Here is a 52,393-nt window from a genome sequence, read left to right as displayed (position 1 = left end):
TGCGCTTCCATTGCTCAGTTACTTTGCTGCCATAGTAGTTTGAGCCAACCGGAGCCATATTAAAAGTGAATCGCCCGTGGTTACGAGAGCCACTAGCTAAGTCCAGGATATATCGATCGTTCTTATTAGCAATAAAGGGGTCGAGGAGAGCAGCAGTCTTGGTGTTTTCGGGAATTTGTCCAATACAAAATCGCTCTTTACCAGCGTCTTGATGCCAGCCAGAGAGAAGGATATTGCGGAGAGTTACTTTAGGAGTGTTTGACCATTGTTTAAGCACACAATCCCAAACTGACCAAACAGCAGTAGTAGCAATTTGTCCTAAGCTCTCATCAACCCAAGAATATTCAAGGTCGTAATCCGTAGGCATATTAGTCGCCAAAGTAGAATTTTCCTGTTGCTATTTTAGCAACTTTGTCCCCTCCTAATGTAGTAATAATATCGTCCTTGGGAATAAGAATTGGTTCATCGGGATTGGTTAAATCATAGCCAAGAATAAATTCGCGTTTAGCGTTTAGTCCAACTCCGATCATTTTCTCGATCGGCACAAGAGCTTTATTTTTTAAACTTCTTGCATTACTCTTCAATTTCTCAAGAATTTCAACTTGATTCGTGTCGTACATATGGGATAACGACAAGTTAAACTTTCTTGGTGTTTTATCACCAATATCTGCGAAAACGTAAAGGAATTCAGCGAGATCAGTTCGGTTTCTCATGGCGGTGGCAATGATAACGGCTGCACCAATTATAGGAGCTGCCCAAGCCATCAAATAAGCCCAACCACTTGCTTGCATTCCTGTGGTTCCAAAGAGGCGGGGCAACAGACTTGCTCCAGCTTTCAAAGCAGATGCCGCTAAATATCTAACCGCTTCAGCACCCCCTGAACTGCCAGAGAGTTTGAGAACCATCGACACCACGGTATTCGTCAGCGCTGGCAACAAAACTGCGGGAATATTGAACGATTTCAAGAAAAAGCTTCCGAGAAGCCAACTTGCAATGCTTGTGAGTACACCCACTGCCCCTGCAATCGTAGCTGCTCCTCCCACAGCGATCGGCACCAGTGCAGTATTTAGGACGGGCGGACGGCTGTAAATGGAACTGATGGAGTGGCTGTAGGTTGAACTGATGGAGTATGGATTGTGAGCAATGATGTTAGGAATCGTGTTGGTAGTCATAGCAATCCGTGCGGCCTCTGCCCGTCGGATACGTGCGCGAGCGTTCCGGCGTGGATTCCCGGTCAGAGATTCGATCGTTGCTAAAATCTCAGCCTTAAGTTGCTCGACTTTAGTAAGAGCTTGTGATTTCCATGTCTCTATTTGAGCTTCGGCTGTGGCTCCCCCTTGCTGAATTGCTCGAATGTCGGCCTCAATCGAGTCGATCGTTACTGATAAATTAGGCAAATTCAACGATTCGTTGTACGCCATCACTGATGCTTCATAAATTGCTTTTTCTCTGGTACTGGGAAGGAGACTGGCTAACTCTTGCTGACCTTTGCCTGCTAGGTTTGTGAATGCTTTGCTGTTGTAGGCACGGTTGATACCATTAAGCGTCTCCAAAAATACCAAACTGCAATCAATGACCGTTGTTCCTACATTTTGGGATGCTACTAATAAATCTTTGACACCTGCCATCACTGGATTTGCCATAATAAATTGAATATGGGGCAGGCTAAAATACCAATCTTTCCCGCTACTTACCCCTTGATTGACAGCATCGGCTACTGTCAGAATGGATTTTCCTGCCCATACGTTATCGGCGAGCTGTGTTCGTAAATAATCAAATTGACTCATCGTTTTGCCCTAAATACTGCGCTGAAAGTTAGCTTATTTTAACATACCATAATTGGACATTGTAACTATTAACAATGCCCAATTTGCGATTAAGTTAAGCTAAAATTTAGCTCTCAAGAATTGACAACTTGTTCTTTGGCTAGTCGATCGCACTCACTCAACTCAGGAGTTGAATTCCGCGACAGCCACAGCCATGTGATGTCATGAACTTTTACTAACTTATCAAGTTCTTCCCACAAATCTTGGTTAGCGTTACGTTTCCAACCTTTAGCCATCGTATTTACGACGTAGGTTGAATCCGAGAACAGTGTAACTTTGCAAGGTTTCTTGAGAGCTTTCAAAGCTTCGATCGCTGCTGTTAATTCCATGCGATTGTTAGTAGTGGTTGTGTCAGATTTACCACTAATCGCTTTTTTATTGGACTTACCTGGAATTGTGAGGATTGCAGCCCAACCACCAGGTCCAGGATTTCCTGAACAAGCACCATCACAATGAATATTCACTACACGTTTTGTTTCTGTTTCTGTTACTATCATTAACTTAAAAAAAGAACATCAAAACCTAAAAGCGAAGCTACCTGAAACCTTAATTCTTGCTATAATATAACAAACAATTGAGAGTTTTTATGTCAGATAACAGTGATTTATCCAAGGAAAATGAGCGTTTGTTGGCAGAGAATACGGAATTGTTGATCGAGAATACGGAATTAACAAAGTACAACACGGATTTGATAATAGAAACGTTGAGAATCCAAGCAGAAAATCTGAGACTAAATAACCGCTTGGTGGAGATGAACGAGTTAGGAAAATCAATGTATAGGGAGTTTAAGCTCGATCGACCGAATGGAAGTTTGACTGAGAATAATAGAGAATTCATAGAGCTGAAAAGTGGCGGAATCCTCTATTTTGTTCAGTATGTGGATGAAAATGAGAAATCGTACATATCAACAGAAGGTTTAACAGCAGAGGGTGATATAGCTCCTAAGCTTTATTATTTCGGCTACGCTGTGTTTTTCATGGTAGAAGAACTGGTACGACAAGGATTTAGTGGTCTGCCTGACAGATTTTTAAAGTTGTTCGATCAGAATCCCAAGTTTTTAAAGTATGTCGTCAAAGAGTTTGACAGGGTGATGGCAATGGATTATTTATAAGCCCAGCGAAGAAGCTCATGAGCGGTCAAAGAATAGTTAACTCGATGTTTGGTTGAGGAAAAGGCTCTACGTGCTTCATGGACTAAGCGATCGATATCTGGCAGAACCAGAGAATCAAGCTGGTTTTCGTTCATGAAATCAGCAATATAAGCAGACATCAAGTAGGTATTTGCCAGAATTAACTTTTTGGGTTCTTCTTCCAGCATTAAAATTTCAGTTGCTGATGTACCGATGACAAAAACCCCATTAGCAAAGTCAGGATGTTTCGATTTAGTGCTAAAAGTTTTCCACTTGCTAGGAACTTCAATCTCGTTCAGTACAGAATCTGAAGAATAATCAAAGTAATCAGCAACCAGTGCAGCAACGAAAGTCTTAAGAATAACTTCGTTGCTGTGCTTATAACTATAACTGCTATTTTCTAAGATTCTTCTAGCTGCTACGGCTACACTCCAGGCTTTTATTACAGTAGAATGAAGAGAAACTACTGTTAGTTCAATTTCTCCATTTCGATCAATCGCTAAGTAAACCGCATGACCCTCAACACCGTCTAACTGGGCAATAAAACATCTCACAATCACCTTTTGACTCCTATTCATCTCCAGAAACAATTTACGTGTGTTTCTGTTTTTGTTTCTGTTTTTGATTTTCGTTTTCATGATTTTATTGAGCTACAAATTAAGGAACGTTTTACTTATGGACGATCGTAGCAAAGAACGGTTTGAAAAACACATTATTAGCAAGGATAATTGCTGGTTAACATATTTATGGTGTAATCAGAGAGGTTATGGTCAATTCCATCTAAAAAGAAGCCGGATAAATGCTTCTCGTGCAAGTTTTCTGATATACAACGGGGAAATTCCTGAAGGTATGTTCGTATGTCACAAATGCGATAATCCACCTTGTGTAAATCCTGAGCATTTATTCCTCGGCACTCATACAGAAAATATGAGAGACATGGTAGAAAAAGGACGCTCTAATAGAGGTTCTAAAAACCCTCAGTCTAAATTGACCGAAAAAGAAGTCTTTCAAATCAAAGCTTTGTTAGTTGAAACTAACTTAACGGTTGAAAGAATTAGTATATTATTTGATGTTTCCCAACGAACTATCGCATACATCAAACAAAACGATATCTGGAAACACGTTAATTATATTGGTAACAGCAATTTTAGTAACACCAACACCGATGTAAACAAAAACAGAAACAGAAACAGAAACAAAAACAAACCTTTAGAATGGAAACAATTGAGTTTATTTGACTAACTAAAGCAATCCCATAATTTGCAAATGTCGATAAACTACAATTTCCTCAATCCCAACTTGACGACCGATTGCCTTCATGGATAGCCCCTCAGCTCTGAGCGATCGAATGCGTTCTCTCAGAGCTTGAATTTGTTCAATGGATTGAGTAACTGGTTCTACTTGCTTAGGATGTAAATTCCATGCCCTGATGCTGCGCTGTACCTTTGCTGCTGTCGTGTTGGTATGTTTGGCTATCTCGGAATAAGACAGCCCTTGACGGTACAAATGGATTTGCTCTTCTACATTGCTCATCTCTTTGCAACAATTACTAATGTTGAGGAAGTAAAGAAGCTAGAAACTGGAGACGCATTAAGGGCACAGTGGCTTGGGGGACGCAGATCGACAGACCTGCTAAGTTGATTGCTTCTGCCCTACCGGAAGTTCTGCGCTCTACTCCCGGTTCCGCTGGCGGGGGATTCATTCTCCACCAGTGGTCATAATGCAATCCAGCCAGGTAGTCGGGAATCCGAGCATCCAAAGGCAGAGTTCGGGATTCAGCTTCTGGGTAGCGGGTAAACGACTTTGCAATTTCAATCTGGTTTCTAAGGTGTTTTGACCAGCCCTCCCACCCTTGCCGTTGCTCAAGGCTAAGGTTGTTGGTGTGGGCAATGACAAACACTCTTTGTCTCTCGTGTGGCGCACCGCACTCCGACGCGCTGACGACTTCAACTTCTGTGTCAAATCCAGCCATTCGCAAAGCTCCCAAGATTGTTCGCAAACCTCTATGAATGACTCCTTTTGGGTTTTCAATAATGACAAAATCTGGCTGGGCTTCAACGATGACTCTGTACATTTCCCACCACAATCCTGATTCAGTTCCTGCCAATCCTTCTTTCTTTCCTGCGTTTGATGTATTTGTGCAAGGAAAACCACCAATGACGATCGTAGGAAAGCCGACTTGTCTGAGTTTGGGTGGATGATATGTTCTGATATCTGACCAGATGGGGATATTAGGAAAGTGTGATTGGAGGACTTTTTGAGCATAAGGATTAATTTCGACAAATTGAAAAGTTTGATATCGATCGCCAAAAACTAATTGTGCTGCTAATTCAAATCCTCCAATTCCTGAAAATAAACTAATCGCTTGCATAAAATCTAATTATGCCCACTGCCAGTAATTATTTTAACGGTTGTTTTTTGCCCAATCGCTCTTTCCCCGCAAACAAGTTAACGCATTTCAGTTTCATCTTAGGTTTCTTTTTATTCTATCATTTGAGCTTTGCTATGAAGTAATAATTTTAGATAATTAACTTGCCTCATGACTAAAATTGTAATGGTTTCGGGCAGTCGATCGATAACGGATATTCGCCCTGGGTTGCAGTCTATTAACTGCATAATGGAGCTGAACTTTTCGATAATTCTAGGTGATGCGCCAGGAGTTGACAAGCTAGTTCAAGAATATCTCCGCAACAGCAATTATTTGGATGTTAAAGTGTATTTCGCTCTCTGGTCGGGAAACGGGAAACCGAGAAACGTTACTGGATTTCAGACGGTGGGAATTCCAGGTAGTTATGTCGATCGGGACAAGGCAATGTGCTCAATTTGTGATTACGGTTTAGCTCTCTGGGACGGCAGGAGTCGTGGAACTAAGGACAATATCGATCAAACTGGCGGCAAAACTAAAATCATCAGAATTTGAAGTATTTGAGGTTTGTGTGTGAGGTGCGCTTCGCGATGGGGGAGTGACCTCTCACCCACAAACTATATTTTTAATGTCAGAGAAAATGTCAAAAATTCATATTAATCCAATGAACCTGTTCCCTTATGATGTGAACCGTCAGTCAGGAAACTATTTCGATCGTAATGGTAAACCTGTCCCGGATGAATTAATAAGAGGACATTATGCTGTTGCCTATGAAGGTAGGGATGTTCGTCTATCTAGCTGGGCATGGAAACAGCGCAAGGAATTGACTAACTTAGCAACTTACTTTGATGGCACCAGTGCTGAGGAAAAGCGCCAAATTATTTGGCATCAATTTCAAACTCGAACTGTGAACCGATATTTCCTTCGTTTCTGTGAGAGCTTCAGACATGAGCCTCTATTTCTTTGGTATGTCAGCAAATACGACTTACATACGGCTCAATTTATCAAGCGCTTTCTGGAGTGGTATTGGAAAGAATACCCAGTGAGTGAACAGTAGCGAAAACAGTTTCGTTTCTAGTAATACTTCGTTTTTCGGGGATGATTTCTCTCTGAAAAACGATGGAAAACCTATCTCTTTACACCTGGATTGTACGTAGAAACTTTGCTGAAGCTGATTTTTGGCTAATAAACAAAGGCAGCAAAGATAAATTAGGCGAACCAGTGAAAAAGTTTGAACCATTCCTTACAGGTATCAAGTGTCCAGTGTTGATTCTGCCTGACTACGGATTCTATTTGTGCCTGTACCTACAACAGCAAGGACTGTGGAAGCAATATTCGATCGGCTCAACGAACCTTCAACATCTTCGGATGAGAGATGTCAAAGAGGTTTTTCAGTACCTCGCCCGTCAACACCAAATTCAAACTCAAGCCCGGTTTAAGGCTTTTGTGCCTGCTCCCGTTCCTGTGGAAAGACAAGAATTCTATGTTTCGCTTTGAAGTCCAGAAACAAGAAACGCTTCCAGAAACACTTCTCATTTCAGAAACAGAAACCAAGAACTGTTTTTGAAATGGTGAATAGTGCTTCGCTGTAAGGTGTTGAGGCATCTTGTCTCGTTTCCAGATTCTAGATTAAAAATTAGGAACAAATCAAATCATGGACAAGGTTAATTTTGCGGGAGTTGAAGGGCAAGTAGTCGAGACTTCCCCGCACGGCAGCTATGTTGTAGTCAAGCTGAGCGATCGAATCAGCATTGTCGGAACTACGAATAATCAGTTCAATTGGCAAGAGATGCCCGATGCCAGTTCTGGATTTGATTCATTCATCACATACATTGGCGTTCGATCGAAAGCTGAGGCTACTAAATATCTAGCTGTTGTAGCTAAAGTTGGCGGTTACACAATCAAGAAAGAAGGAGAAGCCAGAAAAGCCAAGCGTGTTAAAGATTTCGCCTTTGAAATTAAAGTACGTGGCTTAAGTCCTGAGTTTGTTGCTGAAGTAATTCGTTGTAAGCAAAAGTAGCCAACTGTTTAGTTTCTCCTCACTCAATTACTGAGGAGAAACTAACACCTAATCCAATTCATGAGCAAGTCAAATGACTGACACAACTGACAGAACAGACAAAATAGTTTACGACTTAATTCAAAGATTTGAAGTTGTTGACGGTGTACCTAAATTGATATCTAGCCAAATCCACAGCATCGAAGGCGGAACAAATTTGTTTTCGATCGCAGAGTCTTGGATGGCGAAGCATACCAAATTAGAACGATTCAACAAACAGCAATACGTTGCTTACAAAACGAAAGGCGAGAAAAGATATCAACTGGTGCTAGCTCCTAGAACCAGTTTTCTTCAGGTATCCTTTGCACCTTCTAGTCTTAGTGGCAAAATTCAGTTTCAAACTGAATCTGATTTGCTGTTTCCTTACGCACTCAGGGTAGCAATCTATAACAAAGAAACTCTCATCCAGCTTCTCAATGACCTTTTCTATACCAGTAACAAGAGGACAGAAACATGATGCAAATAGATACACAAACTGAAACTGATCAGGAAACTCTACGCCTGCGTGATGCGTTCCGGGTGCTCGCATGGGAGGTTTTTGAAACCAATCCTCTGTTTCGTGAAGATTTAAACCAGCGTTACACCAGATTCTACAGTCGCTGGAAACAGAGCAAGATTCGATCGATGGATTTGACTCAACTCACAGAGCTAGCAGCCGAAAGAGGTTTCTCAGTTGAACAACTGTTAACCATCCGAGAATGCTACTACGGCATTGCTCAACCTTATCCACCAGAATTCTTTCTGAGTAACTAGCCAAAACTAACATGATGGGGAGTTTTGTCTCTCCATCAATCCGGTAATGTGAGTAAGAGCAGTGCCAGGAAGTTATTCGTAAGGTCGCTTCGCGATGAGGAGGTGAGTAAATTTTTGTCACAGGAGCCTAACATCATGGAAAAGATTAAGAAAATCATCCCAAATCTCTCTGAATTCAAAGAGTATTTGAGAAGTTTGATTGATGAAATGGAATACAGCCACAGTAGCTTAACCAACAAAAGGTTAGAGCTTTGGCTGTTTAACAAAGTCCATCTCGGCAATGGTCAAGTTAGCCCTGGCTATTTCAACATCAGGCTTTATGACCTTTGCCAACGCATTTACCCAGGCTGTGATATTGGTTTGCTGACCTATCACGGCAAAGAAAGAGGTGGCAGTTGTGGGTTGATTGCCTCCCATAGAGATCATGGCTATGCACAACCCTTAGCTGTCTCCCTAAATTTGGGCATAGCGGAATTTGTCGTAGATGGAAAAAGCTATGTGTTGAATGATGGTGAGATTGTGAAGTTTAATTGTAAGCTTTCTCATGCAGTACCTCGCATCATGAGTGAGGAACGGTTTAGTTTGGTTTTGTGGAAGCTGAATGAAGCCAAGGGTTATAAATCGCAGATGATGATGCCGATCGATTGGTAGTCATTGGAGCAAAAATAGGGCGATTAAACAATTAATTGCCCTATTTTTCATTTTTCTTGAAGTCGTAGCTTGCGGGCGCGTAGCGCATCGATAGTTTTTAGATTTAACCAGAAAAGTCTTGTCGATTAGTGCGCTTCGCGGTGAGAGTGCGAGTAAATTTATCTGTAAGTGAAATGAAAAAGATAATTTCTAATCCTACCAGTTCATCTTCTCGTACATCTTACAAAAAGTTTGGAATTAACGATCGAATCGGTCGCGATTGCCGTTTTGAAGATGGAGTCTGGATACACAATGATGGTGAAGGTGATAGCTACTTCTCCTGTGAAATCCCTCTCTGTCGTAACGGTGACAGAATTGAGCTTCACGGACTTTACACAACTACTTATGGTGACGACTACAGCAAGATTCAAGAAATGAAACTCTCTTCCGGGCCCTGCATGATTTTCCATTTTGTGTGGATAGACGAAGAAGGAAACATCGAAAAAGGGTATGCAGATAACTTTGAATCCGCTATCTGGTAGAGATTTATCCCGGTTCGTCCGGGATTTTCTCTTCTCTCCGTTTAGCTTAGTTTGCTCTCAGTACGATCGATACTTCAACTCTAACAATTGCCGTAACTTCTCCCAAAGATTCCAATTACTTAGGTACATAAAGTCTGTCGTTAGGTACGCTTCGCGATGGGGAGTTGAGCTAGGTTTTCTTAGCTTTCGTTCAATTTCTTTACACTACTTTTAAAGGTTTTTCTCATGGCTATTACATTTCCTTCCAAAACTGGCAAGAAACGTTCCATATTGCTTGATGCCTTTCGTATCCTGGCTTGGGAAGAATATCGAGCCACCAACAAAGAATCACTCAAGGAGTCGCAATATGGCGGCTATGAAGTTTTCGAGGCTGAATGGAAATCTCATGATATCCACGGTATGTCTTATGTGGAACTTTTAGGGTTTGCTAAATCCTTAGAGTTCGCTGAGAACGACTTACTCAATCTCCGATCGAACTATTACGCCAAAAAGGGCAATTTCTCTCGCTCCTCAAAATCCAATGGGTCTGGTACTTCAGAAACTTTACCAGAAACAGTCACTCAATTAGCTTCTGTTATCGATGATTCTGATGATTCTGGTGATTCCCAGGAATTGCCAAAATACGATGAAGCGCCTTTCTAGTCCAGTCGATCGACCCTGGTAAACCACAGAAACCTCGAAGTTTATTGCTTTGAGGTTTCTTTCCCATGTTTAAAGAAAACAGCCAGCTCCCGATAAATTGTCTGTTAGGTGCGCTTCGCGATGGGGAGTTGAGCTAGTTTTCTTAGCTTTTGTTCAAGTTCTTTACACTACTTTAGAGGTTTGTCATGACTATCGTATTTCCTTCAAAAACTGGTAAAAAGCGTTCTTTATTGATTGATGCCCTTCGTATTCTTGCATGGGAAGAATTCAGAGCTGTGAACAAAGAAGAATACAAAAACCTTGAATTTCGTGGATATGAAGTATTCGAGCCGGAATGGAAAGCTCATGAGATTCACGATATGACTTACCTTGAAGTCGTTGCGTTGGCTAAATCCTTAGAGTTCGCTGAGAATGAATTGCTCAATCTCCGATCGAACTATTACGCCAAAAAGAATTCGTCTGCTACCAAAACCTCAAAGAATAATGGTAACGGCAACGGTGCAGCTATGGCAATGGCAGCACAAGAATTCGATAACGGTGATTTATTCTAGCCGATTGAATTTCTAATAAAGAAAACTCTGAAGTCACCGAGACTTTGGAGTTTTTTTTTAGAGTGCCACGAACTTATCTGTAAGCCGTAGCTTGCGGGGCGGAACGCCATCGATAGAAGCAAACTCAATATCAGTCATTTTATCAAAATCTAGATCCAGAGACGGGTCTGTGAGGCGCTTCGCGATGAGGAGATGAGTAAATTTATTCCGTTATATCAGGAATCAAAATCATGAAATTAGCTGATTTGTTAACTTCTATTTCTATCATTGGTTTGTTGTCCACTTACACAATCCCTGTGAGTCTCAGACTTATAGCAAATGCGAAAGTAGCAGGAACTCTCCTTCAGTTGCATCAGACCTCGAAACAATCAAGATATGATGCAATCGTGAATTATGGACAAGTCCGATCGGTTGCGATATTTGCTGGTGAAAAACCAGCAATCGCAGAATGTTTAAATGGCGTTTGTGGTAAGCCAGTGCCATTGCCCGAAGGCATTGTCATCAAATCCACATTTCGGGGAATTGATGCCAAAATTGCTGGCAAAGCTGGAGCAGATAAAGCCACTTTGATTAGTTGGGCTAGCGAGACGAATGCTGGCATTGGTGGGAGTTATGGCCAGCATGGAAAGGTTCTTTTCAGTCACCCTTGGTCACTGAAGACCTTTTGTGTAGTTAGAGGTGGAAACCACGGCAATGCGGGTGAATATGTCGTCAAGAAAGATAAGGAATGTAAGTAGAAGAAAATCTCTAGCAAGTGCTAGAGATTTTTTTTATGCCCCGCATCAGTTACTCACTTTACTCATACAGACAGAAAACTTAGGACAAAATCATGAACAAGAAAATTATCGGTTTAGCAGCTTTAATTGTCGTTGGTTTCGCTTCATGCCAATTCATGAAACCAAAACAAACACAAGAAATTCCAGCAGCGCCAGCCGTCAAAGCATTACCTCAAGATCCATCACTCCAGGTTTACTTCAATCAGTCTCAGACTTCTAGTTACACGGAGCCTTATCGTCAGATCACTCGATCGGGACATGATTTAGAACAGCTAATGGTCTATTCCATCAACAGCGCCCGTGAAAGCGTCGAGGTCGCAGTTCAGGAACTTCGGTTGCCTCGGATAGCGCAAGCTTTGGCGCATCGCCATCGCTCCGGCATCCAGGTTCGAGTCATTGTCGAAAATCTCTACAATCGTCCGTTAGCGAAGCCCTCGGAGAGGATGGCTCTTTCTCCCTCTCAGGTGGTGGCGTTGCCCAAGAGAGAACGCGATCGCTATGCCGAACTCGTTCAGCTTGCCGATGCCAATAAAGATGGCTCACTTTCAGAGACAGAAATCTCCACCAGTGATGCTCTTGCGATCGTCCGTGAGGCCGGAATCCCGATGATTGATGATACGGCTGACGGTAGCAAAGGCAGTGGATTGATGCACCACAAGTTCATCGTCATTGATAGGAAAACTCTCATCGTCACTTCAGCAAACTTCACGACCAGCGACATTCACGGCGATTTCAAAAGCGCTGAGAGTCGCGGAAATCCCAACAATCTGCTGAAACTTCAGAGCCCTGAATTGGCAAAAGTTTTCAGTGAAGAGTTCAGCATCATGTGGGGCGACGGGCCCGGACGGAAGCCAGACAGCAAGTTTGGCGTGAAGAAACCGATTCGCCAGATCGCTAGAGTTCGAGTTGGCAGCGCGACCGTTGCGGTTCAGTTCTCGCCAGCGACCAAGAAAACTCCTTGGCAGCAGACACCGAACGGATTGATCGATCGGACTTTAGCCAGTTCATCCAAGTCAGTCAATTTGGCATTGTTCGTCTTCTCTGCCCAGCAATTGGCAGATACACTGGGAGTTAAATCCCAGACTGGAGTTGGTATCAAAGCTTTGGTTGATTCGAGTTTCATCTATCGCCCCTACAGCGAAGCGATGGACATGATGGGTGCTAGCCTGCTTGAGGGCTGCAAGTTGGAAGTCGAAAACCGTCCGTGGAACCAGCCTCTGACCACGGTTGGGATGCCAAAACTTCCTGTAGGCGATCGACTGCACCACAAGTTTGGTGTTGTAGATGGAACTACCGTTATCACCGGTTCTCACAACTGGAGTGAAGCTGCCAACCGAGCAAATGATGAAACGCTGTTGGTTGTTGAAAGTTCCACAGTTGCAGCCCATTTTCAGCAAGAATTTGATCGACTCTATCAGGGCGCAATCCTCGGTCTGCCCCAGCGCATCAAGCAGAAAATGGATTCACGGAAATCTGAATGCAAGTAGAAAAGTCTCCAGCGAGGGCTGGAGATTTTTTTACTCTCCCTTATAATCAAAAAGTTTTTAAACTTCAAGCATCAACAGCGCTTCGCGTTAAAGAGGTAAACCTATTTAGATAAACCTATGTTGCACCTGAAGAACTATTTCAATGAATCTGAACAACAAGCTTTAGTTGAGTTGACCCGAAATATAGCTAAAACAAATGGCGGAATGACAATCCCGGTTATGCCCACTGGTAGCAAATTCAACTGTAGTCAAACCAGTTGCGGTTTAGTTGGTTGGCTGTCAGATCGTCATGGCTACCGTTATTCCAAAATTAATCCTCAGAATAATCAACCCTTTGCTGCAATGCCCGCTGAATTAGTAGAGATTGCTCAACATTTAGCCAAGTTAGTTGATGAACCTAATTATCAACCAGAAACTTGCTTAATCAACTTTTACGCAGCCGAGCGAAAGAGTAAAATGGGTTTGCATCAAGATAATACCGAGCGCAATCTCATACCCTGTATTATCTCCATCTCCCTCGGTGATGACTGCATCTTTTCGATCGGTAGCAACCGTAGTAGAAAAGATCCAGTTACAGATATCACCCTTCGATCGGGCGATGTGTTGATTTTGCATGGTGAAACTCGATTAGCTTACCATGCAGTCAAGAAAATTGTACCAGGAACTTCCCCCTTGTTGAAAAACAATGGTCGATTAAACCTGACGATTCGACAAGTTTATTAGCCCCAAGTCAGGAAAATTAGTAATGCTTCGCTGTGAGTTATTGAGCTTTTTCAAGGTAACAACTCATGGCGACCAACGTTTTTGCTTTAGCACAACATATCGATCAAAGTCTCAATCGTGAAACTCAGTACGATTTCTCTGAATACTCCGAACTCTTTGAACCGAAAGAATATCACACAGCAATGATTACTGGTCATCGCTGGATTTCGCAAAGTTACAAGCCATACATCGACAAACTTATCATGATGGCAGTTAACCAAGGTGTCAAAAAGTTCTTTTGTGGCATGGCTTTAGGTGCTGACCAAGTAGCTGCTGAAGTTTTGATTTACCGTAAATTGAACTGGACAGCCGTAATTCCTTGCGCTGACCAACACGTACTCTGGAAACGTCGTCAACAGACACATTACAAGAAACTGTTGGCACAAGCCACAGAACACGTCTGCCTTTACAAGAATTACAGTCCTGGTGTTATGCAAGCCCGCAATTCTTGGATGGTGAAGCGATCAGATATCTGTTTAGCTGTTTTCAGTGGCGATCCTCATGGTGTCGGAGGAGGAACTGCCACCACTTTCAACATGGCAAAACAGAAGAATTTGCTCATTTATCAGTACGTCCCGGCTGAACGCAAGTATCTCATCATTGAACCCAGTTACCACCAATTAAGGCTCTTCTAGCTAGTTCAAATTCAGTTGATAATTTCCACTCCAAAATCTCTCTTACTTCCAGGAACAAAAGCCAGAAGTGAGAGAGATTTTCTTTGACAATCCATCTAGATGCTAACAGGAATCATGCCAAAAACCAAAAAAGTTGTAATGACTCACATCCACCCCCGGATTGCCAAACTTGCCCAGGGTGCGATCGACCGTGGCGAAATCATCAGTTGCGATCGAATCTCAGACAACTCGTATTTAATTAAGCGATCGATGGACAGCAAAAGCCGACCCAAAACAATTAAATACACTGCTGTCGGTGCTGCCAGCCTTTTCTACCTTCTCAACGCATCAGCCAACGCTAGCGAATCCCCCGATCCGTATCTAAATAATCAAGAACCTGATTCTGATTTTAGTTCGGATTATTCAGAACCAGAGCCAGAATTAAAACCAGAGCGCGAATCGGGTTCCCGACCTGAACCTGAACCTGAATATTTAGAACCAGAGCAAGAGCAAGAGCCAGAGTCAGATTGGGAAACAGAAGCAGAAACAGAATTTCTAGAAGCAATCTAAAAACATTTGAGAAACAGAAACATCATCATGTTTTGCTCTGTGGAATGATGATGTTTCTGTGAATCGGATTGTCAAAAGATTAAGAAAATCTAAAAAAAGTACCCCAAAACTGTCGCTGGGGGTGCTTCGCTTTGGGGAACTGATTCTTTATCGAAGTAACAACTATGTCAATCCTACCATCTTCCAGTTCTTCCACATCAAGTTTACCACAAATCCAAACTCCAGATTGGAGAACTGTAGAGTTCAATGCACCGATTCCCTGCAAAGCTTCGGACAGAATTCTTGAAGAAGCGATCGGCAAACTGATTAATTTGAATGAAATAGTCGATCGGCTCCAGGCTCTTGATTGCCAACATTGCACACCATTCACGACGGAGCAAGTTAAGTTTGCTTTCCTGAAATGGATTGAGAATCATCTTGAGTCGATCGAACTCCAACCCGAATGGTTTATCAATCGGGATTTTAAGCATTTCGAGCGTTATTTACCTGAGCTTGATGGTTTCTTCTTTCCAGAGGAAGAGTGCGACCCAGGAGCTATTTATGAGGAACAAGCTGCTCAATATGCTGCTGAATTAGCTACTACTGACTCTCAACCATCTCAATTTGAAGATGCTTTTGACGGCACTCCCGAGCAAGCAGCCGTAGCAGCACTTGATTGGTAGCCAAGAGTAGTTAAAAAATCCGTTGACATAGAAACAGATTAGAAACAGACCAATATTCTGTTTCTATGTCATCGGTGACTACCGTATTTACCGAGCAAATTCTAACATGGATATTTCGACACCACATTTACAGAGACTTGCTGAAATTCGCAATCAAATTGAAGCTCTCAAAGCTGAGGCTGAAGCAATCGAACCTGATGCTATTCTTGAAGGCTTTGATGTTCTTCAAGCTCAACAATCCCGGAAACAGATTGTCTATAACGATGCCAATGCCAAAATTGTCATTCAGTTCCGAAATCAATATGATGACCAAATCCTTCCCATTCAGCGCTTGGATGAGGACATTGCACGAGAATATGAAAACCTCTGCCGATCGAATGCTGAATCGATCGAATCTTCTAAAGCTCTCATTAGCGAACTTCAAACCAAACTCCAAGAAGCAGAAGCAAAACTAGAAACGTTTCTGACTTCTGAGCATTTGGAAAATCTGCACAAACAACGGGCGATCGAACTCAAGAAGACAGAATTTCAAGTGCCAAAATTAGCGGTTTATGTCCATCAATTAAACCGTTAAAATATGGAAACTAGCTACTGATGCTATTGTCACTTTTGGCTAGTTTCCAATTGATGTAATGCTTCGCTGTTGGGCTTTGAGTTTCTTATTTCTCATGTAGAAACAGAAACTAGAAACAAAAACTGAAACCTGAACTGAAACTTAATCTGACTCAAAAACCATGCAGAATCCAATCATTTTAGACGGATACGCATTCCGAATCCCCGGTGTCCCTAGCCGTTACAGAGCGAACTGTTCCCGCGATTTTGGCGTGTTTGTTACCGGAGACACGAAAGGCTTAAACATTCTTGAAGTTCAAGAAAGAAATTTAGCTCGTGGAAAGTTTGTGGAGATGGCGGTGTGTGCGATCGGCTCCAAAACGTTAACATTTGAGCCAAACTACGTGAATGAAGAATTCACCGAAATCTGGGGATTCCCAGTAAGCGGAGGTATGAAAGAGTTCTTTCATGCCAATTGTTCTGAACTGTCAACTTTCCTGATTCATCGGCAGTCACGAGACAGGTTGAAAACTCTGGTTGAGGGCTTCAGTCAGCAAGCATTTAATTCTTGGGTTGAAGAGGGAATGCCAGGGGATTACGAACAATATGCTCGTAATAAAGCTGCTGATGCTCTATTCACGAATATCTTCCGCTTTGAGTTGATTAAACAAGAAAGTCGGGAGTATGGAGCTTATTACGCAGTTTCTATCTCAGTTCGTCCGCCAAATAATGCTTTAGATGAAGCAGCTCTCAAAGCAGCACGGCAAGTCCATGAGGCCGAAACTCAAGGATTCATCTGTTGTGAAGACCCTCGGCTAGTCGAAAACGAGCAAATGTGTATTGCCTCCATGCCTGCTGCTCAAACTCCAGTAGCATTGCCTGAAGCTGAGCAACAGCCAGCAATTAATGTGAGCACAGCGTCCGCAAAACAAATCAAATCTGCTAAGTAATCTGCCGTTTAACTGAAAGAGTTGGGGAGCAATCCCCAGCTTTTTTTTTAAACGCAGAGCCAGAGTGCGAATCAGTCCATCAACACCTAAAAGTAACCACACAAGGGAGAACAAAAACAATGGGAACTAAGATTTCTTGGGCGACAGATGTATGGAATCCTATCGTAGGATGCTCTCGCGTACCAAAAAGTCCCGGATGCAAAAATTGTTATGCAGCAAACCTCGCTAAGTCGGCACGGTTACAGCAATTTCCCCAGTATCGAGAAGTTAAGGAATGGAACGGAAAAATTGCCTTTGTGCCGTCACAGCTAACTAAACCATTTAAATCCAAAAACCCGCAACTCTTTTTCCTTTCAATGAGCGACCCAGGGCATCATAATGTCAAATTAGAATATCTCGATCGGATGTTTGCGGTAATGGCAATCGCAAACGATCACCAATTCCTGTTTCTGAGCAAGCGACCTGAAACCGTGAAAGCTTACATAGACGAATTAACAGCCGATCGTTTGTATGAAGCAGCCAAATATTTCTGGAAGGAAACCGAAATCCCCAAACGACTCTGGCGATCACAGGAGCAACTGAAAGATTACTTTGAGAAGTTGGAATTTCCGCTCAAGAATCTTTGGATTGGAACCAGTGTCGAAAACCAGGAAGTAGCCGATCGCATTCTAGAAGTCAGAAATACTTCAGCCCACATCCGGTTCATTAGCTGTGAACCATTATTAGAACGGGTCGATTTGCGAAAATATCTCGGTATTTGTGTCGGCTGCCAGAGCTGCGAGTTTCGAGGCGACCATCGAATTGGAAAACCGATGGTGAATTGGGTTATTTGTGGCGGAGAATCAGCCCAAAAACGCAGCGATGCCCGTCCGTGTCATCTGGATTGGTTGCGATCGATCGTCCAGCAATGTCAAATGGCTGATGTTGCGGTCAGTGTCAAACAGCTTGGGTCTAATCCGGTCGATTCTGTTATGTACATCGACGGCGTTGCGATGACCACTTTTTCTGTCAAAGTCAAAGACCACACAGATGTTAACGAATTCCCTGAAAAACTGAGATTTAGAGAACATCCTGTTTTGTAGATTGAGCTTTGAATGCAGGTTTTTAGTCTGAGCCTGCATTCATACTTTGGCAAGGCCGCTACGCGATCGGGTAGTGATTTTTAGAAATAAAACAATCATGACTCAACAAAATAGACCCGAAATTAAAGTTCGAGAAACCCGCCCGTCTGATGGCCTTTTGTACGATGCGCTACGCGCTCGCAAGCTACGGAACTTGTTTATTGCTTACTGGATTGAAGAAGGCGATTTAGAAGAGTTTCCAGATTATCCACCAGATGCAATAAATGGGTGCTGCGGTGATACTGAACAAGAAGCTATGGAAGCTGCTGAAAAACATTGGAACATTCGAGAAGAAAATTATCGCCAAAACCGCGAAAAATTCTATGCCAAATATGGACGCTACCCTGATTGATGCTTAAAGATTTTAGTTTGGGTGCAGCTTCCCAGGCTGCATCCATTACATGAATGTGCTTCGCTGTAAAGTTTAAGTTGTTGGATAAATAATATGACCATCCGATTTCCCAAGAAAAGTGAAAAATTTCCTGAGCCTAAGCCTGAATCCAAGCCTGCCTCTACTGGTTCTGGATTCAGTGCAAAATCAATGTTTGAAAAGTTAACGGCTAAACTACGCTGGGAAAGGAAGCATATTGAACCGGAATTAGGTGAACTTTTCGGCTACTACGACCACCGATGCTACATTTTCTTAACACCCCACTGCGATGAAGGATATGTAGGAGAAGGTTACGGATTCTATCGAAACGATCGCATGGAACAATACGATGAAATTGGTCGGCGTTTGGCTCAAATGTGGTCGATCGACGAAGAAACAGAAGAAAGGAAAGTAAATCACTACAGTCGTGGGACTAAGTAGTGCTTCGCTGTAGGGTAGTGACTTTTTGGGAAAATTCTATGTCACTACCCTACCTCACGAAAATTGACAATTCCAAACTTAATTTTTTCATCCATCCTGACGCTATTCCCCACGATCGACCATCACTCAAATTAATTAATCGGTTACGTTGGGATAGGCTCAATGTTGCACCGGAACTAGACCGACTTTATCGCTACTACCGCAACACCTGTTCTCTGGCAAATAAAACCCAAGGTTTTGAACCTGCTATATCTCCAGAAACTTATGAAGAAATTGGCAAACTTTTAGCTCAGATGTGGTCAATCGATCGGCTCACAGAAGTGAAACAATTGAAGTATTACAGTCGTGGTAAAGGTTAATGCTTCGCTGTAGAGTGGCAGTCTTTTAACTAATAGTTGATTATGCACACTCAGAGTTTAAACTTTTTGGGACAAAACAGCCAAAGCCAGTATGAAAAACTGACTACTCAAGCTTTGTTTGAGACGGAATATATTGAGCCATATTTAGGTTCAATATTATTCCCTTACTACCGTCATTACTGCGTCATCTCGGTACTCGGCATCACCTACTCTCAAAAGAACTTTGGGATTTTTGATAGCGGTTGCCATGCCGATCGATACGATCGAATTGCCATGCTTCTCAAAAGGCTCTAAAAAATCTAGAGGATTTGCCGAATAATTGACTGTTACATCGCGCTTGTAACAGTCGCTCACTTAACTGAAAACACCAACTAATTAGCTTACAGATGAAAGTTTTTCTCACAGGAACCGAGCATTTACAGAAGATGAACGATGAAATGTGAACAAGGATTTACAATATCACCAAACTAAATGCCGAAATTTTAATCGGCAACTATCGCGGATTTGATCAACTTGCCTTGATATTTCTAACAATGCTGCAATATCCGAAGGTTACAGTTTACGAAACTGGCAGTAATCTCAGCTTTGGATACCCGCTTGTTTTCGTTGGTCGGTATCCGGCTCAGGACATCTTCATGAGCAAACAAGCTAACTATATGCTTGCAGTCTACGACGGCAAAAGTCGCGGAGTTCGAGCCAATCTACAACGGATGCCAGCCGATCGGATTCGCATTATTCGAGTTTAGCCAGAGTTTAGCCAGAAACAGAAACAAAAACAGAAACAAGAAACAGGAGCAGAAACAATTTAGATAACTGTTCCTGTTTCCTGTTTCTATAGAAATTCATGTTAATCAAGTCAAATAGGAGTTCGATCGAATGAAAGTATTTTTCACAGGGCCCGAAAATCTAAAGAAAATCCCTCCAAAGGTTAGTGTGAGAATCCTTAAGGTGATATCACTCAATGCCGAAATCTTGGTAGGAAACTGTACAGATTTTGATGAAATTGCTTTAGGAATCTTGTTTATCTTAGAATATCCTAATGTTACAGTTTATCACACCGGGAACAAAGAGGATCTAGGATATCCGATCGTCAATGTTGGTGAATATCCCGCTCCTGATATTGCCATGAGTGCCGAAGCCGATTTCATGCTTGCTGTTTGCGACGGCAAAACTCCCAGAGTTACTGCGAATCTTCAGCGAATGCCAGCCAATCGCATTCGTCTCATCCAGCTTTAGTTCCTCTGGATTTATCATTTTTCACCTCAACCCCACCACCAACTTAATCAACACAAAGACAATTCCAGAAACAGATAATTGCTTCTGGAATTGTTTCTGAAAATGCTTAAAAAAAATCCCCAGCAGCTACGAACTGACCAGGCAAATAGAAAAAACCAAGTAATTATGACATACTTCATTATATCTCATGATAGGATGTTCTGCCTTAATTAGTGTTAAAATTTACTTATCATGATTTTATTTCCTGATGATTTGCGGAGCGTGCCAGTAACTCCGCTTTTTTGTGTTTCTACCTGACTTTTTGTATCAATAACTCAGCAGAGCCACAGAACAACTTTTCTGGCGCTTCAAAACTGGTTGCAGCCACGGATTTTACCTCTTACTGCAACTGCAACCAGCTAAAGGTAAATCGTCTTATTTAAGATTTTGCCATTCCTCTGGATTTCTCAACACTGATGCCCAAAAGAATTTGATTCCGCAGGTTTCGGCAGCGGTTTTATCCTCTGGTCGATCGCCAATCATGATGCAGTCTTTGGCTTCAGCCAGCGGTCTGGATGCCAGAAGTAACATTCCGTACCCCGGTTTCCGGCAGGATATCTTTGTGCCATCACCAGACAATGGTGCACTGAATTCGATCGGTTCGTTGCCACGGGAAATCTGATAACAACTATCTCCCCAATTTGGACAGAAAAATATCTCTGAGATTTGCGGGAATAGATCCAAAGTTATTCGCTGTTCTTCGATTGCCGAAGCCAAACTCTTATGTCCTGCTGCTACGCCACCTTGATTGGTGACACCGATAATTACAAATTTTTGACTCAGATGTTCGATCGCTTCTTGAACCCCTTCGATCGCTTTCTGGTCTGTTGGCTCATCAATAAACGTTTTGCCCGACGCGGTTTGTCGGATTGTTCCATCTAAATCTACTAACAATACCTTAGTTGTCATGATTTTGTGTAAAATAAACAACAATTCAATTCATCAAAACGAAGTTTTACATCTTTGAAAATTAATGAAGATTGATGCCGTCAGCTTTTAATTGTGTTTCAAATTCAATTGTCGGGGACTGGTTGGAGATAGGAATCGATCGCTCCAATGGATTGAAGGGACGACTTGTAGAATTCAAATTAGCATTAAAGGGCTTAGGCTCTGTCATACTCAGACTTCCGTGAATTGGCAGAGCTTCGTCGGGTTTGGCACTCAAGGAAAAAGGCATCATAAATCTTGGGTATAGGTGGTTTGAGTTTTCAAGCACTGAGCAGCTTTTTGCAATTCTACTCCGAGATAACCGATATGCTCGGTTTTAATGGCGGGTGAAGCAGCAGCAATTTCTCGAACTAATTTCAGAGCGTTGTGTCCCGAATAGTAGCTAACGGCTTTGCCGCTGCCCGGAATCTGAGTTACCAAAATCTTTTCACCATGCTCATCACTGGTGAGCTCAATTACGAAGTTACCGGCTGGGTCGAAATAGTCCCGATTGTTGCAGATTCGATCGTAATGAGCGGCAATGACTCGATCGGCAGTCTCGAAAGTATCGTCATACAAATGAGCCGACTGACTCAGCGTTACCAACGGGCCCATTGTCAGGTCATAATTTGACCGCTGGGCGATCGCATCTCGGATGTGTTGTTGCAGCGCGCGCAACCCCATCGCATTCGCCGGCCATGCAGCGAACATATCATTGCTGCGGAACGTAGCAGTCAGTGAGAGTTCCCCATCCACGACGCGCACCCAGATGTTAGTGAGACACGGACTCCCGCTGTGTTCATGGTCGGAGGAACCGTCGGGTCGGGCAAGTATATTGCCGCCAGAATCCCAGAGGTTGATAACTGCGCTGGCAGCATCAATCTCGTTGATGAGTTTGGCAATGACCTGCTCAATTTGGTCACGTCCAAACCATGACCGCATCCGTTGCCCGTAGCTGTACTTGATTCCCTCGTGATATGGGGCATCTTCCAGAATCTGCGGGATGTACTCGGACAGGAACGGGCGATTGATTGGCAAATAGTTGGGCTCCGGGAAGAAGAATTCGGGCGGTTCGTCGGTCACTACTGCCATCACATCGATCAGCTCTTGCCACTGTCCGTCATAGCCCGTCGGTCGCAACACGCCAGTCGTTTTGATGCGGTGGATGATTTTTACCCAGGTTTCGGCGATCGTCTTGCCTTCGATTCTGTGCCCGTAGCGCTGCCCTGGAAGAACCGTCGGCAAGTTTTCCACCAGCGGGAACAATGCCGGCGCTGCCCACTCCGGTTTCTCGTCCAACTTCGCTAAATCTTTGGCTAAAGTGACTGCTTCAGTAATGCTTTGGGTTTCATGACATTCGATCGACTCCCGCAGCAATTGCAGATTTTCAAACGGGATTTCAGGATCGATGTAGCCAATGACTTTTGATTTTATTTTCCAACACTTAACACCCTCTTCACTTTTTCCCTCTTCAAAACCTTGTCGAAAGAAATCTAGGAAACACTGAGCTGCGCCTGAGTTCTTATCTTCCCTCGTAGCATTCACAACTATTAAAAACCTGATGTGAGGGTTCCAGAGTAAGTTTCGTACTAAGAAATTGATACCGCGTGTTGCTGAGTAGAGTTGTCCGATCGCTCCATACTCATGCTCTTCCAGCTTCTTTTTGACTGTGCCTTTCAAAGTCCAACCTGTTACTATGGCTGTTTGCCCTGAACCACAAAACACCTGATTCGGTTTATATAACGGTTTGTAATATCTTTCCATTTTCTTACAAATCTTTACTAAAATCTTGTAATTGTATGCAGAGAAAGAGAGTTAAACTACAATATAATATAACACTAATTTAAAGGTTTTATTATGCCAAAAAAATCTAAATTTTTGACCCTACAACCGCAGATGAATCGGAACAAGAGTTTGCTGATGTTCGAGAAAATCAACAAAAAGTTGTTGGCAAAGATAAGAGAAGATGTGAATTATCGAATGCCATCCGAGTACATAAGCTGGCAAGTGTTGAGCCAGATAATTGCGATCGGATTAACAACCTGTGATTTAGAATATGCACCATTAGACATCTCAGCGTTTATCCAAAGCTACCGAATCGCACTCTGGTTTGCTCAAAAAGCCCCGATGTACTGTCTGTCTCAGGAGTTAATTGAAGCGTTTGATCAAACAGATGCACTCCATAAGCCAGGAATTCTGTGCGGGTGGCAGCCCTCACTACCCACTTTTTTGCTAGCCATACCCAAAGGATCTATTTATGCACCGGATGGAGCGTCGATCGATTACTTGACCATTAGCTGTAACAATATCAATCATCCTGAATGGAATTCAGCGATTTGGAGAGATATCTCGATTCATCCGTTTAAACTAAGTTATCCTTTATACTTTCAATATTCTACAATAGATACTCATGAAACTGTGTGGACTTCCGGCACTGCGGTTACAGAAAATGGAGATACTTTAATTTATGATGAGAATTCTGATATTGGACGTGATACTCTTACTCCTGAAGATAGAATTCTCATCAAACGTTTAAGAAATCTGGTCATCAATATTCTGTTGACTCTTGAATTTCTTCCTTCTCTGGTTAGCGACATAAATAAAAAAGATTTACCATCTCCTAAAGGATTTGGAGAAAAATTACAAAAATCTAAAACTGTCGATCGATTCCCTCGTTGGCTCGGCAAAGGTTTTTCTATCCCACAATCAGATTCTTTAGAAACTTTTGAAGAAGTCCTTGAAGAAAAACAAGAAAATGAGAAGGCAGAAACAAAGAAAATTCATTCATCACCAATTGCACATTGGAGACGCGGACACTGGAGAGTTCTGGAGTTCGGTGAAGGCAAACGATGGAAAAACGCTAAGAGAATATGGATAAAACCCATTTATGTAAATTTTTAAAACAATCGAAGTGATCGGAATTTACTGATGGCAAAAAACCCTCAAGCTCATTTAAAATAAAGCTTTAGGGTTTTCAACATGGGAATAATACCAGGAGTCGCCTACAAAGCTGAACTAGGCTTCGTTTACGATGGAGATAGTTTCAACTTGAAATTAGTATCTCCAACGACTACAGAGAGTCAATCTATCATCTGTCGATCGCAATGGATTGACACCCCCGAAACTCAGAAACCCGATAAAACTAGCTCTGACTCGCTCGTTCTCAAGCATTGGGAATGGGCACAAAAAGCAAAATTAGCGTTGATGAATTTAATTCAAAATAGAGCGCTGATTGCTATTCCATACGAGCAAGATATGTACCGAAGATGGGTTTGCGATGTTTATATCGACAATTTACTTCTTTCAAACAATGTCCAGATTAAACAGGTACAGTCCGGCTTAGCCGTTTCTCAATTACCCTTTAATCGGCATATATACAGTGTGAGAGAAGCAAATTTGTTACGGGCAATCATAAACGCTGCTGCCACAGCCAATAGGAAAAAGGTAGGACTCTGGGGAGAAGCCAACATGATTTTGCCCTATGAATTCAAGAAGTTATCCCTCTAAGACTTGGCACATCTAATTACATCTAATGGGAGGATTGCAAAGATGGCGAAAACATTTGCCGAACGAATTATTGACTACATGGAACAGCAAAATTATGAAGTCTCGCGAGGTAAGTCGGAGAAGAACATAATTTATGTTGAAGGCGCGGATACTGATGGAAGAGAAAATGACGATCGACCTAACTACTTCAATGATTTGAGAATAATCATTGCTTTCAATGAACTTTTCCTACCAGTAATCGAAGGCATTTGGATAGCAAGCACGGAGCCAGGTTACTACTACACCGACAATCCCATGAACCCAAATGGCGCTGCTCGTATCGGATTCGGGCAGTATGTGGCTTGGCAGGTTGGGTTGCATGGTTACTCCAACCCTCATGAATCTCTCATCCAGGTCGGCGAAGTGAAGGTGCACCGCGATTACAACCGCGACATGAAGCGCACCGGCGATCGAATTGAATGGGGATACTTTGGCATAAACCAACATTGGGGCTGGGGGTACCCCGTTAATGATATCCGTGATGCCTCAGCGGGGTGTTTAGTAGGTCGCTTATGTGAAGAACATATCGACTTTATGTATCTCGCCAAATCCGATCGAAGGTACAGATTTGATGAGAGGTTTGTGTTCCCAACTACTATTATCGCGGGAGATAGATTGGCTATTGCTGCCCGGTAATCTCTGACTATTTTTTTCCAAATATCGATTTCTAGTTCGATGGCAGTACACCTCGCAAGGTACGATTCAAAATTTGCTAATTGCACTTTATCAACAGAGCCAGTAAAGACTAAGGGTGTATGGAACATATTAACTTACTTGTCTCGATTATCAGTATAGTTTCCGCAGTATCATCCTTTGTTTTTTATATAGCTGCTCGACAAATCAAAGCGGATACACAATTTAGTATCCGAGAGCTGACTACAAAAGTTGATGGGAAATTTGAGCGATTAGAAATTAACCTCTCCAGTCGCTTTCAAAGATGTATCGATCGAAACAGTAGCCGAATCACCAATGCAGAAGCTCGATTGGAATATATTGAATCGGCTTTCGACGACCCGGATTACAACCAATTTATCTCTACCTTGCATAAAGGATTACCCGACGAACACACCGATTTATGAGTATGAAAATAACGTTTTACAGTTTTTTAGACTTATTAGCAACTATTTTCGGCACTATTGGCGGAATTGCCCAGCTCTTAGTGGTGACGAACAGAATTAGTCAGGATGATGGACTTTTGATTAGTGGCTTAGCTACAATTGCTCTAGGGATAGTTACTAATAAAGGCAGATTGCCCTACACAAATTCTCCTAATAAACCTCCTAATTATCTTCCATACGATTTTCTACCCTATGATGCACCGCCATATAATGACCCCTACTATGAGCCACCTACGGAAATACCACCGAAAGCGCAATCAAAAACGCATAGACCTCCGTACAAATCTCCGTATGCGTCTCCAAATTCGACTCAGTACAGCTCTAAGTACAATAAATCAAACTCACACTCAAACTCAGGACAAAATGAGTCATCAGGGAGAAGAAATGAACAGTCAGGTCACGAGCAATCTAGAGGCGATCGACCCGAAACTAACAGTAAATCCTATCGCCCATTCAATGACAAGTCTTTCAACCGTAGAAGAATCCGTAATCGAGTAAGACCCGATTTCCCTGGTTCTACTTCTAGCCCAGATGATGCTCAAAATCTAAACAAGTTAGATAAATAATCTAGTTGAATTTTAAACTATAAGCCTGTTTCACAGGTTTTTTTATTATAAGACGATTGCTACACCGATCGCGAAGTTCACTATCAAAAACTGCCAGTTGTTGATAGTTTTCAAGCGTTGCAGTTGCGGGGATGGTTTGTAGACGATCGGCTTAGAACTTAGGCGATCGAACCGAATCAGTCGCTAGCATCGATCGTCCGCATGGCTCTGATCGAATGGCTTGATCAGCAGGAAGCTACCCAGGCTGAAGAATCTAAAGAACCTGAAAACAACGATTAAACTGATATCCGTTATTCAAAATGCTACAAATCTATATACAGCAAGCATTACAAGTAAATTAACCGACTTTGAGCTTTGTACAAGCCCCAGAAACAAGAATCCATTTCTGTTTCTGACTTCTTTGACTAATTTATCACGTACAAACGCCGTACAATCAAGCGTTCTGCTCTAGCTGAATATCTTGAGTTACAAAAACGTTTCTGTGTTTTTGGGAAACAAAACGTGTTTCTCTGTTTCTGAGAATGGTAGAGTAATTTAGAGGCGGGCAGCTCTCCGATGGCAGCTCTCAGATGGCGGCATCGTTCCAGCTAGTTCGAGCGCATCTGGGTTAGCCCATCTGGGTTGGCGAAACTCTCAATTCTTTTGTAAGTGGCTATGGAGAAACGCAATCCCAAAGCTGTCAATAAAGCTTTGCAACAAAAACAAAGGGCGGATTGTATCGCTAATTCGATTTATTTCCTATTCCTTCTTCAAATCCATCCTTTAGTCCATCTTCTTTGAGTAGACCTTAAAGAACCACAAAAAATGCTCACGAAAGATTACTCACAAGATTGATGAGTTGCCTCCCTTAATACTTGGTGAAAAACCTGAATCAGAACCTGAATTAGATGATTAATTCATCTTGAGAATTAACGAGATGTTTGATAATGTTACTCTGGATCATATTTCTACGAACCATTTCAATCAGCAATATCTGTGCCTCTTCAGCGGAAAGAGATTTAGTCTGCTCAGAATAAACTTTAAGGCTAAACTTTTGTTCGATTGTAAGTTCAGTGGAGAGTTTATCTGATTGACCTTTATCTTCTCCTGTTCTTTCATTCGTCATAATCTCTGTCTGTTTACTTGTCTGTTAGAGTTGGATAATTGGCATTTTTAATCGATATCAATTGCGTAATTCGATCGCGAATTAAATCTTCCTCTAGCTCCAGCCATTGAAGTATCACAGCCGTGTCATATTTGTTACCTGGCGCTTTCCAGGCATACATTTGTGTTAGCAGAGCTTGCAATTGTTCTGGATAGTATTCGTTCCACCAAATCAATGCTAATTCCCGCAGTTTCTGTGCATCTTCTTCACTAATTAATTGGTTGGCTACGGGTTCAGGTGTGGGTGCAGAATTTGGTGTTGCTGTCGGTTCACTTATAGTTTCGGCTGGCGTGACCGGTATGGATTCCTCTGCGGGTTCCTCCACAAGTTCAGATATAGATTTAGATGTTGGTGTGCTTGGTTCATTGCTGGTTTCAGGTAGGTTTTCAGCAGTCTTAAACTCAGAGTCAGAGTCAGAGTCAGAGTCAGAGTCAGAATCAGAGTCAGAGTCAGAGTCAGAGTTAGGAAGTTTGAGTAGAGCGGTGAAGGCAGCTTTTTCGGCTTCGGTCAGCGCGTTCCAGACTTTCTGGCGATCGGCTACTCCAGAGCCGCACACTTCCTTGAGAATGCCCTGGATATTTCTGGCTAATTCCGGGTCGCCGGCTTCGAGCATCGTCCGAATATATTCGAGTAGGTCAGCTTCTTCTCTTTGTTGTTGAGTTTGCTGATCGACCTCAATTTTTGAAAGATCAACCTCATTTTCAGAAGGTCGATCGGAATCAAAGCCTTGCTCTGTAACGGTTTGATCGACCAGATCAACCCGATCGACCTTTTCAACCAAACTTCCTAAATCTATTGCTGCCGTTGCGTCTCTTCTTGCCAAACTTGCGATCGGTTCACATGACTGGGTAATCGCATTCTCGACATCAGCAGCTTCATCGCGGGCTGAATCGGGGGAGGAATCGAGGGAGGAATCGGGGGCTGAGTTGGGGGGGGATTGAGGAATTAATAAATTTTGAGAAACAGGATGATCAGGTTGATCAGGTTGATCAAAGGCAGATGTAGCAAGGTGATCATCCTCGCGATCGACCCCCATTTTTAAGGGGTTTTCCAAAAACTGAGGTTGATCAGCAGGTTCAACAGGAGATTCAGGAGGAGACTCAGGAGGGGGTAAAGGGTCAGGTTCAGGGCGTTCAACTTTTGCCCAAACTCGAACCCGTTTAGAGCCGATCATTCGGAATTCTCGTTCCCAACCAATTTTTTTGAGAATTGCCGAGCAGCGCATTTGGTGCGATCGCTCTTGCCGACTCAAATCGACTTGGAGATGGTTAAGGAGGTCACTGACCTGGACATAATCGCGATGTTCGATGTAATTGAGGATGAAATCTTCCCAGGGGTCGGACGTTTGAAAGTCTTCAGTTAAGAGTTCGGCTCTTTCTTCATCATTTCCAAAGTCTAGATAGGGTTCTTCACCAGAGCGATAAGCCAGCATCGCAGCAGCCCAAATTTTGTCTCGTTCTTGCCTGAGTAATTTGGTGTCAATTTTTTGTTTAACCGGAATCACCCAAAATCGGCGGTTGCCAGTTTCATCTGCCAGAAACTCTTGCTTGTTAGTGGTGGCGACGATGATACTGGGTCGATCGAAATCTTCGGTATCTCGACAATAAGGCGGTCGAATTGCGTCTGTCTCAGTAGAAAGGAAAGCTTTGGTTGCCGAGACATCGCGACGTTTAAAAATTGACTCTAGCTCCGCCCATTCTATTAACCACGCTCGGTGAAGTTTGAGACGTTCATCTTTGTCGGAAACAGCACCGAGTGAATCGTCGAAGTATTTCTTGCCTGCCAGGATTTTGAAAAATGTGGATTTTCGGAAACCTTGAGGCCCTTGCAGAATCAAAACTGTATCCATTTTGCAGCCTGGTTCTAAGGCACGTTTTACCGCACCGATTAAAGTTTTTCGGATGAACTTTGTGTAAAGTTCACCTTCCACACCAAAATATCTTTGAACCAAAGTATCTAAAATTGAAGTATCTGAAGCCACGGGCAGAGAATTTAGATACTCTTGAATAGGTGAATATTGATTTTCCACGGCTATTTCTGTGAGAATGTCTTGGATATCTTCTCTACTCGATCGAGTCAAAACTCCGTGTCTGATTGCCAGTTGAAGACGGACTCGATCGAGAGATACTGGTTTCCCATCTATTTCGATTCGTTTGCTGAGTGTGTTTAGCCTGATTCGTTTCCCAAAATGGCGGATTAACTTTTTGTAATCCTGAATCATTTTGTCATCAGAATTCAAAATGCTAAAAGCCGATGCTTTTGGATTTTCTAACTCAGCAACAGAATCAGCAACAGAATCAGGGAGAGAATCAGAAAAAGAATCAGGTAATAAATCTAACTCAAAGGGTCGTTGACCTTTTAGAAAGCGCCAATATGCACCTTTGATACAGCCTTCTACTCCATCATGAATATAGTGCTTGATAGAAGATATCGGGTTGGATTTGACAGCAGAATTCCAGACCTGCTGCCATTCATCTTCATCCCATCCGCCACCGGGTGAACAACGGCGACAAGCATCCATAAACAATGTATAAGCATCGTCATCTGTAGCTTGTCCCAGTCGCTGAAATTCTGCCTCCACTCCCAATAAATCTCTGGCGAGCATTGCCATTGATGTATTTCTTTGAGTCTCGACTCCATTCAGATAAACTTTGGCTTTCCCCAAGGCGGAATCCAAGGGTATAGCGATCGGCACCGGAACCTTAAGATCTTTGAATTTTATCTTTTGAGTTCCTGGCGCAGGGAAAGTTTTTGTCGGTTTTATAAGTGTCGCTGTGGAAGTGGTGGCACTTCCTGTACCGTTAGCAGTATTTTCACTGCTTATCAATGTAGGAGAATTGGCTAATAAATCGAGTAAATTCTGCTGATTCCGCTCCTTTTCCTCCTTTCTTCTCTCCTCAAGTTCTGCGAATAACCTAATAAGGCGTTCCCGCAAATCGTTGTAATTGTATCGAATTCCAGAATCCGAAACTATTTCTGATTTGATTGGTGGGCGATCGGGTTTGATGTGCCAGCCCCCTGCTAGGCGAAACACCCTACTAGGATTTTTATTACTTTCATCAGCTTCCATTATTTCAATTAAAAGCACTTGCAGTTCGCGCCACTGTTCCGGGGTAATAGGTTCCTCGAACAGCCAATACGGTTGCATAGATTTGTCACCGCTAAATATGGTGAATGTCGGTTCTACAAAACCGACTTCACTCCATTTCTCGAACTGTTCAGCTAGCGGTATATCATCCCATTCACAGAAAATACCGCAACACTGTTTGATATCAGCATCTGAGTGTCCGGTACCGCCAGCACCGTTGACGACTACATAAACACCGCGCCCATCTGTTTGATATTGTTCAATCTGTTGCCAGTTGAGGTCAGAGAGTTTGCGCCCTTTATCCTTTTTCTTACGATCGTCTGTGGAATGAAAGAAAAATCTCAAAAACGCTTCACCGGGTGCATATCCTAGATAATTGAGATGTTTTTCTGCTAATTCACGATCGATCACTATTTTATTACTCACGTCTTTGCTCCTGATTTTATCCCTGATTTTTCAACTCCTGATTGGTTTAAGGAGTTGATAAGAGTCTGCAATTTCAATCGCAGACGGTTAATCTCTGAATTTAGATGGTCGCGTTCTACCTCCAAATCCACTATTGTTTGTTGAAGATAAGTGATTTTTCTTCGATCGGCTGTTTCCTTCTTCTGTTGTGCAGTTTTTTGTGGCGCTTTTTTATGTTCAGCAACTGGTTCATTAAGTGATTCAGGAGTTGCTTTAGCAAGTCGATCGGCTAGGCATTCACAGCAGAAGCCGTCCGTCAACTTCGCAAAACGACGTTTACCATCTTTGTGATAGTTGGTACGACACCATCCGTTTATTGTCATCAGAACCTCTCTAATACTTAAGTTTCAGTATTGTGTTGAGAGATATTCTGAGAGAAATAAAGAATTAAAGCTGCTTCCACTAAAGAACCCACACTAATTCTTTTGTGGGCTGCGAAAACACGAACTTTGTGGTCTAGTTCTTTTGAAAGAGATAAGGTACGCTTGGTTTTCCCTGGTTTCTCTGGCAAAGTGTTGGTATCCGCTAACACAGTTAGCACTGTTGAGCTTAGTGATTCTGTCATCATAAAAAAGCAATAGTGGGTAAAAGATTGGTAGCCGTCCACGCTTAAACTTTCCTGACTGCGTGTTATGGTTGCCCGTGCATTGCAAAATCTGCCAAGCTCAAAGAAAATCATGGAGCTTTGCTAATGTACGGCTAAGTTGTTACGCTAAAGTAAGGCGGACGTAGTACCTGTTTCAATGTCAGGACAGGCTAAGACCGCAAAGCATCTAAGGGTGTGGTGATTGAGAATCCAGAACAGCTCAAAGCAAACTAAGGTTCCGAACGGCTCAGAATGTGATTAACTCAATGTCTGCTATGGCTTAAGCTATTACTAGCTTGAGTTTGCTTATTTACCTTTCCCTGTGCTCTGTACCTGCGACTAGGATGCTTGGTAATGGTCTTACCATGCGTATTTACCACAATACTACCTTATTTACCAAAATGGATACCCCATCTCATATCAAATTTCGTTTGTCGGACGGTGACTATCCAGACCTGGAAAGTAAATCTTCCCCTCTTTCCAGTGCCTGCCAGAACAATTGTCAGAACCATCAAAATCCTTTTCTCAATGATTTTGAAGCCTGTGAAAGCCATAGTCCGAGGGAATCTCAGCGATATGTAATGGATGAGCGCACCAGGAAAAAATTTGCTGAGCTGATCTATGAAATGCGTGCACAGCGACCATATCGAGCATTTGGTCGCTTGATTGGCGTAACTCATCCCACTATTAAAGCTTGGGAAAATCTTGAAGGAGTTCCCGATCTAGAAAATCTTAAACGTGTCGCCAAGTTCAGAGGGGAAACTCTTGAAGAATTTAAGCTAGTCCTTGCTGGGAAGCAGAAACCCAGCCAATTGGAAGAACTTGTACAGCAAGTTCGTACTATCTCAAAGGAGGAGCTTGCTGTTGTCCTCCAGGTTATTGCCGAGCGGGTTGCCTCCTGAATCCTTATATTTCTCTTATGACTTTTTAATAAATGTATTTACCACTATTGGTAAATGGCGTATACTGGTAAGTAGCTTACTAGCACTATTTACCAATGAGTAGCAATGGCAAAACTAGCAACAACGTTTACCAGCCTTGACTTATCGGGGTTTGACTTAGATAATCACAAGAAGCCGAACCCAGGATACACAGGAATTAACCGAGAAATGGTGGATTTTGCCTGTGCTGCACTTCAAAAAAACCGTGTAGGGATTGCAGTCCGGTCAGTGAATGCAGCCCTCAAAGAAATCTACGGTTTTGGAGGCAGTACGGACGCAGTATGCAAACTGGTCAAGGAATGGCGATCAGATAATCTGTCACTCCTCAAGCAAGGAAAATCTGAAAAAGATTTAGCAAGTGCATTGCTAGAGGCAGCAGACGACGGTTTGCTTGATGAATCAGAAGTTCCTGAAGAATTTCTAGCAGTTTCTAAGCAAATGGCGATCGCAACCTACCGCCTCGCCTTTCAAAAAGCTGATACTTCAGTCAGTGGCGATCGCATGAAATCGCTGGCACAGGAGAATGACGTGCTTCGGCAACAACTCAAGGATTATCCTCAAAATCAGTACGAGCTGAAGTTTTACAAATCTGAGTACGAACGCCAACGCGACGAACTGAGGGAAGCGTACATGAATCTGAACAAGCAACAATTGGCAGATTCTGAAGAATTTCGTCATCGGTTGGATTCTCTACAAGCCGATCGCAGCGAATTACAAGCAAAACTTACAGTTTCCGAACAACGTTTGCTGGAAGTTGCTGAATTTGAAACAGCCGCCCGCGATCGAATCTCTGAAATCTCTAAACTCAACGGTCAAATCGAAGCACGGGAACGTGAAGTTTCTAGCCTTCATGCTCAAATTCAAACTCTCCAAGCACAAGTTGGTGAGAAACAAGTTCTTGAATCTCAACTAGAACAAGTGAGAACTCAGCTAAGAGAAGCTTCCACGACAATCACTAACCTGCAAAGTCAACAGAAAGTTAGTGGCGCTTTACAAGTCGATCGAGTTTTAGATGATTCAGATGATGAGCTAGTCACTGATGCTCAGCTTATGGTGGAAAACGAAACACTCCACGCTGATATTAGTGAATATCAGTATGAAATTGAAAGTTTGAAAGCTGCACTGGCTAAAGCTACAACTCAAGTCGCTCAATCTGAAGCTCCCTGTGAATCTCAAGCTGAATTACTTCCTGAAATACTCCCAGAACTACTCCCTGAAGCAGTTTCAGACTCAGACTCAGACTTTGGCTTTGACTCTGACCCTGTTAACTCTGAGTCTGTTGAACCTCCAGCTAAGCCCTTTGAACCTGTTCCCAGAAATAAAAAGCTAAAAGTTGCTGTGGCTAAATGAGTAGCCGGCTAAATGAGTAACAGAAACAGAAACAGAAACAAACAGAAACAAAAGCTCAGTAACAGTTGCTGTTACTGTTACTGAGCTTTGAAGGAAGAATGGGTATTGCTAGAGAGCTAATAAGTGTTGAGTGGGTAGCTCAAAACTTGTAGCAAAAGTGGTGACTCAAAAGCTCGATTGCTGGGTAGAGAGTAATTAGCAATTGATAATTGGATTAAAGACATGATAGATCAAAAAAAAGAAATTCAGCTAATGTTGATGGCCAGATTTCCTTTGCTGTGGGTAGTGAGCCCAGAAGAGGAAACAGCCGAAGAAATTTTGTGTGATATAGCAAAAGCTAAGGAAGGGCAAATCTATTTCTGGGATTTTGCTCGTGGCTGGACAGATAACGGGACAGCCAAAGGAAATCCAATGCAAGCCTTGGAGCGGATCAGCAAAGCCCCAGCAATGGAACAAGCTACGGTTTTTGTGATGAAGGACATCGCGACTCTGATTGCGCCGGGTGCGAATGGGCAGATAGCAAGTAACCAACTAGCCATCGTCCGGGAACTGAAAAATTTGGCAGTGGCGATCGCCCGTGACCGTCGCTGTCTGATCATCATCTCTGACCAACTGCGAATTCCCCAAGAACTGCGTGAAGAAATTACCGTCGTAGATGTCTCCTTACCAGACATCGAGGAGATATCGAAGTTGCTCACTCGATTAGTGCCTGCCCCTGATTTCAAACTCAACGCGGAACAACGGCAACAGCTCATAAAGGCTTGCCAGGGGCTGAGTCGGTGCCGAATAGCTCGCGTCCTTGCCAAGTGCTTAGTTCTGGGAAAAGTTGATATTCGGGCCCTCGCTGCGGTCATCGAGGAGAAGCGCCAAACCATCCGGGAGACGGGCATCCTCGAATTCATCCCGGTTCAATCTAGTTTGGAGTCGATCGGCGGACTCGAAAATCTCAAGCAATGGGTAACAGTTCGATCGCGCTCTTTTAGCGATGAAGCCCGTGAGTATGGACTCCCCAATCCCAAGGGGGTACTGCTGGCCGGCATTCAGGGAACGGGTAAATCCCTGCTGGCTAAAACCATTGCTGCTGAATGGAAATTGCCCCTGCTGCGCCTCGATGTCGGTCGGGTCTTTGGCAGTATGGTCGGCGAGAGCGAGAACCGCATCCGACAGGTCATTAAGTTGGCAGAGGCGATCGCACCGGTGATTTTATTCCTAGACGAAGTAGACAAAGCGTTCGCGAACATCACGTCTGGCATGGATGGAGATTCAGGGACAAGCCAGCGGGTATTCGGCGCGCTGCTGACCTGGATGCAAGAGAAAACTGCGCCGGTATTCGTGGTCATGACCGCCAACCGCGCCGAAGTTTTGCCGGCTGAACTAATTCGGAAGGGACGGATCGATGAGATTTTCTGGGTTGACTTGCCAAATCACTCAGAGCGGGAAGCAATTTTTCGAGTTCACCTCGCCCGCATCCGTCCCGAGAAGTTGAAGGATTTTGATTGTGGAATGTTGGCTAGTCAGTCACCGTCTCTCTCCGGTGCAGAGATTGAGCAAGTTATCTACGATGCAATGCAAACAGCGTTCAGTGCCGGGAGAGAATTCACAGAGCGAGATTTGACCATAGCAATTACCGGGTGCGTCCCTCTGGCGCGGATTGCTCAAAATCAAATTGACGACCTTAAAACTTGGGCAATTCGATCGGGCGCTAAATCTGCTAGCATCGCCGAGCGAAATGAAAGCCCTGTAACTCCCTACTCTCATCTCTCACCTCTTGAGGTTGACGAAAATTAATCCTTATCAAAAAGCGAAGGTAGCCCAAAGGTTAAATGCTTCGCTTTTTGGTTTTGGTTTATGAAATAAGTCATTTACTTTCAAAGAATCAGATGGAAGCAATTGAACTAGGCAAAGTATTTGCTAACCCTAATGTTAGAAGAGACGGATATCTTCTCAGAAAATTGATTCTGAGAAATAAACGTGCTATTGGATGGTGGAGTTATGGCAGATGTGGAAGCACTAACGGTCTTTTGTGGTTGCAAAATTACGCAGGCTATTACTCACCTGATTTCTGTCTAGAATTCCAATCTGAAGAAATAGCATTAGAACGGACTCGGAAAATTCTTGAAGAGTGGGAGAAGAATGATGAACGTCCTACTTGGACAGTTTAATGCAAGTTTAAAGTTAAGCAATTCGTTACCAACTAAACCAAAAATATGCAGAACCAAGAATTTCAGCATTATGTTCATCCTTTGTCAACGATCGAAGTCATTGATACTGATGAAGGCAAAAAAGAAGTGATAAATAATTGGGCATTTGCTTCAGTTATTTGGTCAACCGCTCTCGCTGGCAATGCAAACGCTTTGATTATGGTTAATGAGGTGTTTCCTGATAAAAGCAGAATTCCTGTACTGATTCTGCGTTCTAAACAGGGAGATGAAGCAGCGATGAGAGATGCGATCGGTATTCTTGCCTTTGCGATCGAAAGCAAATTAGAAGAAACATTTGAAAACTTAGAACCAAAATCACACCCAGAGTCAAAACCAGAGAAATAATTGTGTGATGCTTCGCTGTAAGGAAGTGATTTCTTCATTTTGTGAGTAAGATTTATGTCAAAAGTAAAGATGGATGCTGAAACACTGTCCAAGAATTTAGAACACTTTAATGGAAGTGAGCAATATTACAAGCATTTCCTTGGACTTCTGTACACCGATGGAGTCAAATACTTGGCTGAAAATGCTCAAGCCTACTGGTTGATTGATACGATCGTCTCCTATCAACACAGACTGAGGAAAGTTCGTAGTTTAAGTGAGTTTCAACTTTGGTTCCTTCATGTTGGCGATAAACATGAATTTATCAAACCTAAATCGCCTAATGATGCTGTTCTGACTTGTTGGGAAGATACGCCCAAACTCGGAGTTACACCTGCCGTTATTCAGCAGATACCTTATACCGATTTTTCCCTGCCGAAAATCAAGCTTTTCTTACGAGATAGAGTTCTTTACTTGCCAAGCGAAAATTAAGCCTTAAAATGCTGTCCAGTCCTCCTACTCTGGAGGCTGGACACAATTTTGCACTACATCACTCAACTAATATCAGGAGCAAATCAAATGACCGCTAGCGAACAAAGTTCCGATCGTACACTCCAAGAAAAGCATAAAAAACTGGCAGAATTGCAGGCAGAGGTTAACAAAATTTTTGCTGAAGCAATTACTAATGAGGTCAAAACTGCCGACTTTGCAACTGAAATTTGGGTTCAGGCAATGTTAGAGAAAAGACCTTATGTGGCAATTGCTTGTCGCATGATTCACCACAGCACAACTTTTCTGGGAGATGAATTACTGCAATTTCTGCGATATCTAGCTAAGGGGACTCTGGAACAAGATTCTTCGATCGTACAATGGGCAGTCGATTTAATCAATCAAGGTTTAATTATCAATAACACCCTGAAAGAGGAAAACCAAAATGGCAAATTTGATGTGCAAAGTCTGTAGCGGTCAGCTAATGTTTCTTGGTCAGTTAGGCTACTTGAGACATTATATTTGCCGAGATTGTGGGATGAATTTCAACAAAACTCCCAAAATTATCCGAGACAAATTCGATCGAGTAATTTCAGTCAAATACTAACAATGCAACTCGCACAAACCAAACAATGCGCTAACTGTCCCTGGAAAGTAGACCGAGATTTGAAACAAATTCCTGACTATAACCGGGAAAATCATGAAGCTTTGAAAGGAACAATCGTTGATCCAAATCTTGACCTGTATGAGCAATTAGCAAGTCCTAATGTGGCAATGGCTTGTCACTATTCCACTGATGAAAAACTGCTTGAATGTGTAGGCTGGATTTATAACCAACTACGGAACAATAATCTGGCTCTGCGATTGGTATTGATGCGATGCGCTACGCGCCCGCAAGCTACGAACCAGATATCACAGCTTGAAATTGATGGCAAACAACGGGCAACTTTTGCAGAAACTTTAGAGGAAATTTAGAAAATGTCACATCTCAGTGTAATCCGCACTCAGATAAAGAATCCGATCGTCCTACAACAGATTCTTGAGAAAATGATTGAATCAGGACTTGAAGGAATTCTTGCCGGGGCTTATTTAGAAACTAACACCCATATCCATGACCCTTTCGGCAACAGCAAGCTAGCAGAGTTTGTTATTCGGCGGAAACAAAGCTATCAGGGTGGTTACGACTTTGGCTTCAAACTGATAGAAGAGACAGGCGAATTTGAGTTCTTAACTCGTGATGGTTCCATCCATGCTGCTAAGCAATTTATGAAGGAACTTTTACCCTGGTACGCACGGGAAAATACTCTAGCAACATTGAGGAGTCAAGGGTTCAATATTGAGTCTCAAACTGAAGAAAATGGTGAAGTTGTCATAGTTGCTGGTAAATGGTGTTAGTCAGTCGTTAAAGCCACAGTTAAGTAGGGCTTCGCCATAAAGAGTTGAGGAAGGCAGTTTATTGGCTGCTTTTCTCTCAATAAGCGTAGAAAACTCAGGGTAAATCATGGATAGCGACAATCACAGCGACAATCACAAACAACAAGTAGAAAAACAAGCTGAAGACATTCAAATAGAGGTTGATAAAATCTTTGAACTTGCTCGATCGAATAACTGGAGTTTGGAACAATTTGCGATTAAAGTTCTCGCGGGAGCCACAGATTATGAACTTGGATATTTCTCAATTGCTGCTCAACTCGTTCAAAATGTGACCAAATTAGATGGACAAAGCTCAATCAATATCCTGAACTATTTACTTTATAAAGTTCGTCAGTTAGACCCTTTGAAGATTAAGCAAGCACAAAACATACTCTTCCAGGGCTTAGTCATGAATAAACAGGAAACCGAACAACGATTAGCAGAAAAAAGGAGAAATTAGCATGAAGACTACTTACAAAGCTGATGATTCGGTAGGACAACTAAAACTATCGATCGCACTGCATCTGATACCCAATCTTCCACCAATTCCGTATCAAGAATACAGACTGATTGTTGCTGACCCGCCGTGGCAATTCACACTCAGAGAAACAGACAAGACTCACCGGGGCCGTTGCAGCTACCCATCCATGACCGATGAGGAAATTCTCAATATGCCGATAAGTGCGTTGGGCAAAGATGACTGCTATCTGCTGCTGTGGGTAACAAACAACCATCAAGCGCTGGGGTTCCGGTGTCTCGATCGCTGGGGATTTACTCATCGCTCGACTTTCACCTGGGAGAAAGTCACCAAGGACGGCAACCCTCATGCTGGATTAGGTCACTACGGCAGGAATTGCACCGAGCATTTTCTGGTGGCTACTAAAGGTGCACCAGGGAGTTTTACCACTCATGGTTTGACCACCATCAACAACCTTATCAAAGCTCCCCGTAGAGAGCATTCACAGAAGCCGAAACAGTTTTGGGGAATCGCCGATCAACTCGCTGAAAAACTGGAGAATTGCGAGAGGTTGGGCAAGTTATCGCATCCGTCGAGGATTGAACTTTTTGCTCGGGAACAACGGCCTAATTGGGATGCCTGGGGTGCTGAGGCTAACTTGCCTAATGCTTTAGTTGGATAATTCAACCCTAGTTTTTTATGGAAATTACTAGGGTTAAGTCATTTTGTTATTGCTTCGCTTAAGGATATTGATTTGTCCTGTAAGCGTATTTACTGGGTCGCTCCCAGTCACAAAATGAGCTGGTTTAATTTAGTTTTTGGAATTACTTCGATCGCATCCGATCCAACTTACAATTCCTACGATTCAACTGATACTGTCCCCGATGAAAGTTACGAACAAAGTCAACATGAAAGTTACGAGGAAAGTTACGAGAAAAGTTACGAGAAAAGTTACGGAGTTAAAATTACAAATCCGGTACAGTTTACCGATGATTTTGCAGCAAAAGTAATCGAAGCTCTCGAACTTTTAGCTCGTTATTGTCCAGAGTATTTCAGCTTGATTCAAGAGTATACTCATTGCATAAGTAGTGCTACTTCATCGGGTGCTGCTTATTGGAAGAATGAAATACTCATTGCTGAACAAACATTTAGTCGTGATGTTGAATGGTTAGCCAGCATTTTTGTTCATGAAAATCATCACATCATCCGTCGATCTGTTGGTGATAAATTTGTTGACAATAGCAGGGAGGAAGAATTGGACTGCATTGAACAACAAATCCTCTGTTTGAAACAGCTTAACGTTCCTCAAAGCTGGATTGAGAGTTTAAGAGCTGAAACAGGTGATCATTATTTGGAAGAGATTACCTGGTAATCTAGTGTTTTGCTTCGCATAAAGGCATTGATTTGTTCTCTCAAAATATCATCATGACAACCGTTCATAACGATTGCACAACGACAGAATCAGAATCTAATGAATTGCCAGAGATTGCTGAAAACGGCTTTATTATTGTGAGTGACTTTTTCGCATATCAGCATGAGTCGATCGAAACCGCACTGAAAAATAGCCAGTTTCAATATCTGATAGCGTTGCATCCTGATAGTCCGACGAAACTTTGGAGAAAAGATGCTTTTAGAGTGTATGTTTTAGAGGAACATCTTGAAGCAGCTAGAACTTTCTGTATATCGATCGAATTTGCCAACAAATCCAACAAATAATAGCGTAATTGCTGGGTCGCTCCCAGTTCAAATCCAGAATGCTTCGCTCTGAACTTGTGAGTTTTTAGCATAAAAAATGAACGAATTAGAGCTAGATATATCCACCGAAAAGGGTTCTTGAAAAACCAAAGAAGGTAAATCAATCCCATATCTAAGAGAGCGTTGTCAACTTCTCATTGATGACGGCTGGAATGATTACTACCTTCAAATCACGAAATGATCCAAAAATACCACAATTGAAATCTCGGTGGTTATTGGAGATCCAGGCTATGACGCAGAAAGCCGATGGTCAAAAGAGCAAGTTTATCGTTTAGCAAAGTTATCCCATACAGAATTTGCTAGACAAAAAGCTGAATTGATTCAAGATGCGATCGAATTTGCCAATAATCTGCTAATTTATTTGGTAGCCCACAACCTTATTAGCGTAATAATTGGGTCGTTCCCAGTCCTAACGAATGTCTTCATCTGACACCAATGTTTCAGGACTTCAAAGAGTAGCTGATTTTCCATCCAATCAGCATCAGACCCTTGTTGCTGCCATTGGCAAAATCCCTCATCAACTAGAGTTTTACGTTTATCAAGACAAGTTTAGCTTCTATGTTCCCCCTGAGCACCTTGAGACAGCTAAAGCTTTGTGTGAGTCCATCCCTAAAATGCCGACAAATCAATAAATAGCGAATAACTGGGTCGCTCCCAGTTCCCTCTCATGCCTTACTATATTTTGTTTACAAACGAACAAGAAATAAATGTTTACACCACGCCGGAAATGTTGACAACAGAAGAAATTCAAGATTTGGTTGGCATTGAAGGAGAGCCAGCCACTTTTGAAGTGCTAGATTCTTCTAACTTCTCTGACCCCAAAATTGTCATAATTTGTGATGATGACCTAGAACCGAAAGGGCTAAAACCGACTTGTGTAACTAAAAAGGGAAGCGTGATTTTCGGTCAGGTAGTTATTCTTGGAACTAATCAATCCTGGGAAGATTTGTGTCTTCTAAATCTTGAGCAAGTAAAAATTGTGAAAGAAGAACTCAGATTGTACCAAAAACCATCCAAGCCAGAAAAGGATTTTAGTGCTTCGCTGCGGGATTGAGATTTTCTGTAATTCGATCATTAGGAGCCATTCAAGTGCAATTTTACGTCTTAGTTAACTCGACAGGCATTCAAGAAGTAGCAGCAACTGAACTTCCCAAACTGCCAGAACTTCAAAAACTTGTAGGATTTCCAGGGGAAGAAGCTTATTTGGAACCTGTCTATCAGTGTTATTCTGACCCGTCAATCGTCATTCTGTGTGATGAAGAGTTCTTGCGGAAGGCTCATCAGCCAACTATGCTTACTCCGAAGCGCGTCATCCTTCAGGGACAAATTCTTGTTGTGGCGATCGATCCTCAACAAGAAGATTTCTGTCTGTTGACTCAGAAGCAGGTAGAGTTGGTCAAACGAGAAACCAAACTCTATCAACCAACTCCACGTTAGCTCTAGCAGAATCAAGCCCTCATTCTAGGGCTTGATTCTGCTAGAGCACCTGTCAAAGTAACAACAACTAAGAAAATGGATAATAATCTGTACCGAAGAATAATTCAGTATGCCAGGGTAATTGCTGGGGGGGACACATTACCGTGGTCAGGGCTGTACACTGCCCGAAGTGTCTACAATCTGCTGAAAACTTCAGAGCCACTTTACCCAGAAGACATAGCTACTCAATTAGAATTATCCGCCGAGTACGTTAATCAAATCATTTTGGCTTTGCAGAATGGTGGAATTGAAATTAAGTCAGTCCCGACTGAAACCATCAACGGTAGACCCAGAGTAAAGTATACGATCGAAGAAGATATGCTCTATTATGTTTTAGTTTCTGACCAAGGTTTAGAGATTCGCTTCTCTAAAAACCAAAGCTTACCTAAGATTGAGGGACTGTTGGGGTTGGATATAGAAGTGAAAGACAAAGCCTTCTTAGAAATCACAGAACATCAGTTCATTGACAAGAGTTTGGTGATTTTAAGTAATGCTGGCGCGGAGGGTGAAGTAAACTTTGTCACTAAAAACGGACAAGAATTGCGAGGTTTACTTCTGATTCTAGGGATTGATACGAATGAAAAGTTTTTCTTGATAAGTGCAACCCAAGTTAAATCCATAATTCCTCAACTTCTTACAAACTATGACTGAAGTATCGAGAGTCAGTAATTAGCATCAATTTCAGCGCATTTACATGGGAGTTCGCCCCACATCACATTTAATCAGGTAATAGCAATGGTAGATGCCACATACCCCACAGAATATGACGCGGTACTCGGCAGTCAAGTCTTAGTTCCCGAAGGCGCTGCGGTGCTCGGAGGTCTATTCGGTGTCAAGAGTCGCTTAGCATCCAATCACCGATTATCCCAAATTGGTGCTTTGTGTGAAGCCTGTAAATATGGTGAGGTTGGTTTTGATTTGATGGTTCAGTTTTTGAAAGATAAATCGATCGACCCAGCAGTAAAAAAGGCTGGCAAAACTTGCGTTTCCTCAATGTTAAACGATACCCTAGTCACTGATGATTTAGGATGGTATCTTGTTGGACGTGGGCAGTTATACCCTGACAGCAAAATAGATACTTTGCGATTGGCTTGTGAAAAACTTCTTGCTTACATAAACACGTTGTACGGCAAAAGGAAATGGTATTTCGGCGGAGGCTACAGCTATATCACCTTCTCTCAAGTTCAAGATTGGGAATGGGCTAAAGGCAACCGAAAAACTTTAAGTGATTCAATGAACTACTTAGTACAAATTCTGTCAGCCGAAAAGCTCAGAAGAGTAATAATCTTGAACTTTGTTTACTACTGCCAAACTTACTATGATATTTCGCTAGCCTATCAGAGAGAAGTAATTAGGAGCAAATTTCATAGCAATATTGAGCCGAGATTGTTAAGCCAAGGCATTTATCATAGTTTGCTTCCTTGGTTTGAAGAGAGTTTAGAAGAACTAATTGCCTCTTCATTTGAAGATTTAGTAATGGAATAATGCTTCGCTTTCAGAGTGTGATTTCTCAATTACACAAAATGAAAGACAATTTGATGGAATTCCCGATCGACCAGCAAATCTACAATTTAGCTTTAGGTTATGCTTCAGAACAAGCAAATCTACAAAATGGTCTCAAACTTTTCTACAATACAATGACCGTGTGGGCAGTGAATTATCTTTTAGGGTGGATGGACTTTGAAACCCTTATAGATAAAGATGATGATTGGACTGTAGCAATTGAATCAGCTTTAGAATTGGCTGACGTAATGTTGCCCGGAATCGGAAAAATTCAATGCTGCCGAATTGATGAAGGAGAAACACGAATTATTGTTCCAGCTCAAGACGATCGCATTGCTTATATCTTTGTTGAATTACCGGGGTCAGTAGAAAAGGTCAAACTTTTGGGCTTTCTCCCGGCTGCCGACATCCACGGCGATACTGTCGAAATTTCAGTTACCAACCTTCAGCCATTTGACCACTTATCTGACTATTTGGAAGCTATTCAATTACAAACTGTTTAAGGAGAGAACAATGGCAACTTTGAAGAATTTGATGATGTCTCTGGCAGGGAAGCCAAAGCCTGATCCAGCTCAAGCGGTTTGGATCGTTAATTGCCCCCCGCCAGAACAGGATGATTTTGCTGGAGCAATCGGTAAAGCTGAATGTGAACTTGAAGATAAATTCCGATTCGATAGAGAGGGCGTTTATCTTGGCACTACAGCTTCCTTGGCGGGTGCGATCGCGCACCTCACTGCTGAAGAAATTGATCGGGATTGGGAATCTGTTTGCAGGATGATGAATTGGTAATTACCTCATCAGGAGTCAAGATGAGGTATAGCCAAGGTATAAGCGAGGTATAGAGTCAGCGCCGGGGTCGCAGATTTGCCACCCCTGACTGTTGATAGCTTATTGCATAGTCTAAGGTTCGCCCTTAAGTAGTGATTTAGCAGTTCGTATTATGCACAACCCAGATTTTTCGATCCCTCAAGAAGTCGAAAATCAACTCAGAATCTGTACTGTAATTGAAGAAGCTTCATGGCTCAACGAAGAAGGTCAGCTCTTACCTTGTGAAGTTAGTCATGAAGTCGTTGCCCCTCAATTTTTACCAGGCAACGCAGCGAAATTAGTTTGCTTCTCTCGACAAAAGTATGTGACGATGCGCTACGCGCCCGCAAGCTACGGAAAAACACCAATCAAACTCTTTCAAACCAAGGAAAGTGCTTGGGAAAGTGCTTGTCTTGACGCTGTTTCTGAATTAGGTTTATCAAATACTCAGATTATTACTAAGTCGATCGTTACTCAAGTCACTAACAAAGCTACACAGTTGATTCACTCTTTAAATTGGTGGTTGATATAACTGTTTCTTGTTTCTAGTTTCTAGCAATGTTTCTGGTAACGTTTCTTGTAATGTTTCTAGCAAATAGTAAGATTTTGCTTCGCTGGTGAGCGTTTGAGATGGAGGTAAAATAATGCTAGAGTTCGACATAGAAAATGGTACTTGGAAAGGCAAAGATGGCAAATTGGTAAAATACACAAAAGAAACTCGCCAACTTAGTAGTCATGATGATTGGAGCGAGTATCATCTGCAAATTACCAAATGGCCAAAAACTACATCAATTGAGATTGTAGTGATGAGTGGCGATCAAGGATATGACTCTGAGAGCCGATGGTCACGTTCCGAAGTACATCGGCTAACCAAACTGCCTCATGCAGAATTTGAGGCACAAAGAGATCAACTAATTGAGAAAATCCTCAAATTAGCAAATGAACAATTTGGTTATCTAACACTTTAAAAGCGCATATCTGGGTCGCTCCCAGAATTCTTATCATGTACGACCAAAGCAAGATAACGCTAGGCAAAACCATAAAAAATGCTCGGCAAGAGTACGGTTTTAGCCAGAAAGACTTGTGTAAATTGCTGATTGTGCCGTCAGACAATTTTCAGACGATCGACCGCTGCCTGCTAGCAAAAATCGAAAACAACCGAGTTGATATTCGATCGAATGAGTATGACTGGCTGATACCCAGAATTGCTGGAATATTTGCCCTCGATGTTGTTTGGCTTGAAGCAATTCGTCAACAAACCGAAGTTGAGCCTCTGGATTTAAGTCAAGCCGTATCAGCATTTCCCATTTACTTCAATCGCAAAACCTATGACCTATTATAAAACAGTGTATCTGCATCGGATGGTGGCAGAACAAAGCATCAATCGTAAACTCAACACCGGTGAAGTTGTTCACCATCTGGATGAAGACAAATCTAATAATTCGCCAGAAAATCTGGTGATTTGCTCCAGTTCTTCTGTTCACAGATGTTATCATGTCCGTTCTCTAAGACAGAAACTTGAAGCCGATCGACCTCTGATTCAAGTTGAGGATTTGTGGTTATAAAAGTTAGAAATACTTACACATCACCCTTTGGCTACCCTTCGACTACGCGGTTCCTGAGCCTTGCACTGAGCGTAGCCGAAGGGTAGTCGAAGGGCAGTGCAAGGCTCAGGGCATCGCCTCAGCGTCGGAATGTGTAAGTCTGCCGATCTTCGGCAAAGTTCAAGTTCAATCTACTTTGACTTTTCACCTATGAAAATATTTTTCCTTGACCTAGACGGTACACTCCGCCAAACGAAAAGCGGGGAAACATTTATCAACCGACCAGACGATCAACAAGCGATTCCCGGAGCTTTAGCAGCAACCGAATATTTGAGTTCAATCGGATTCATTCTCATTGGCATCACCAATCAAGGTGGATGTGCTGCAATTGACCCTGCCACCAACAAACCACGGAAAAGTTTAGAGGATGCGATCGAGGAACAGAAGATTACCCTAAAGCTTTTTCCCAAGTTGTCGGAGATTTATTTTTGTCCTAGCTGGGGTGAAAACTGTTTTCAAGTTTCTCGCTCTGGTGAAATCAATTCTTTTCAGGCGCCGATCGGTAATAGCGGTGGCTCAATCTCATGTCGGAAACCAGGACACGGAATGCTGTTACAGGCTGTTGCTGGCATTCATTCTGATGCTGACCCGGTTGACTGGGGGGATTCATGGATGAGTGGCGATCGCAACGAAGATGAAGTCTGTGCAGCATCAGGGATTGTCAATTTTATTTGGGCAAATCTCATGCTCAAACGGTTTGGCGGGGCTGATTGCCAAGAAACCCCCAACGAAATAGTTAAAAAGTTTGATCGACTGATTCAACACTAATTCAAGAGCGTTTTGCCGGATCGCTCCCGGCTTTATTTCCCTAAGAATGCCAAAACTTTTACTCCGAGGTCTAACTGCCATCACTTTGACTGCTACTGCTACTATCTATTTGCTATAGATAGAGACAGAGAAAGAAACCCAAGAAATTGAGAAATATTTTGGTGAATATCAGGAAGCTTATCAGATCGGCATTCAAATCGAAGAATTTGAAGGCAATCGTAAAAAGTCAGAGTAATGCTTCGCTGTAAGGTAGTGTTGTTTGTTTCAATGCTATGAACTTAAAAGAATTAGTTCGCTTTCTGAAATATGAAGCCGACCTCCCTAACTTTTTCCAGACTTCTGCCAACTATTACTACCACAATCAAACACTACCTTCAGAGATTGAAACTCAGAAAATCAAGGTAGTTTTAGCCGTTAGCGATCAAAAAGAAGGTCAGCAGCCAAAGAGTAATGATCCACTCTATCAACAAGCCTATCAAATCGCTCAGTCTATTTAATTGGAGCTGATAAGATGGAAGGCATTAATATCTGGTCTGGCTCTGATATTGGAATTGGTGCAGCCTTGACCAATCCCACAGAGCTAGCTTTCCGAAAGAACAAAATCAAAAATCATTACCCGGTAACATTCAAAGGCGTGAATTACTGTGATGCTGAATCTGCCTATCAAGAGTACAAAAGTCGTGATATGCAGGAATCGATCGAGATTATGACAGAAATCATTGTCTGCAAATTACAGCAACATCCGCGACTGTTTGAAGAAATTACCAAACGAGGCGGTGTTGAATGGCTTAAGCGATGTCGTCACATTGTTGGAATCAGAAATAGTCGCTGGGAAGGCTACGGATTAGAAAGCAATTTCATCCTGTGCTTGGTATTTGCCTATCAATTGTGTAGTGAATAGCGCGATTGCCGGGTCGTTCCCGGTCTTAAATTATGTCTAAACCTAAGTCTGAAATCAAGTTTGCGATTCTTAAGGCGAGTTATTGGGTTGGTGATGCTACTGAATATGGCAGCGTTTACTGGCTTCTTGAGATGGAAGGGAAATGGAGTCAAGAGTTTGAAGCAGCCCATTTCTTTGATACTCGCTCGGATGCTGAATTACGCTTAGCTGAAGAAAAACGTCATCCTGCAAATCAGAACATTTCCATTGTTGAAGTTGAATTGTACCGTGATTAAGAGCAATGAAAACTACATTTTACTGGTCAAACTGGAAATTTACAGTCGAAAGCTCTTGTTATTATGACGATTCACCAGGGAATGTATTTTACTTAGAAGCAATCGTTATGCCAGAGCTTGAATTAGTAGCTAAGTCTGAACTCAAAGGTTGGAATCGATCGCTAGCCGAACAAGCAGCTAAGTCAATGGTTGTCTGTGAGAATAAAATTGATGAAAATTATTACTTGAAAACTCTTTTTAGCTAATAATGCTTCGCGTTGAGGTTTTGAGTGAGTTTAATCAGTTAAGGAGTAAGAGTCATGACAATTACAATCGAAGAAATCAAGTCAATCATTGCGGGTTCCGAAGAAACACTGCGACTTTTGCAGAACCAGCCCGAGTACCAAGCGATCGAAAACAACGAGAATTTTATTACACAAAATGAATTAGGTTTGGCGGATGCTATTCAGGCACTGAGTGAAGTTTATCAGGCAATTACTGAATCTGAATGCGATTTAGTCAATCCTCCAGAACCAGCTACAGATTCTCGCGATCCGTTTGATTTACTAGGATACTAATACGCGCTGTCGCCGGGTCGCTCCCGGCATCTTCATGAAAACTAAAACTGTTGAATGGAATCCCCCGACTGCTGAAGAATTGCCATGTAATTGGTCAGTTCAGGCGATCGGACCTGATGGCGGAGCTTATAGAAGTCGTGACGGTTTGGTTGTAATAATTTCTTGTTCGATTGAAAAAGACGGTTATTCGTGGGTTCATGTCTCCCTGTCTCGTAAAAAATCAGTTCCAACTTGGATAGATTTGGTCAAAGTCAAAGACATTTTTTTGGGTGCAGAGGCTTTGGCACTTCAGATTCTGCCTGCTCGATCGGAATGGGTAAATGTTCATGAGTTCTGTCTGCATCTTTATCAATGTCTCGACCAACGACCAATTCCCGACTTTCGTAAACTAGGAACTATCTAAAATGAAACTCGATCCAACTGACATGAGAACTTACCCCGTTCAAGAGAAACCGTGCAAAACTTGTCCGTTTAGTGGTGAAAAACCATTACCTCTATCTCCAGCAGAGTTGGCAGTATACTACGAAAACTTGATGGGAAACGGGCAACACATTTGTCATAGTACGAATAACACCAAAATCTGTCGCGGTGGTAGGAATATACAACTAAAATGGCTCTGTTCGATCGGTTTCTTAGGTGAGCCGACTGATGAAGCTTTCAACGAAGCAGTAAATTGGGCATTGAACAATAAGGAGTCAGCAACATCAATGACCCATGACTAAACCTTAGCAATCAATTCAAGCTTTATGAACTGCGAAATCACCTTGGGCAGATTAATCAAAAATGCCCGATTGTATCAATCTATGAGTCAAATAGAACTGGCTCGTAGATTGACCGCTCGCACTGGAAGAAATGTAACTTTCTGTGAATTCAGCCGAATAGAAAATGATTGCGCTGATATTCCGTATGAACAGTAGCAATTGTTAATCTCGGTTCTGGCAGCAGTTTTTGAAGCCCATAAAGATTGGTTTGAGGAAGTTCGGAAACAAACCCATACCCAAACTTTGGATACTTCTCAAGCAATTTTCCCCGTTTCTCTAGAAGATCCATGAGCTATCAAACCGTTTATTTGCATCGTGTAATTGCCGAACAGACGATGGCGCGTTCGCGCCCCGCAAGCTACGACCACAAGCTCCGACCCGGTGAAGTTGTCCATCATCTTGACCATGACAAAACCAATAGCTCACCAGACAATCTGGTGGTTTGTTCGAGTGCATCAGTGCAGCGGCAATATCACATCCGGTCACTGCATCAGAAAATGGAAGCCGATCGACTGGTTAGGCAAGGTGATTTGTGGTTCTGAGCAAAGTCCACGTATCCCTCACAGTACGGATGCGTGGGTCTACCGGAACCGGGCTATCCGAAAAAGAGGAAAAAACCCATGAATACGAAAATGTTGGCAGTCCAGTTTTCTCTGAAAGAGGGTAAAATTATCTTCAACTCAAGCGTCAACGGGGGTTGCGGAATTGTTGTTTTGCCCAATCCAACAGTTCGTCGTAGGTGGAATAAGCGCACAGTATCCGTGACTTATCGCCTTTTTTTCTTACCGCAATCACTTTGCCTCTTCTATTTTCATAACCTGGTTGTCCCGTTATTTCTTCTAACTCTAGCTCAAAAAAATTAAGGGCTTGAATAAATTGAGAAATTTTATTATCTTCCATTAGTTCATCCTTCGTCAATTTAACTTGTTTATTTTATCACTGCACCAATTATAAAAACGAAACTCATTCGTCGCGTGTTTGAACAAACAAAATTCCTGGCTTTGAGCGTTCTTGAATGATGCCGCGAAAGCCCGCCCCCCGATTAGAGCAAAACGAACCGGGGAGCGTGAAAGCTTCAAGGAGGCTGTCAGAGTCAAGCAGGATTAGCCCAAGCAAAACCAGAGCTGATGTACGTGCAACAGTCGGGTATACACCCAAGTGTCAGAAACAAGCTTTGGTGTATACCCGACAAACTTTAATTGTCCTTTTCCTTCAAAGTCTTATTCTTTGGTAAATCGTCCTTTTCCTTCAAAGTCTTATTCTTTGGTAAATCGTCCTTTTCCTTTGAGATGTTCACAGCTTGGTTGAAAGTGAAGTTGAAAGTAAAGTTGAAAACTCGAGAGTTTTTTTCGTCGGGCTCCAACTTAGTCTTCTGTGGGTTCAAGCGAGCAGCAATCCAAGGAACAAGAACTTGGTCCGTCATGTTAATCAACAAAATCAGGAATGGCATCAGACTCGGATAGATCAAATCTAGGTTGGGCAGACCAGGGAGAGTAGGAGTTTGTTGATGGGGCTGCTCTGTGTGACAAATAGAAGGATTCTCCTGAATCTGTGAATCAGGAGTTGTAGTCGGTAAAGAGTTGGGCTTCATAAACTAAACCTCGTTTGTGGTGTCCGGCCGGTAAAAAAGACTGAGTAACTTGGCGCAAAAGCAAAAGGGGTCACAACCAAATATGGCTTTTGCGCTGAGACGACAGTCTTATTGGTATGATTCAGTCTTTTCTAAGCTCGGCTACAGAATCCGGATTGATCGCACCACGGTAAAAAACTAGAGTTCGTTTAGCTGTAATCAAGTGCAGCAAGGAGCCGAGAGCGATCTGTCGATAATCTTGTTAGAGGGGTTGCCTGACGGTCATCAGCCTGAAACGATCGTGCTTGAGTTCTCTCGCCAATTCTGCCAATTACCCCGCAGCAAGCCTCCGGGCATGATCGCAAGAGCGAGAGTCAGTGGTAGTAGCGCGTTCTTCGGATTACCGCAAACATAAAAAATGATGCACGCAAAACTTCGGGTATAGACCAAGAAAAGGTAGACACCAAAGAGGGACAACTGAGTCTAAGCGTTCGGGTTAAGGCTGACTTTTGCTTTTCTTCCAAAGTTTGACCAATTGTCTAAAATCCTTATTTTCATCGTTTGTCAGCACTGCTTTCACTGCTTCCTTAACTCCCAATCGATGCACTTGGCAATAGACATCATGGGCTGCTGCGGGGTCATTGTCCGCGATTGCTTTGAGTGCACGTTCAACCAGTTGTAGTTCGTTTTCGTTGAGATTTGAGTCAGCAGCGGATTCTAAAACTAAATAACGCCTGTCAAGGTAGAGTTGTTTTTTTGATTTACCGAGAATTGTCACTTCGCGGTCAAGCTCAACAAGCAGGCATTCTCGCCCATCCTTCCACACCTCAACTACGGTGGCTCCCTCGCCTCTGTACTCCTCGGCACCGGGATACTGGGCCGAAACTTTCACTCGATCGCCGGGGGTGAATTGGAGTTGAGGGGCGAGCGAATTGTTACAAGTTTTTGAGTTGTTACACGGTTTGGCTTCCAGCTCAAAAGCGGGTGTAACAGGCGCTGTTACAGGCGTTACATCAGTTACTGGTTGAGACTCGACTTTATGATTAACACTCTGGGTGATGTCAGGTGGTGATGTTTTTTCAGATTGGCTACTTTCATCTTGTAACGCTGTAACGTCTGTAACCATGCGGGTTGTAGCGTTTTCAGAGGTTGTAACAATTTCAGAATTGCTGGTAACATCTGTAACCGCAAGGCTTTGAGCTATTTGAGAATGTGCTGGAATTTTTGCAATCTTTGAAGTGCCTGTAACCGTGCGGGTTTGAGTTAATTCTTGCAGTCCGCCATCACAGCAAACAGTTTTGATGCAAGCCCAGTTCGGGATGTGCGGTCGGTTGCTGCCATCTTCATCCTCCGCGATGGCTGCATCAA

General features: G+C 42.6%; 81 protein-coding genes (2 of these 81 cut by a window edge). 65 read left to right on the top strand and 16 right to left on the bottom strand.

Translation table 11 applies throughout. The features are described 5' to 3' along the window. From QUA36_RS09035 to QUA36_RS09025, 3 genes are all read right to left on the bottom strand, one after another. On the bottom strand, positions 1–379 hold the 5' portion of the coding sequence (locus QUA36_RS09035; protein ID WP_333456925.1) for a hypothetical protein. The gene continues 2,330 nt to the left of window position 1, outside the view; 379 of the gene's 2,709 nt are visible here — the first part of the coding sequence; it begins with the start codon at positions 377–379; its stop codon lies off the left edge, out of view. Beyond that, on the bottom strand, positions 369–1,787 hold the full coding sequence (locus tag QUA36_RS09030) for a hypothetical protein (protein WP_333456924.1): 1,419 nt from the start codon (positions 1,785–1,787) through the stop codon (positions 369–371). Before QUA36_RS09030 ends, QUA36_RS09035 begins: the two co-directional genes overlap by 11 nt. 113 nt (positions 1,788–1,900) lie before the next feature. After that, the gene (locus tag QUA36_RS09025; RefSeq protein ID WP_333456922.1) at positions 1,901–2,323 is read right to left on the bottom strand and encodes an RNase H family protein; all 423 of its coding nucleotides are present in this window, start codon (positions 2,321–2,323) and stop codon (positions 1,901–1,903) included. Between the two features lie 89 nt (positions 2,324–2,412). On the opposite strand from QUA36_RS09025, the gene QUA36_RS09020 reads away from it, so the two are divergent. Continuing rightward, positions 2,413–2,937 (top strand): hypothetical protein, encoded by a 525-nt coding sequence (locus QUA36_RS09020; RefSeq protein ID WP_333456920.1) that lies wholly within the window; start codon positions 2,413–2,415, stop codon positions 2,935–2,937. Here the strand turns inward: QUA36_RS09020 and QUA36_RS09015 are convergent. Beyond that, positions 2,928–3,593 carry a hypothetical protein gene (locus QUA36_RS09015; protein ID WP_333456918.1) on the bottom strand — a complete coding sequence of 222 codons (666 nt, stop codon included), beginning with the start codon at positions 3,591–3,593 and terminating at the stop codon, positions 2,928–2,930. The genes QUA36_RS09020 and QUA36_RS09015 overlap by 10 nt on opposite strands. Positions 3,594–3,630: 37 nt before the next feature. Here QUA36_RS09015 and QUA36_RS09010 point away from each other — a divergent pair, with 37 nt between their 5' ends. Then, on the top strand, positions 3,631–4,197 hold the full coding sequence (locus QUA36_RS09010; RefSeq protein ID WP_333456917.1) for an HNH endonuclease signature motif containing protein: 567 nt from the start codon (positions 3,631–3,633) through the stop codon (positions 4,195–4,197). On the opposite strand, the gene QUA36_RS09005 is transcribed toward QUA36_RS09010, so the two are convergent. Together QUA36_RS09005 and QUA36_RS09000 are read right to left on the bottom strand one after the other, a co-directional pair. Next, positions 4,198–4,488, bottom strand: a complete 291-nt coding sequence (locus QUA36_RS09005) for a hypothetical protein (RefSeq protein WP_333456915.1) — start codon at positions 4,486–4,488, stop codon at positions 4,198–4,200. Between the two features lie 16 nt (positions 4,489–4,504). Then, positions 4,505–5,326 (bottom strand): DNA cytosine methyltransferase, encoded by an 822-nt coding sequence (locus QUA36_RS09000; protein ID WP_333456914.1) that lies wholly within the window; start codon positions 5,324–5,326, stop codon positions 4,505–4,507. 168 nt (positions 5,327–5,494) lie between these two features. Between QUA36_RS09000 and QUA36_RS08995 the strand changes: the two genes are divergently transcribed. The 25 genes from QUA36_RS08995 (at position 5,495) to QUA36_RS08875 (ending at position 20,397) form a co-directional block, all read left to right on the top strand. Next, positions 5,495–5,875, top strand: a complete 381-nt coding sequence (locus tag QUA36_RS08995; RefSeq protein WP_333456912.1) for a hypothetical protein — start codon at positions 5,495–5,497, stop codon at positions 5,873–5,875. 73 nt (positions 5,876–5,948) lie between these two features. Beyond that, a complete protein-coding gene (locus QUA36_RS08990) occupies positions 5,949–6,377 on the top strand; it encodes a hypothetical protein (protein ID WP_333456910.1) in 429 nt (142 codons plus the stop codon). 62 nt (positions 6,378–6,439) lie between these two features. Further along, positions 6,440–6,817 (top strand): hypothetical protein, encoded by a 378-nt coding sequence (locus QUA36_RS08985; protein WP_333456908.1) that lies wholly within the window; start codon positions 6,440–6,442, stop codon positions 6,815–6,817. Between the two features lie 157 nt (positions 6,818–6,974). Then, positions 6,975–7,340, top strand: coding sequence for a hypothetical protein (locus tag QUA36_RS08980; protein WP_333456906.1), 366 nt, complete (start codon positions 6,975–6,977; stop codon positions 7,338–7,340). 73 nt (positions 7,341–7,413) lie between these two features. Then, positions 7,414–7,836 (top strand): hypothetical protein, encoded by a 423-nt coding sequence (locus QUA36_RS08975; protein WP_333456904.1) that lies wholly within the window; start codon positions 7,414–7,416, stop codon positions 7,834–7,836. After that, positions 7,833–8,132 carry a hypothetical protein gene (locus tag QUA36_RS08970; protein WP_333456902.1) on the top strand — a complete coding sequence of 100 codons (300 nt, stop codon included), beginning with the start codon at positions 7,833–7,835 and terminating at the stop codon, positions 8,130–8,132. Before QUA36_RS08975 ends, QUA36_RS08970 begins: the two co-directional genes overlap by 4 nt. A gap of 135 nt (positions 8,133–8,267) precedes the next feature. Further along, the gene (locus QUA36_RS08965; RefSeq protein ID WP_333456900.1) at positions 8,268–8,783 is read left to right on the top strand and encodes a hypothetical protein; all 516 of its coding nucleotides are present in this window, start codon (positions 8,268–8,270) and stop codon (positions 8,781–8,783) included. A gap of 173 nt (positions 8,784–8,956) precedes the next feature. Beyond that, on the top strand, positions 8,957–9,304 hold the full coding sequence (locus tag QUA36_RS08960) for a hypothetical protein (RefSeq protein ID WP_333456898.1): 348 nt from the start codon (positions 8,957–8,959) through the stop codon (positions 9,302–9,304). 225 nt (positions 9,305–9,529) lie between these two features. Beyond that, positions 9,530–9,946: a hypothetical protein gene (locus tag QUA36_RS08955; protein ID WP_333456896.1), complete on the top strand. Its 417-nt coding sequence runs from the start codon at positions 9,530–9,532 to the stop codon at positions 9,944–9,946. A 185-nt stretch (positions 9,947–10,131) separates the two neighbouring features. Next, the gene (locus tag QUA36_RS08950; protein WP_333456894.1) at positions 10,132–10,497 is read left to right on the top strand and encodes a hypothetical protein; all 366 of its coding nucleotides are present in this window, start codon (positions 10,132–10,134) and stop codon (positions 10,495–10,497) included. A gap of 230 nt (positions 10,498–10,727) precedes the next feature. Further along, entirely contained in the window at positions 10,728–11,234 is a 507-nt protein-coding gene (locus QUA36_RS08945) for a hypothetical protein (RefSeq protein WP_333456892.1), read from the top strand. Positions 11,235–11,326: 92 nt separating this feature from the next. Beyond that, positions 11,327–12,760, top strand: coding sequence for a phospholipase D-like domain-containing protein (locus QUA36_RS08940; RefSeq protein ID WP_333456890.1), 1,434 nt, complete (start codon positions 11,327–11,329; stop codon positions 12,758–12,760). 117 nt (positions 12,761–12,877) lie between these two features. Further along, entirely contained in the window at positions 12,878–13,483 is a 606-nt protein-coding gene (locus QUA36_RS08935; RefSeq protein WP_333456889.1) for an alpha-ketoglutarate-dependent dioxygenase AlkB, read from the top strand. Between the two features lie 65 nt (positions 13,484–13,548). Then, the gene (locus QUA36_RS08930; RefSeq protein WP_333456887.1) at positions 13,549–14,157 is read left to right on the top strand and encodes an SLOG family protein; all 609 of its coding nucleotides are present in this window, start codon (positions 13,549–13,551) and stop codon (positions 14,155–14,157) included. Positions 14,158–14,271: 114 nt separating this feature from the next. Then, positions 14,272–14,706 carry a hypothetical protein gene (locus QUA36_RS08925; RefSeq protein WP_333456885.1) on the top strand — a complete coding sequence of 145 codons (435 nt, stop codon included), beginning with the start codon at positions 14,272–14,274 and terminating at the stop codon, positions 14,704–14,706. A 164-nt stretch (positions 14,707–14,870) separates the two neighbouring features. Then, complete coding sequence (locus tag QUA36_RS08920; protein ID WP_333456883.1) at positions 14,871–15,368, top strand: hypothetical protein; 498 nt, start codon at positions 14,871–14,873, stop codon at positions 15,366–15,368. Between the two features lie 106 nt (positions 15,369–15,474). Then, the gene (locus tag QUA36_RS08915; RefSeq protein WP_333456881.1) at positions 15,475–15,942 is read left to right on the top strand and encodes a hypothetical protein; all 468 of its coding nucleotides are present in this window, start codon (positions 15,475–15,477) and stop codon (positions 15,940–15,942) included. Between the two features lie 160 nt (positions 15,943–16,102). Beyond that, a complete protein-coding gene (locus QUA36_RS08910) occupies positions 16,103–16,870 on the top strand; it encodes a hypothetical protein (RefSeq protein WP_333456879.1) in 768 nt (255 codons plus the stop codon). 119 nt (positions 16,871–16,989) lie between these two features. Further along, positions 16,990–17,952, top strand: coding sequence for a DUF5131 family protein (locus QUA36_RS08905; protein WP_333456877.1), 963 nt, complete (start codon positions 16,990–16,992; stop codon positions 17,950–17,952). A 97-nt stretch (positions 17,953–18,049) separates the two neighbouring features. Beyond that, positions 18,050–18,343 (top strand): hypothetical protein, encoded by a 294-nt coding sequence (locus QUA36_RS08900; protein ID WP_333456875.1) that lies wholly within the window; start codon positions 18,050–18,052, stop codon positions 18,341–18,343. A gap of 189 nt (positions 18,344–18,532) precedes the next feature. Next, the gene (locus QUA36_RS08895; protein WP_333456874.1) at positions 18,533–18,802 is read left to right on the top strand and encodes a hypothetical protein; all 270 of its coding nucleotides are present in this window, start codon (positions 18,533–18,535) and stop codon (positions 18,800–18,802) included. A 38-nt stretch (positions 18,803–18,840) separates the two neighbouring features. Then, positions 18,841–19,161, top strand: a complete 321-nt coding sequence (locus QUA36_RS08890) for a hypothetical protein (RefSeq protein WP_333456872.1) — start codon at positions 18,841–18,843, stop codon at positions 19,159–19,161. A 42-nt stretch (positions 19,162–19,203) separates the two neighbouring features. Continuing rightward, positions 19,204–19,455 (top strand): hypothetical protein, encoded by a 252-nt coding sequence (locus QUA36_RS08885; RefSeq protein WP_333456870.1) that lies wholly within the window; start codon positions 19,204–19,206, stop codon positions 19,453–19,455. A gap of 224 nt (positions 19,456–19,679) precedes the next feature. Then, entirely contained in the window at positions 19,680–19,907 is a 228-nt protein-coding gene (locus QUA36_RS08880) for a hypothetical protein (protein ID WP_333456868.1), read from the top strand. 130 nt (positions 19,908–20,037) lie between these two features. Continuing rightward, a complete protein-coding gene (locus QUA36_RS08875; RefSeq protein ID WP_333456867.1) occupies positions 20,038–20,397 on the top strand; it encodes a hypothetical protein in 360 nt (119 codons plus the stop codon). Positions 20,398–20,811: 414 nt separating this feature from the next. Here the strand turns inward: QUA36_RS08875 and QUA36_RS08870 are convergent, their stop codons facing one another. The 3 genes from QUA36_RS08870 to QUA36_RS08860 all read right to left on the bottom strand — a co-directional run bounded on the left by QUA36_RS08870 (position 20,812) and on the right by QUA36_RS08860 (position 23,127). Next, positions 20,812–21,345, bottom strand: coding sequence for an HAD-IIIA family hydrolase (locus tag QUA36_RS08870; protein WP_333456865.1), 534 nt, complete (start codon positions 21,343–21,345; stop codon positions 20,812–20,814). A gap of 61 nt (positions 21,346–21,406) precedes the next feature. Next, on the bottom strand, positions 21,407–21,616 hold the full coding sequence (locus QUA36_RS08865) for a hypothetical protein (RefSeq protein WP_333456864.1): 210 nt from the start codon (positions 21,614–21,616) through the stop codon (positions 21,407–21,409). Then, complete coding sequence (locus tag QUA36_RS08860) at positions 21,613–23,127, bottom strand: thymidylate synthase (RefSeq protein ID WP_333456862.1); 1,515 nt, start codon at positions 23,125–23,127, stop codon at positions 21,613–21,615. Before QUA36_RS08860 ends, QUA36_RS08865 begins: the two co-directional genes overlap by 4 nt. A 93-nt stretch (positions 23,128–23,220) precedes the next feature. Here QUA36_RS08860 and QUA36_RS08855 point away from each other — a divergent pair, with 93 nt between their 5' ends. The 4 genes from QUA36_RS08855 (at position 23,221) to QUA36_RS08840 (ending at position 25,988) form a co-directional block, all read left to right on the top strand. Further along, positions 23,221–24,264 (top strand): hypothetical protein, encoded by a 1,044-nt coding sequence (locus QUA36_RS08855; RefSeq protein ID WP_333456860.1) that lies wholly within the window; start codon positions 23,221–23,223, stop codon positions 24,262–24,264. A 78-nt stretch (positions 24,265–24,342) separates the two neighbouring features. Then, positions 24,343–24,870 carry a thermonuclease family protein gene (locus QUA36_RS08850; protein WP_333456858.1) on the top strand — a complete coding sequence of 176 codons (528 nt, stop codon included), beginning with the start codon at positions 24,343–24,345 and terminating at the stop codon, positions 24,868–24,870. A 42-nt stretch (positions 24,871–24,912) separates the two neighbouring features. After that, a complete protein-coding gene (locus tag QUA36_RS08845; RefSeq protein ID WP_333456857.1) occupies positions 24,913–25,545 on the top strand; it encodes a hypothetical protein in 633 nt (210 codons plus the stop codon). 119 nt (positions 25,546–25,664) lie between these two features. Further along, positions 25,665–25,988, top strand: a complete 324-nt coding sequence (locus QUA36_RS08840) for a hypothetical protein (protein WP_333456855.1) — start codon at positions 25,665–25,667, stop codon at positions 25,986–25,988. 1,488 nt (positions 25,989–27,476) lie between these two features. Here QUA36_RS08840 and QUA36_RS08835 read toward each other — a convergent pair. From QUA36_RS08835 to QUA36_RS08820, 4 genes are read right to left on the bottom strand one after another with little or no spacing between them, the layout of a single operon-like run. After that, entirely contained in the window at positions 27,477–27,698 is a 222-nt protein-coding gene (locus QUA36_RS08835) for a hypothetical protein (protein WP_333456853.1), read from the bottom strand. A gap of 13 nt (positions 27,699–27,711) precedes the next feature. Next, on the bottom strand, positions 27,712–31,251 hold the full coding sequence (locus QUA36_RS08830; protein ID WP_333456851.1) for a virulence-associated E family protein: 3,540 nt from the start codon (positions 31,249–31,251) through the stop codon (positions 27,712–27,714). Then, the gene (locus QUA36_RS08825; protein ID WP_333456849.1) at positions 31,248–31,613 is read right to left on the bottom strand and encodes a hypothetical protein; all 366 of its coding nucleotides are present in this window, start codon (positions 31,611–31,613) and stop codon (positions 31,248–31,250) included. The genes QUA36_RS08830 and QUA36_RS08825 overlap by 4 nt, the downstream gene beginning before the upstream one ends. Positions 31,614–31,630: 17 nt before the next feature. Continuing rightward, entirely contained in the window at positions 31,631–31,858 is a 228-nt protein-coding gene (locus QUA36_RS08820; protein WP_333456848.1) for a hypothetical protein, read from the bottom strand. A 419-nt stretch (positions 31,859–32,277) separates the two neighbouring features. Here QUA36_RS08820 and QUA36_RS08815 point away from each other — a divergent pair, with 419 nt between their 5' ends. The 34 genes from QUA36_RS08815 to QUA36_RS08650 all read left to right on the top strand — a co-directional run bounded on the left by QUA36_RS08815 (position 32,278) and on the right by QUA36_RS08650 (position 49,997). Next, a complete protein-coding gene (locus QUA36_RS08815; protein WP_333456846.1) occupies positions 32,278–32,778 on the top strand; it encodes a helix-turn-helix transcriptional regulator in 501 nt (166 codons plus the stop codon). A 105-nt stretch (positions 32,779–32,883) separates the two neighbouring features. Then, entirely contained in the window at positions 32,884–34,167 is a 1,284-nt protein-coding gene (locus QUA36_RS08810; RefSeq protein ID WP_333456844.1) for a hypothetical protein, read from the top strand. A 222-nt stretch (positions 34,168–34,389) separates the two neighbouring features. Then, positions 34,390–35,955 (top strand): AAA family ATPase, encoded by a 1,566-nt coding sequence (locus QUA36_RS08805; RefSeq protein WP_333456842.1) that lies wholly within the window; start codon positions 34,390–34,392, stop codon positions 35,953–35,955. 92 nt (positions 35,956–36,047) lie between these two features. After that, positions 36,048–36,329: a hypothetical protein gene (locus QUA36_RS08800; protein ID WP_333456840.1), complete on the top strand. Its 282-nt coding sequence runs from the start codon at positions 36,048–36,050 to the stop codon at positions 36,327–36,329. A 45-nt stretch (positions 36,330–36,374) separates the two neighbouring features. Then, complete coding sequence (locus QUA36_RS08795; RefSeq protein WP_333456838.1) at positions 36,375–36,713, top strand: hypothetical protein; 339 nt, start codon at positions 36,375–36,377, stop codon at positions 36,711–36,713. Positions 36,714–36,767: 54 nt separating this feature from the next. Further along, complete coding sequence (locus QUA36_RS08790; protein WP_333456836.1) at positions 36,768–37,181, top strand: DUF6876 family protein; 414 nt, start codon at positions 36,768–36,770, stop codon at positions 37,179–37,181. An 87-nt stretch (positions 37,182–37,268) separates the two neighbouring features. Next, the gene (locus QUA36_RS08785; RefSeq protein WP_333456834.1) at positions 37,269–37,652 is read left to right on the top strand and encodes a hypothetical protein; all 384 of its coding nucleotides are present in this window, start codon (positions 37,269–37,271) and stop codon (positions 37,650–37,652) included. Between the two features lie 135 nt (positions 37,653–37,787). Continuing rightward, positions 37,788–38,153: a DUF6283 family protein gene (locus QUA36_RS08780; RefSeq protein WP_333456832.1), complete on the top strand. Its 366-nt coding sequence runs from the start codon at positions 37,788–37,790 to the stop codon at positions 38,151–38,153. Positions 38,154–38,156: 3 nt separating this feature from the next. Next, positions 38,157–38,573 carry a DUF1257 domain-containing protein gene (locus tag QUA36_RS08775; protein ID WP_333456830.1) on the top strand — a complete coding sequence of 139 codons (417 nt, stop codon included), beginning with the start codon at positions 38,157–38,159 and terminating at the stop codon, positions 38,571–38,573. Positions 38,574–38,679: 106 nt separating this feature from the next. After that, positions 38,680–39,051: a hypothetical protein gene (locus tag QUA36_RS08770; RefSeq protein ID WP_333456829.1), complete on the top strand. Its 372-nt coding sequence runs from the start codon at positions 38,680–38,682 to the stop codon at positions 39,049–39,051. A 1-nt stretch (position 39,052) separates the two neighbouring features. Beyond that, positions 39,053–39,730, top strand: a complete 678-nt coding sequence (locus tag QUA36_RS08765; protein WP_333456827.1) for an MT-A70 family methyltransferase — start codon at positions 39,053–39,055, stop codon at positions 39,728–39,730. 114 nt (positions 39,731–39,844) lie between these two features. Beyond that, positions 39,845–40,420: a hypothetical protein gene (locus tag QUA36_RS08760; protein ID WP_333456825.1), complete on the top strand. Its 576-nt coding sequence runs from the start codon at positions 39,845–39,847 to the stop codon at positions 40,418–40,420. A gap of 53 nt (positions 40,421–40,473) precedes the next feature. Beyond that, a complete protein-coding gene (locus tag QUA36_RS08755) occupies positions 40,474–40,764 on the top strand; it encodes a hypothetical protein (RefSeq protein WP_333456824.1) in 291 nt (96 codons plus the stop codon). A 247-nt stretch (positions 40,765–41,011) separates the two neighbouring features. After that, positions 41,012–41,233, top strand: coding sequence for a hypothetical protein (locus tag QUA36_RS08750; protein WP_333456822.1), 222 nt, complete (start codon positions 41,012–41,014; stop codon positions 41,231–41,233). A gap of 237 nt (positions 41,234–41,470) precedes the next feature. Then, entirely contained in the window at positions 41,471–41,857 is a 387-nt protein-coding gene (locus tag QUA36_RS08745) for a hypothetical protein (RefSeq protein WP_333456821.1), read from the top strand. A gap of 35 nt (positions 41,858–41,892) precedes the next feature. Next, a complete protein-coding gene (locus tag QUA36_RS08740; RefSeq protein WP_333456820.1) occupies positions 41,893–42,240 on the top strand; it encodes a DUF3846 domain-containing protein in 348 nt (115 codons plus the stop codon). 75 nt (positions 42,241–42,315) lie between these two features. Beyond that, positions 42,316–42,930 carry a hypothetical protein gene (locus tag QUA36_RS08735; RefSeq protein ID WP_333456818.1) on the top strand — a complete coding sequence of 205 codons (615 nt, stop codon included), beginning with the start codon at positions 42,316–42,318 and terminating at the stop codon, positions 42,928–42,930. Positions 42,931–43,014: 84 nt separating this feature from the next. After that, positions 43,015–43,764 carry a hypothetical protein gene (locus QUA36_RS08730; RefSeq protein WP_333456816.1) on the top strand — a complete coding sequence of 250 codons (750 nt, stop codon included), beginning with the start codon at positions 43,015–43,017 and terminating at the stop codon, positions 43,762–43,764. Positions 43,765–43,802: 38 nt separating this feature from the next. Beyond that, entirely contained in the window at positions 43,803–44,285 is a 483-nt protein-coding gene (locus QUA36_RS08725; RefSeq protein ID WP_333456814.1) for a DUF1822 family protein, read from the top strand. A gap of 10 nt (positions 44,286–44,295) precedes the next feature. Beyond that, positions 44,296–44,571, top strand: coding sequence for a hypothetical protein (locus tag QUA36_RS08720; protein ID WP_333456812.1), 276 nt, complete (start codon positions 44,296–44,298; stop codon positions 44,569–44,571). Between the two features lie 151 nt (positions 44,572–44,722). Beyond that, positions 44,723–45,121 (top strand): hypothetical protein, encoded by a 399-nt coding sequence (locus QUA36_RS08715; protein WP_333456810.1) that lies wholly within the window; start codon positions 44,723–44,725, stop codon positions 45,119–45,121. Positions 45,122–45,233: 112 nt separating this feature from the next. After that, entirely contained in the window at positions 45,234–45,557 is a 324-nt protein-coding gene (locus QUA36_RS08710) for a hypothetical protein (RefSeq protein ID WP_333456808.1), read from the top strand. 35 nt (positions 45,558–45,592) lie between these two features. After that, a complete protein-coding gene (locus QUA36_RS08705; protein WP_333456807.1) occupies positions 45,593–45,931 on the top strand; it encodes a helix-turn-helix transcriptional regulator in 339 nt (112 codons plus the stop codon). Continuing rightward, entirely contained in the window at positions 45,918–46,154 is a 237-nt protein-coding gene (locus QUA36_RS08700; RefSeq protein WP_333456805.1) for an HNH endonuclease, read from the top strand. The genes QUA36_RS08705 and QUA36_RS08700 overlap by 14 nt, the downstream gene beginning before the upstream one ends. A 189-nt stretch (positions 46,155–46,343) precedes the next feature. Next, positions 46,344–46,961 (top strand): hypothetical protein, encoded by a 618-nt coding sequence (locus QUA36_RS08695; protein WP_333174280.1) that lies wholly within the window; start codon positions 46,344–46,346, stop codon positions 46,959–46,961. A 272-nt stretch (positions 46,962–47,233) separates the two neighbouring features. Beyond that, positions 47,234–47,458 (top strand): hypothetical protein, encoded by a 225-nt coding sequence (locus QUA36_RS08690; RefSeq protein WP_333456803.1) that lies wholly within the window; start codon positions 47,234–47,236, stop codon positions 47,456–47,458. Between the two features lie 14 nt (positions 47,459–47,472). Further along, positions 47,473–47,862, top strand: a complete 390-nt coding sequence (locus QUA36_RS08685) for a hypothetical protein (RefSeq protein ID WP_333456801.1) — start codon at positions 47,473–47,475, stop codon at positions 47,860–47,862. Between the two features lie 32 nt (positions 47,863–47,894). After that, the gene (locus tag QUA36_RS08680; RefSeq protein ID WP_333456799.1) at positions 47,895–48,137 is read left to right on the top strand and encodes a hypothetical protein; all 243 of its coding nucleotides are present in this window, start codon (positions 47,895–47,897) and stop codon (positions 48,135–48,137) included. Positions 48,138–48,142: 5 nt separating this feature from the next. Next, complete coding sequence (locus QUA36_RS08675; protein WP_333456798.1) at positions 48,143–48,382, top strand: hypothetical protein; 240 nt, start codon at positions 48,143–48,145, stop codon at positions 48,380–48,382. A gap of 54 nt (positions 48,383–48,436) precedes the next feature. Next, a complete protein-coding gene (locus QUA36_RS08670) occupies positions 48,437–48,694 on the top strand; it encodes a hypothetical protein (RefSeq protein WP_333456796.1) in 258 nt (85 codons plus the stop codon). 34 nt (positions 48,695–48,728) lie between these two features. Then, positions 48,729–49,097, top strand: a complete 369-nt coding sequence (locus tag QUA36_RS08665; protein WP_333456794.1) for a DUF7694 domain-containing protein — start codon at positions 48,729–48,731, stop codon at positions 49,095–49,097. Between the two features lies 1 nt (position 49,098). Continuing rightward, positions 49,099–49,416 (top strand): hypothetical protein, encoded by a 318-nt coding sequence (locus QUA36_RS08660; RefSeq protein WP_333456792.1) that lies wholly within the window; start codon positions 49,099–49,101, stop codon positions 49,414–49,416. A gap of 198 nt (positions 49,417–49,614) precedes the next feature. Further along, a complete protein-coding gene (locus QUA36_RS08655; RefSeq protein WP_333456790.1) occupies positions 49,615–49,746 on the top strand; it encodes a hypothetical protein in 132 nt (43 codons plus the stop codon). Between the two features lie 44 nt (positions 49,747–49,790). Next, positions 49,791–49,997: an HNH endonuclease gene (locus QUA36_RS08650; protein WP_445301425.1), complete on the top strand. Its 207-nt coding sequence runs from the start codon at positions 49,791–49,793 to the stop codon at positions 49,995–49,997. Positions 49,998–50,142: 145 nt separating this feature from the next. On the opposite strand, the gene QUA36_RS08645 is transcribed toward QUA36_RS08650, so the two are convergent. The 3 genes from QUA36_RS08645 to QUA36_RS08635 form a co-directional block, all read right to left on the bottom strand. Beyond that, positions 50,143–50,355, bottom strand: a complete 213-nt coding sequence (locus tag QUA36_RS08645; RefSeq protein WP_333456787.1) for a hypothetical protein — start codon at positions 50,353–50,355, stop codon at positions 50,143–50,145. A 295-nt stretch (positions 50,356–50,650) separates the two neighbouring features. After that, a complete protein-coding gene (locus QUA36_RS08640) occupies positions 50,651–51,046 on the bottom strand; it encodes a hypothetical protein (protein ID WP_333456785.1) in 396 nt (131 codons plus the stop codon). A gap of 475 nt (positions 51,047–51,521) precedes the next feature. Next, on the bottom strand, positions 51,522–52,393 hold the end of the coding sequence (locus tag QUA36_RS08635) for a DUF3854 domain-containing protein (protein WP_333456783.1). It continues 2,119 nt past the right edge of the window; only the last 872 of its 2,991 coding nucleotides appear in the window; the start codon falls outside the window, past its right edge; it ends in the stop codon at positions 51,522–51,524.

The organism is Microcoleus sp. Pol10D4, from assembly GCF_036701555.1.
Classification (GTDB): Bacteria; Cyanobacteriota; Cyanobacteriia; order Cyanobacteriales; family Microcoleaceae; genus Microcoleus.
The sequence above is the reverse complement of the archived record's forward strand: the minus strand, read 5'-3'. Positions and strand labels throughout refer to the sequence as shown.

Bases quoted from the DNA above. Each gene is read 5' to 3' on its own strand.
- QUA36_RS08755 (WP_333456824.1), top strand. From the start codon at position 40,474: ATGACAACCGTTCATAACGATTGCACAACGACAGAATCAGAATCTAAT.
- QUA36_RS08785 (WP_333456834.1), top strand. From the start codon at position 37,269: ATGACCGCTAGCGAACAAAGTTCCGATCGTACACTCCAAGAAAAGCAT.
- QUA36_RS08845 (WP_333456857.1), top strand. From the start codon at position 24,913: ATGGCGAAAACATTTGCCGAACGAATTATTGACTACATGGAACAGCAA.
- QUA36_RS08855 (WP_333456860.1), top strand. From the start codon at position 23,221: ATGCCAAAAAAATCTAAATTTTTGACCCTACAACCGCAGATGAATCGG.
- QUA36_RS08695 (WP_333174280.1), top strand. From the start codon at position 46,344: ATGAAAATATTTTTCCTTGACCTAGACGGTACACTCCGCCAAACGAAA.
- QUA36_RS08805 (WP_333456842.1), top strand. From the start codon at position 34,390: ATGATAGATCAAAAAAAAGAAATTCAGCTAATGTTGATGGCCAGATTT.
- QUA36_RS09005 (WP_333456915.1), bottom strand. From the start codon at position 4,488: ATGAGCAATGTAGAAGAGCAAATCCATTTGTACCGTCAAGGGCTGTCT.
- QUA36_RS08955 (WP_333456896.1), top strand. From the start codon at position 9,530: ATGGCTATTACATTTCCTTCCAAAACTGGCAAGAAACGTTCCATATTG.
- QUA36_RS08775 (WP_333456830.1), top strand. From the start codon at position 38,157: ATGTCACATCTCAGTGTAATCCGCACTCAGATAAAGAATCCGATCGTC.
- QUA36_RS08960 (WP_333456898.1), top strand. From the start codon at position 8,957: ATGAAAAAGATAATTTCTAATCCTACCAGTTCATCTTCTCGTACATCT.
- QUA36_RS08930 (WP_333456887.1), top strand. From the start codon at position 13,549: ATGGCGACCAACGTTTTTGCTTTAGCACAACATATCGATCAAAGTCTC.
- QUA36_RS08940 (WP_333456890.1), top strand. From the start codon at position 11,327: ATGAACAAGAAAATTATCGGTTTAGCAGCTTTAATTGTCGTTGGTTTC.
- QUA36_RS08890 (WP_333456872.1), top strand. From the start codon at position 18,841: ATGTCACTACCCTACCTCACGAAAATTGACAATTCCAAACTTAATTTT.
- QUA36_RS08760 (WP_333456825.1), top strand. From the start codon at position 39,845: ATGAGCTGGTTTAATTTAGTTTTTGGAATTACTTCGATCGCATCCGAT.
- QUA36_RS08640 (WP_333456785.1), bottom strand. From the start codon at position 51,046: ATGAAGCCCAACTCTTTACCGACTACAACTCCTGATTCACAGATTCAG.
- QUA36_RS08645 (WP_333456787.1), bottom strand. From the start codon at position 50,355: ATGGAAGATAATAAAATTTCTCAATTTATTCAAGCCCTTAATTTTTTT.
- QUA36_RS08685 (WP_333456801.1), top strand. From the start codon at position 47,473: ATGGAAGGCATTAATATCTGGTCTGGCTCTGATATTGGAATTGGTGCA.
- QUA36_RS08915 (WP_333456881.1), top strand. From the start codon at position 15,475: ATGGATATTTCGACACCACATTTACAGAGACTTGCTGAAATTCGCAAT.
- QUA36_RS08665 (WP_333456794.1), top strand. From the start codon at position 48,729: ATGAAAACTAAAACTGTTGAATGGAATCCCCCGACTGCTGAAGAATTG.
- QUA36_RS08965 (WP_333456900.1), top strand. From the start codon at position 8,268: ATGGAAAAGATTAAGAAAATCATCCCAAATCTCTCTGAATTCAAAGAG.
- QUA36_RS08885 (WP_333456870.1), top strand. From the start codon at position 19,204: ATGCACACTCAGAGTTTAAACTTTTTGGGACAAAACAGCCAAAGCCAG.
- QUA36_RS09025 (WP_333456922.1), bottom strand. From the start codon at position 2,323: ATGATAGTAACAGAAACAGAAACAAAACGTGTAGTGAATATTCATTGT.
- QUA36_RS08860 (WP_333456862.1), bottom strand. From the start codon at position 23,127: ATGGAAAGATATTACAAACCGTTATATAAACCGAATCAGGTGTTTTGT.
- QUA36_RS08710 (WP_333456808.1), top strand. From the start codon at position 45,234: ATGCTAGAGTTCGACATAGAAAATGGTACTTGGAAAGGCAAAGATGGC.
- QUA36_RS08945 (WP_333456892.1), top strand. From the start codon at position 10,728: ATGAAATTAGCTGATTTGTTAACTTCTATTTCTATCATTGGTTTGTTG.
- QUA36_RS08875 (WP_333456867.1), top strand. From the start codon at position 20,038: ATGAAAGTATTTTTCACAGGGCCCGAAAATCTAAAGAAAATCCCTCCA.
- QUA36_RS08810 (WP_333456844.1), top strand. From the start codon at position 32,884: ATGGCAAAACTAGCAACAACGTTTACCAGCCTTGACTTATCGGGGTTT.
- QUA36_RS08795 (WP_333456838.1), top strand. From the start codon at position 36,375: ATGCAGAACCAAGAATTTCAGCATTATGTTCATCCTTTGTCAACGATC.
- QUA36_RS08770 (WP_333456829.1), top strand. From the start codon at position 38,680: ATGGATAGCGACAATCACAGCGACAATCACAAACAACAAGTAGAAAAA.
- QUA36_RS08705 (WP_333456807.1), top strand. From the start codon at position 45,593: ATGTACGACCAAAGCAAGATAACGCTAGGCAAAACCATAAAAAATGCT.
- QUA36_RS09010 (WP_333456917.1), top strand. From the start codon at position 3,631: ATGGACGATCGTAGCAAAGAACGGTTTGAAAAACACATTATTAGCAAG.
- QUA36_RS08790 (WP_333456836.1), top strand. From the start codon at position 36,768: ATGTCAAAAGTAAAGATGGATGCTGAAACACTGTCCAAGAATTTAGAA.
- QUA36_RS08670 (WP_333456796.1), top strand. From the start codon at position 48,437: ATGACAATTACAATCGAAGAAATCAAGTCAATCATTGCGGGTTCCGAA.
- QUA36_RS08715 (WP_333456810.1), top strand. From the start codon at position 44,723: ATGCACAACCCAGATTTTTCGATCCCTCAAGAAGTCGAAAATCAACTC.
- QUA36_RS08970 (WP_333456902.1), top strand. From the start codon at position 7,833: ATGATGCAAATAGATACACAAACTGAAACTGATCAGGAAACTCTACGC.
- QUA36_RS08995 (WP_333456912.1), top strand. From the start codon at position 5,495: ATGACTAAAATTGTAATGGTTTCGGGCAGTCGATCGATAACGGATATT.
- QUA36_RS08900 (WP_333456875.1), top strand. From the start codon at position 18,050: ATGACTCAACAAAATAGACCCGAAATTAAAGTTCGAGAAACCCGCCCG.
- QUA36_RS08735 (WP_333456818.1), top strand. From the start codon at position 42,316: ATGGATAATAATCTGTACCGAAGAATAATTCAGTATGCCAGGGTAATT.
- QUA36_RS09000 (WP_333456914.1), bottom strand. From the start codon at position 5,326: ATGCAAGCGATTAGTTTATTTTCAGGAATTGGAGGATTTGAATTAGCA.
- QUA36_RS08720 (WP_333456812.1), top strand. From the start codon at position 44,296: ATGGCAACTTTGAAGAATTTGATGATGTCTCTGGCAGGGAAGCCAAAG.
- QUA36_RS08920 (WP_333456883.1), top strand. From the start codon at position 14,871: ATGTCAATCCTACCATCTTCCAGTTCTTCCACATCAAGTTTACCACAA.
- QUA36_RS08675 (WP_333456798.1), top strand. From the start codon at position 48,143: ATGAAAACTACATTTTACTGGTCAAACTGGAAATTTACAGTCGAAAGC.
- QUA36_RS08680 (WP_333456799.1), top strand. From the start codon at position 47,895: ATGTCTAAACCTAAGTCTGAAATCAAGTTTGCGATTCTTAAGGCGAGT.
- QUA36_RS08650 (WP_445301425.1), top strand. From the start codon at position 49,791: ATGGCGCGTTCGCGCCCCGCAAGCTACGACCACAAGCTCCGACCCGGT.
- QUA36_RS08870 (WP_333456865.1), bottom strand. From the start codon at position 21,345: ATGACAACTAAGGTATTGTTAGTAGATTTAGATGGAACAATCCGACAA.
- QUA36_RS08660 (WP_333456792.1), top strand. From the start codon at position 49,099: ATGAAACTCGATCCAACTGACATGAGAACTTACCCCGTTCAAGAGAAA.
- QUA36_RS08925 (WP_333456885.1), top strand. From the start codon at position 14,272: ATGCCAAAAACCAAAAAAGTTGTAATGACTCACATCCACCCCCGGATT.
- QUA36_RS09030 (WP_333456924.1), bottom strand. From the start codon at position 1,787: ATGAGTCAATTTGATTATTTACGAACACAGCTCGCCGATAACGTATGG.
- QUA36_RS08780 (WP_333456832.1), top strand. From the start codon at position 37,788: ATGCAACTCGCACAAACCAAACAATGCGCTAACTGTCCCTGGAAAGTA.
- QUA36_RS08730 (WP_333456816.1), top strand. From the start codon at position 43,015: ATGGTAGATGCCACATACCCCACAGAATATGACGCGGTACTCGGCAGT.
- QUA36_RS08820 (WP_333456848.1), bottom strand. From the start codon at position 31,858: ATGATGACAGAATCACTAAGCTCAACAGTGCTAACTGTGTTAGCGGAT.
- QUA36_RS08835 (WP_333456853.1), bottom strand. From the start codon at position 27,698: ATGACGAATGAAAGAACAGGAGAAGATAAAGGTCAATCAGATAAACTC.
- QUA36_RS08905 (WP_333456877.1), top strand. From the start codon at position 16,990: ATGGGAACTAAGATTTCTTGGGCGACAGATGTATGGAATCCTATCGTA.
- QUA36_RS08800 (WP_333456840.1), top strand. From the start codon at position 36,048: ATGGAAGCAATTGAACTAGGCAAAGTATTTGCTAACCCTAATGTTAGA.
- QUA36_RS08910 (WP_333456879.1), top strand. From the start codon at position 16,103: ATGCAGAATCCAATCATTTTAGACGGATACGCATTCCGAATCCCCGGT.
- QUA36_RS08690 (WP_333456803.1), top strand. From the start codon at position 47,234: ATGAACTTAAAAGAATTAGTTCGCTTTCTGAAATATGAAGCCGACCTC.
- QUA36_RS09020 (WP_333456920.1), top strand. From the start codon at position 2,413: ATGTCAGATAACAGTGATTTATCCAAGGAAAATGAGCGTTTGTTGGCA.
- QUA36_RS08745 (WP_333456821.1), top strand. From the start codon at position 41,471: ATGCCTTACTATATTTTGTTTACAAACGAACAAGAAATAAATGTTTAC.
- QUA36_RS08725 (WP_333456814.1), top strand. From the start codon at position 43,803: ATGAAAGACAATTTGATGGAATTCCCGATCGACCAGCAAATCTACAAT.
- QUA36_RS08980 (WP_333456906.1), top strand. From the start codon at position 6,975: ATGGACAAGGTTAATTTTGCGGGAGTTGAAGGGCAAGTAGTCGAGACT.
- QUA36_RS08850 (WP_333456858.1), top strand. From the start codon at position 24,343: ATGGGAATAATACCAGGAGTCGCCTACAAAGCTGAACTAGGCTTCGTT.
- QUA36_RS08815 (WP_333456846.1), top strand. From the start codon at position 32,278: ATGGATACCCCATCTCATATCAAATTTCGTTTGTCGGACGGTGACTAT.
- QUA36_RS08865 (WP_333456864.1), bottom strand. From the start codon at position 21,616: ATGATGCCTTTTTCCTTGAGTGCCAAACCCGACGAAGCTCTGCCAATT.
- QUA36_RS08985 (WP_333456908.1), top strand. From the start codon at position 6,440: ATGGAAAACCTATCTCTTTACACCTGGATTGTACGTAGAAACTTTGCT.
- QUA36_RS08825 (WP_333456849.1), bottom strand. From the start codon at position 31,613: ATGACAATAAACGGATGGTGTCGTACCAACTATCACAAAGATGGTAAA.
- QUA36_RS08700 (WP_333456805.1), top strand. From the start codon at position 45,918: ATGACCTATTATAAAACAGTGTATCTGCATCGGATGGTGGCAGAACAA.
- QUA36_RS08990 (WP_333456910.1), top strand. From the start codon at position 5,949: ATGTCAGAGAAAATGTCAAAAATTCATATTAATCCAATGAACCTGTTC.
- QUA36_RS08935 (WP_333456889.1), top strand. From the start codon at position 12,878: ATGTTGCACCTGAAGAACTATTTCAATGAATCTGAACAACAAGCTTTA.
- QUA36_RS09015 (WP_333456918.1), bottom strand. From the start codon at position 3,593: ATGAAAACGAAAATCAAAAACAGAAACAAAAACAGAAACACACGTAAA.
- QUA36_RS08950 (WP_333456894.1), top strand. From the start codon at position 10,132: ATGACTATCGTATTTCCTTCAAAAACTGGTAAAAAGCGTTCTTTATTG.
- QUA36_RS08765 (WP_333456827.1), top strand. From the start codon at position 39,053: ATGAAGACTACTTACAAAGCTGATGATTCGGTAGGACAACTAAAACTA.
- QUA36_RS08895 (WP_333456874.1), top strand. From the start codon at position 18,533: ATGTTTGAAAAGTTAACGGCTAAACTACGCTGGGAAAGGAAGCATATT.
- QUA36_RS08975 (WP_333456904.1), top strand. From the start codon at position 7,414: ATGACTGACACAACTGACAGAACAGACAAAATAGTTTACGACTTAATT.
- QUA36_RS08840 (WP_333456855.1), top strand. From the start codon at position 25,665: ATGGAACATATTAACTTACTTGTCTCGATTATCAGTATAGTTTCCGCA.